Here is a 57,671-nt window from a genome sequence, read left to right as displayed (position 1 = left end):
CCGATCCTCCGAGTCCGCATATCCCGCCGCCGTAGCGCCGACAACGGACCAGACATACTCGCCGGGCGGGAGCGATTCGGCCGCCTCAAGAATGACGGACGTCGTCTCCGGCGGGAGTTGGTAAAAGACTTTGATCGGGTTGTCGTTGCCAATCTCCTCGACCCGGGTGATGAACACGCTCCAGTCGTTGAACGGTCCTGGTTGCCATGAGAATGTAATCGCTTCGCCGGTCGTGAACTGTGCGGTCGCCGCGGGCGCGACGAGATTCACGGGATCTGCCGCCGTGTATTGGACAGCGTCTGGGTTCACGTTCCATCCCATGACATCTAGCGCCTCGACATCCGCACGAGTGTACAAACGTTTGCCCAGTGACGAGTACATGGGAAAGCTACCACCCGGGTCCATAACACCGATCGCGGTCGGCGGAGTGAGGAGACTTAGGCTTCGCCAGTGAGCTGCCTGAAACCCGTCCCCGCCGGTTCGTCTCCCGCGCGACAGCTTGTACGCCTTCGTCGTGCTCCCGAGCAGGGTGATCGCCGTGGCGTCGACAGTCGGCCGCAGCTCGCGGGGCAGCGTCTCGAACTCTATCGCGTCGATCGGGACACTGGTGTCGGCAAACCGGAACAAATCCCACGAGTCCAGCGTGCTCGGCGTGGTGCTCGCCTCCGCGACCGAGTCGAAGCCCAGCAGGTGGAGCGACTCATGAATTGCCACCGCCTCGAAAAGCTCGTATTCAGGGAGAACGGGGCCGTCTCGTTTTGGCCAGAACTGCCACTTGAGTGTCGGCGAAGGCGGACGGAACCGGATGGTGCCGTCTGTCTGTTCGGTCGTGGGCTGGAAGGCGAGATGCTTATTGAGGGCATTTGGAATGGCCACTTGCGTGGCAAATAGCGTGGTGGCGGTATCGAAGCGAAACGGAATGCTGCTCGCGGGTAGCGATTCGTACAACAGCACCTCGCTCGCGGGTTCATTGTCGGCCGTCGCCTGGTTCGTGAGCTTGTCTTTGGCGATCGCAACAGTAGCCGTGTGGAACATGGACACAGTCGCGTTCGCAACTGCGGTCGGGCTCGAAGGATTCTCCCAGAGCACCACGAATCGAGCGTTGCCGGTGCTTCCCGAAAGGATCGACTCCAGCTTAAGTCGCGCCCGATCCAGCGACATTCGCATCGGCATGACGCGATCCCGTCCCAGGGCGGCCGTCGCGTTCTGTTCACCGACAACGTAGGTCAGGGTCCATTGCGCACTCGCCGGAGGTGGCACGACGGCGATCCACCAGAACATGAGGGCTGCGAGGAGCATGTGCAGGTGCCCTGCGCTAAGCGTCAGCGGCGAGCGGCGAGCGGCGAGCGGCGAGCGGCGAGCGGCATGGACGTCTCCTCAGGGTTCGGCGTGGAATCGGACTCTACCACTATCGGCGGTCGCTCGCACCGAGAATCTCATTCCGTCCCTACCGATTTCGGATGAAGATGCCGTGAGGACTCTGCGGCTCCGGCTTTGCGGGCCTAGTTTGTACGAGCGTCACCCGATCGTCATTCCAGATCCGGATGCCCGTTCCGTCTGAAGGGAAAATGGCCATGCACACGCCGTGTACCGCCGTCTGGACGATGCTGGTCGTGCTCGCCTCCCTGCTCGGCGCGTGCGCCGCGCGTGAGGGCGCCCGGGCGTCGGGCGGTGCATCGGGCGGCGCACCGCATGCCGCGGCGTTCGCCGAGCCGTTCGGCGATCTCCGACTAAACCAGGTGCAGGTGATCGGCAGCCACAACTCGTACAAGATCGCGCCGGAGCCGGCGCTGCTGGCCATCATCGAGACCACGAGCCGCAATCAGGCGCAGGCGATCGACTACACGCACCTGCGCGTCGCCGACCAGCTCGCTTTGGGGCTTCGGAACCTCGAGATCGACATCTGCTACGACCCCGACGGCGGGCGGTACGCGACGCCCCTGGGCAACAAGCTCCTCGCGGCGAGCGGCGCGACGCCCAAGCCCTTCAACGCCGACGGCTCGCTCGACACGCCCGGGTTCAAGGTGATCCACGACACCGACTTTGACTTCCGCTCGCACCACCACGATTTCCGCGGGTACCTGGCCGAGATGCGCGCGTGGTCGGCGAAGAACCCGCGTCACGAGCCGGTGATCGTCACGATGAACTGCAAGACCGGCAAGTCGCGGTTCCCGGGGGGCGTCGACTGCGCGGACTTCACCGAGCCCGCGTTCGAGCAGCTCGACGCGACGGTGCGCGAGCACCTGGGCGAGGCGCACCTGTGCACGCCCGACCTCGTGCGGGGCGGCGCGGAGACGTTGGAGGGCGCGATCCTCTCGCGCGGGTGGCCGACGATCCGTGAACTGCGCGGGCGATTCATCTTCGTGCTCGACGAGGGCGGCGTGAAGCGCGAGCGCTACGTGCGCGGGCATCCGTCGCTGCGCGGGCGCGTGTTCTTCACGACCTCGGACCCCGGCACGCCCGAGGCGGCGATCCTGATCATCAACGACCCGGTGAAGGACCAGGCGCGCATCCGCGACCTGGTGTCGAAGGGGTACGTCGTGCGGACGCGGGCCGACGCCGACACGCGCGAGGCGCGGGCGGGCACGCGCGAGCGGTTCGAGGCCGCCAAGGCCTGCGGGGCGCAGGTCATCACCACCGACTACCCCATCCCCGATCGCAAGATCAATCCGGACTACATGGTGCGGTTCGACGACGGCGGGTTCGTGCGAGAGAACCCGGTGACGGGCGCAGCGGGGGCAACCAGGGCCGCCGGCGACTCGCGCATCGCGCGCGACGAGCCTCGCTAGCGCGGCCCGCGCCACTGGCCCGCGAACACGCGTTCCGCCGGGCCGGTCATGAAGACGTGCCCGCTCGCGCCGTCCCACGACACGCGGAGATCGCCGCCCGGCAGCGAGACGGTGGCCTGGCGGGTGCAGCGCCCGGAGATCGAGCCGGCGACGACCGCCGCGCACGCGCCGGTGCCGCAGGCGAGCGTCGCGCCCGCGCCGCGCTCCCAAGTGCGCACGCGCAGATGCTCGGTCGAGAGCACCTGCACGAACTGCACGTTCGTGCGGAGCGGGAACATCGGGTGGTGCTCGATCACCGGGCCGACGCGCTCCAGCGCCACGCGCGTGACATCGCCGACGAAGAACACGGCGTGCGGGTTGGGCATGTCGACGCGGACGAAGCCCTCGCGCAGGTCGCACGCGTCGGCCCAGCCGGACGCAGCGACATCGGCCCTGCCGAGCAGGTGCAGCGGGATCGGCTCTGGGCCGCCCGCGGGCAGAGCGGGAGCACCCATGTCGACCGTCGCGCCGAGGAAGCGCCCGTCGCGCGTCTCGACGTCGATCGCGTACGTGCGGTCGCCGACGTCGATCGTCAGGCGAAGCGGATGGGCAACACCGGCGGGGCGTAACGCGGCGGCGTGGGCTTCGACGAGGTGACGGGCGGCACAGCGGATCCCGTTGCCGCACATCCCGCCGTCCCCGCCGTCGGCGTTCACGATGCGCATGCGGGCGTGCGATCCCGGGCGATCGGGCGGCAAGAGCACCAGCACGCCGTCGGCCCCGATGCCCGTGTGCCGGTCGCACGCCGCGGGGGCGAGAGCGGCCCAGTCGACCGCGCTGAGCGCGGCGTCGGCGAGAGCGTCGATGAGGACGAAGTCGTTCCCCAGGCCGTGCACTTTCTCGAAGGGGATCGGGGTCACCGGGGAAGGTATCACGGGGGGCTGGACGCGGGGGTGGTGCCCGTGCCGCTAGAGTTTGTGCGAGGTCCCGGTAGCTCAGGTGGATAGAGCAGCCGCCTTCTAAGCGGCAGGTCGTGCGTTCGAATCGCACCCGGGACGTGTTGAGTCGGGCGTCGGCGTTCGCGCGACGGTTGTTTCCGGTGCGGACTGGCGACATCCGACGCGGCGCGAGCGAGGTCCTTGACGTTCGCCCTATGTACGGTCCTGTCGCGCGCGGCACCGTGGATGGTGATAAACTCCCGCTTGCCCGCGACGGAGCCGCGGGCGATCAGGGGCCGCCCCGCGGGGGCGAGACCCGGGCGAGAGAGACGGCCTTGGGGAGCATGCATGGCGAAGGGCGCCGACGCGACGACACGGACGTGGAGCGAGGTTCGCCCGCAGCGACGGGCGTCGATTCCCGAAGGTCTCTGGCTGCGGTGCGCGGGGTGCGCCAAGATGGTGTACCGCCGGCACCTGGAGGCCAACCTGCACGTGTGCCCGGAATGCGGGCTGCACAATCGGATCTCGGCGGCCGAGCGGGTGCGGCAGTTGGCCGATCCCGGCTCGTTCCAGGAGCGGTTCGCGGGGCTGACGTCGTGCGATCCGCTGGGGTTCCGCGACCTCAAGACGTACAAGGACCGCCTGCTGGCGGAGCAGATCAAGACCGGGAACACGGACGCGGCGAAGGCGGGGACGTGCTTCATCAAGGGCCGCGAGGCGATGCTGTGCTGCCTCGACCTCACGTTCATGATGGGGTCGATGGGCTCGGTGGTGGGTGAGATCGTGACGCGGAGCATTGAGCATGCGACGCGGGAGAACCTGCCGCTGGTGATCGTCAGTTGTTCGGGTGGCGCTCGGATGCAGGAGTCCGGGCTGTCGCTCATGCAGATGGCCAAGACGAGCGCGGCTCTGGCGCGGCACGACGACGCGGGCGGGCTGTTCATCAGCGTGCTGACCGACCCGACGACGGGCGGCGTGACGGCGAGCTTCGCGATGCTGGGCGATGTGATTTTGGCCGAGCCGGGGGCGCTGATCGGGTTCGCCGGGCCGCGGGTGATCCAGCAGACGATCCGCCAGGAACTGCCCGAGGGTTTCCAGCGGAGCGAGTTCCTGCACAAGAGCGGGCTGGTGGACCGGGTGGTAGCGCGGGCGAACTTGCGGAGCGAGATCGCGCGGCTGATCGACTACGCCGGGAAGTAGGCGTTTGGCGCGACGCGTTCGGACGGCGGGGCGGCCTGGACGCCCCGGCGTTCGGCTCGCGCGCGGCAACCTGCTGCGAAACTTGCGGTTGCATTTTTCGGCTGCGTGGGCGAAACTCCCGGCCGTCGGGGGGAGAAACCCGGCCCTGGTCGGAGGAGTTGCGATGCAATTCGGATCGATGGCGCGCACGTCGTGCGTTGGGTTGTTGTGTGCGCTGGCGGGGCGGGCGGCGGGCCAGCAGACGTTCTCGAACTACATCGGCCCAAACAACGGGCTGTGGTCGAGCGTGGTGAACTGGGACAACGGCGTGCCGAACGTCGCCACCGAGGTGCCGCTGATCCCGGGCGGGGCGATTGTTACGCTCGACACCTTCGTGACGGTCGACAAGGTCGGGGGCTCGCCGGGCTCGCGCATCAACGTGAACAACGGGGCGCTGCTCGGCGTCGTCACGCAGTCGGACGGCACGGGCACGACGGGGATCTTCTCCGGACGGACGATCGCGCTCAACACCATCGGCGCCGGGACGTACGTGCGGCTGTCCGGCGCGCCGGGGACGTACGCGGTGCACGGCCCGTCGGACGCGGTCATCGAGATGAACGGGCCGGCGGCGGTCATCGATGCGAGCTCGAGCGGCGTGACGCTCGTTAATCAGGGCACCATCCGGGGATCGGGGTCGTTCGGCGCGAACCTGCTGAACATCGAGAACTCGGGGTTCGTGCGCGCGACGCGGGCAGGCGAAACCCTGACCATTGATCCGGCGTCCACGTTCCTGAACACGGGGAGCATGACGGCGGAAGGGGGAACGCTCTCGCTCAACGCCGGGACGTACACGCAGACCTCGCCCGGCGAGATCGGGGTGGTGGGCGGGTCGGGCGTGGTGATGGCGAACGGTGGTGCGACGATCATCGGGGGGCGGTTCTTCAGCGGGCCCAACGGCACCGAGCGGATGGAAGTGCGTGGCGCCGTGTTCCGCGACTTCACGATCGAGGGGCGCGTGATCGTCCCGAACGGCAACATCATGTACCTCGAGAACGCGCTGCACGCGAACTCGGGGTCGTGCCGCCTGGAATCCATCGGCGCCGGAACGTACATCCGCCTGCTCAACAACGTCGAGATCGGCACGAACATGGCGTTCACGTCGACGAACTCGGCGGCGAACATCGTCGACGGGCAGGTCGTCGGGCTCACGCTGACGAACTCCATCGCCCAGGGCATCGAGATGGCCGGGCAGCTCGGCCAGAACACGCTGAACTTCGTGAACAACACGACGATCAGCGCGGCGGGCTCGGCGGGGCTGGCGATAGATCCGGCCGCGACGCTGGTGAACAACGGCACGCTGCGGGCGCTGACGGGCTCGACCCTCACGCTCAACCCGGGGACGTACACGAACACGAATCACTTCATCGAGGCGCAGCCCAACAGCACGGTGGTGCTGAACGCGTGCACGGTCGTGGGCGGGACCCTCAACACCGCCGGGCCGACCGGCAGCGTGACCCTCCAGACGTGCACGCTCCAGGGCGTGAGCACGAGCGCGACGACATCGGTCAACATCAACAACGGCAACCTCGCGCACGCGAGCGGAGGGCTGACGAACCACGGCACGATCAGCCTCAACTCCATCGGCGCGGGCACGTACCTGCGCGTGCTTGAGAACATGACGCTCAGCGGGAGCGGCGTCCTGTCGCTCTCGAACAGCTCGCCGAACATCATCGACGCGCAGGTCTCCAACCTGGTCCTCACGAACGCCAGCACGATCCGCGGGTCCGGACGCCTGTGCGACAACTCGCTGGCGCTCGTCAACTCCACGGGCCTCATCGAGGCGCAGGGCAGCGCGGGGTTGACGATCGACCCGCCGTCCGGTGGCTTCACGAACACCTCCACCGTGCGCGCGCTCACGGGTTCGTTGCTCTCCCTGGTGAGTGGATCGTTCGACAACGCCGGCGGGCTGCTCGAGGTCCAAGCCGGCGCGTCGGGCACCGTGACGGCATGCACCGTGACGGGCGGCATCGTGCGGTCGCTGGGCTCGGGCGTGTGGGTGCTCGGCGGCTCCAGCTCGTTCGGGGGCGTGACGTTCCAGGGGACCATCAACACCGTCAACGGGAACCTCAACTTCTTCACCGGGCCCATCGTGAACGAGGGCACGTACGGGCTCTCGTCCATCGGCGCGGGGACGTACCTGCGGGTCGGCGCGCCCGAGGTGATCATGACCGGCGGCGGGGTCGTGCAGCTCAGCAACTCGAGCGTGAACATCATCGACGCGCAGGTGGTGAACAACCGGCTCGTGCTCAACAACCAGACCATCCGCGGCTCGGGACGCGTCGGCGACAACTCGCTCGTCATCGTCAACAACTCGCTCATCGAAGCGCAGGGATCCGCCGGCATGGTTCTCGATCCGCCCAGCGGCGGCATGGAGAACAACAGCACCGTGCGCGCGCTCTCCGGCTCCTCGCTCACGCTCACCAACGGCGCGTTCGACAACGCCGACGGGCTGTTCGTCGTCGAGGCCGGCGGGTCCGGGCTTCTGACCGCCGCCACCATGACCGGCGGCGTGGTCCGCGCGATCGGCTCGGGCGTGTGGTCGTGGACGGGGAGCTCCGCCATGAGCGGTCTCACGCTCGAGGGCTCGCACTCGATCACCAACGGCAACCTCGTGTTCGCCCGCGGGACCATCGACAACCGGGGCACGCTCTCGCTCTCCAGCATCGGCGCCGGGACGTACCTGCGGATCGACACCCCGGTCGTCACGCTCATCGGGGGCGGCACGCTCCAGCTCTCGAACTCGGCGGTCAACCTCGTCGATGCCCAGGTTCTGGGGAACACGCTCGTCGTGCAGAATCAGACGGTCCGCGGCGCCGGGCAGATCGGGGCGAACACGCTCGCGGTTGTCAATCGCGGATCGATCATCGCCGATGCGACGAACGCGATCGTCATCGACCCGCCCGGCGCGAGCGGCGGGTTCCTGAACGACACCGGCGGGACGCTCCGCGTGCAGGGCGCGGGGGGGATCCAGGTCGTCGCCGGGCCGTTCGAGAACCGGGGCACGGTCCTCGTCGATGCGCTCCGCAAGTTGGACCGCACGTCGGACGCGTATCTCCAGACCGCCGGCGTCACCCGGGTGTACGGCGAGCTCGAGGTCGATAGCGATGTCTGCACGATCAACGGCGGACGGGTCGAGGGCACCGGCGTGCTCGACAGCAACACGACGAACAACGGCGGGGTCGTCTCGCCCGGCGACGACGTGGCGCCGGGCACGCTCGCGATCCAGGGCACCTACACGCAGGGCGCTGGGGGCACGCTGGAGGTGCAGATCGGCGGGGCGCAGGCGGGCGCGTTCGACGTGCTGAGCGTGAGCGGGGCCGCCGCGCTCGGGGGCACGCTGCGGGTGCGGCTGGTGTTCGCGCACCAGCCCTCGCCCGGCAACACGTACGACATCATGACGATGGCGTCGCGGAACGGCACGTTCGCGATGGTCGACGCGCCGGGCTTCCAGGTCGACTACTTCAACACGTTCGTGCGGCTGACGTACATCGCCCCGCAGTGCGACCCGGACTTCAACCAGGACGGGAACGTGGACCAGGACGACATCGACTGCCTCGTGCAGGCCGTCGCGGGCGACACCGGCTGCTCGGGCGCCGACCCGGACTTCAACCGCGACGGGAACGTGGACCAGGATGACATCGAGGCCCTGACGGTGGTGGTCGCCGGCGGGCAGTGCCCGCTCTAGGTCGGACGACGACGCCCTGCGCCGGGCCTAGAACGCCCGGCGCAGGCGGGCGGACGGGATGTTGAGCTGCTCGCGGTACTTGGCGATCGTGCGCCGCGCGATCTCGATGCCGCGTTTCTTGAGTTCGGCGACGAGCTGCTCGTCGCTGAAGGGCTTGCGTCGGTCCTCGGCGCTGATGACGTCGCGCAGGGCCTCCTTGATGGCGTCCCAGGCGACCTCCGCGCCCGCGTCGGTCGTGACGCCGCCCGAGAAGAACTTGCGCAGCGGGAGCACGCCCCGCGGGGTCGCGATGTACTTGTCGGCGACGGCGCGGCTCACCGTCGCGACGTGGATGCCCAGTTGTTCGGCCAGCAGCGTCATGGGCAGCGGGCGCAGGGCGTGCATGCCGAAGTCGAAGAACTCGCGCTGCGCGTCGACCACCGCGCGCACCACGCGGAGCAGCGTGTGCCGGCGCTGGCCGACGGCGTCGAGCAGCCACTGGGCGTTCGACAGGTTGGTGCGGAGGAACTCGCGGTCGCGCTTGTCGGCGCCGCGGTCCTTCGCGAGGCGGGCGTACTCCTGGTTGATCCGCAGGTTCGGCACGCGCGCGTCGTTCAGGTAGGCGAGGTAGCGGTCCTGCACCTCGTCGTACTCGACGATGGCGTCGGGCGTGATGGGGGGCGGCGAGTCGTCGACCAGGCGGCGCGCGGGCGACAGGCTGAGGCGCCGGAGGAGCGCGATCGTGTCCTTGACGCTCTCGAGGGGCAGGCCGGTCTTCTCGGCGATGCGCGGGAGGCGGTTGTGCGAGATGTCGTCCAGGTGATGCTCGACGATGCGGCGCGCGTTCGAGAATGCACCCGCCGGCCAGCCGTGCTCGTCGGATTCCTCGAGGGCGTCCAGCTGCAGCAGCAGGCACTCCGCGGGGGTGCGCGCGCCCACCCCCGCCGGCTCGAGCAGCAACTGCACCGCGCCCAGCGCCCGCTCGCCCTGGGCGAGCGTGGCGCCGACGCTCTGCGCGACCACCTCGAGCGGCGTGCGCAGGTACCCGTCTTCCTCCAGGGTCGAGATGATCGCGTCCCCCAGCACGCGCAGCTCGGGCGAGACGTCCACGAGCGCCCACTGCCGGCGCAGGTGGTCGTGCAGCGAGAGCGAGCGCGCCGGCGCCCCGGCGATGGCCAGCGCCCGCGCGTCCGGCTCGTCGGACGACGACCGCGTGCGCGGGCCCATGTCGCTGGGCAGCGAGCCCACGTCGGGCGCGTCCGCGCGGGTCAGGTCCTGCACGTACTCGTTCTCGACGGCGTCCGGGTGCGACTGCTCGTACGCGTCGAGGCGCTCGAACTCCGCCGCGTTCGATTCGCCCGTGATCTGCAGGGGCCCGTCGTCGGATCCTTCGGGGCGCCCCTCGTCGGGCGGGGCGTCGGACGGCGCGTCGCTCCCGCCCTCGGCCACTTCGAGCGTCGGGTTGCTCTCCAGTTCCTGCTGGATGCGGGCCTCGAGCTCGGCCTGCGACATCTGCAGGATCTCCATCGACTGGATCATCCGCGGCGCCAGCTTCATCTGCTGGCCCATCCGCAGGCTCTGGGAGGTCTCGAAGCGCATGCGGCCCCTAGAGGACGTTCTGGCGTCCGGTGATGGCGTCGGCGAGCACGGCCTTGTTCGCGGTCTCGAGCGACTGTCCGCTGGGCAGCCCGCGGGCCAGGCGCGTCACCGCCACCCCGCGCGCCCGCAGCGCGTCGGCGAGGTACAGCGTGGTGCCGTCACCTTCCAGCGTCGGGTTGAGCCCCAGGATGACCTCCCGGACCGCGACGCCGCCGGGGTTGCGCTCCGGGTGATCGAGGCGCTCCAGCAGCGACGGGATGGAGAGCTCGTCCGGGCCGATGTCCTCGAGCGGGCTGAGGCGTCCCATGAGCACATGGTACAGCCCGCGGTACATCCCCGACTGCTCCAGCGCGATGAGGTCCTTGGGCTGCTCCACCACCAGCACGCGCGTGCGGTCGCGCCGTTCGTCCCCGCAGATCGCGCAGCGAGACGCGTCGGACAGATGCCAGCACACGTCGCAATGGCGGACGTCGGACTTCACCGCGTCGATGGCGCGCGCCAGCGCGTGCGCCGCCGCCTCGTCCGACTTCAGCACGTGGAACGCCAGGCGCTCCGCCGTGCGTCGGCCGATGCCCGGCAGGCGGGCGAAGTGGGCGACGAGGTCGTCCACCGCCTTGGGGTACGCCGCGTTCGACCCGGCGCGGGGCGCCGAGCCGGTCGATCGCCGAGAAGCGGGGTCGCCCATGCGCGATCCTATGGGCGTCGTGGGCTTCGCGGGCGCCGGGTACGATCGACCCGTGCCATGGGGACTGCTCACGCGCGCTGCCTCGACGCCGCCGCCCGTGCGAGCGGGGATTGTCGTTGCTGTGTGCGTGCTGCTGTTCTTCGTGGGGATGGGGCGGTCCGGGCTGTCGGGCAGCGAGGGCTTCCGGGCGATCCCCGCGTGGGAGATGCTGCGCTCGGGCGACTGGTCGGTGACCACGCTCTTCGGCACGCCCTATCTGCGCAAGCCGCCGGGCATCGTGTGGGCGATCGCGTCGTCGAGCGCGGTGCTGGGTGAGACGGAGGTCGCCGCGCGCCTGCCGTCCGCGATCGCCGCGACGCTCGCCTGCCTGCTGGTCTGGGGCGCCGGCACGCGTTGGTTCGGGCCGGTGCCGGGCGTGGCGGCGGGGCTGGCGATGGGCGTGGTGCCGGTCGTGTGGATGCCCGCGCGCAGCGCGGAGATCGAAGCGCTGCACAACCTGCTGGTCCTGAGCGCGGCGGTCCTGATCGTCGATCGGCTCGCGTTCCGCGACGCGGTCGCCTGGCGCGGGCGCGCGCTCGTCGCGGGCGGGCTCGCCCTGGCGAGCGCGGGGATGCTGCTCACCAAAGGGCCCGCCGGGTTCCCCGCGCTCGCGGGGCTGGTCGTGGGGGCGTGCATCGCCGGACGGGGCGTGCGCCCGCTGCGCGCCTGGGACGCGTGGGCGGGGCTCGCCTTGGGCGCGGGCGTGTTCGCCTGGTGGACCGTCGCGATGCGCGAGCGGATGGAGCGCCTGCCCGTGCCGCCGGTCCTGGAGGACGCCGATTTTCTCTGGCGTGCAGGCAAGGAACTGGACGTGGCACTCCTGGTGCCGGCGGCGCTGGCGGGGGCGCTCCCGTGGGCGATCGCGCTGCCCTTCGCGCTGCGCCGCGGCACGGGCTCGCCCGCGGATCGTGCCGCCCTGAGCGTGAGCGCGGGCGCGATCGCGGGCCTGGCGTGCTACGCGATCCTCGGCGTGGACAACCCCCGCTACGCCATGCCGAGCGTGGTGCTCGTCCCGCTCGTGTACGGGGCGGCGATCCGGCGGCACGCCGCCTCCCGCGGCGCCGAGCACGCCTGGGGGCGCAGGCTCCTCCTCGGACGCCCCCTCGTCCCGCTCGGCTTCATGACCTTGGTTGGCGTCTTCTACTGCCAGTGGTACGAGCATTGGCGCCAGGTGCGCCACAGCGGCCGATCCGCGGCCGTGGCGCTCGCCGACGTCCTTCCGGACGGCGCGAGCGTGGTGGCCGACGAGCTCCTCGACACCCGCCCGGAGATGCTCTGGTACGCGAGCCGGGAGAAAGAGCACCGCGGGGGACGGCTGGACATCGCGTGGGTGCCGGGCCTGCCCCCGAACGCGGTGCCGGCGCACGCGTACGTGCTGCTGCGATGCGACGCGCTGCCGCGGCTCAACCGTCCGCCGGAGATGGAAGTTGTTGCCGGCAGGAGAGATATCCAAGACCGCCCGGTAGAGCACCGGGGGGCGGTGCACAAGTTCGAGTACGAGCTTCGGGGCCCCGTTCGGTAAGCGTGCGGAACGAGATCCGCCAGCCGGGCCGTGCGCCGGATCAACGCGGAAAAATCGTGAAAAGGGGTAGGCGCGGGCGCGCGGATCAGTAGGCTACGAGCAGGTTTCCGCTCGCACCGACTCGCGGCGTTGCCGTTGCAGTCCTAGACAGCAGCCCACGGAGAGAGGGGCTGCTGTCTGTGCTTTTGGACCGGGCGACCGGGTCAAAGAAAACGCCCCGGGCTCGGGGCCCGGGGCGTTCGTGCGATCCGTCATGTGAAAGATTCGGGCGAGGCCGGCGCGGGTGCGTCGGGCTCGTCGAGCGATGCGATCTTACGGGCAGGGCGCGCCGGCGACGACCTGCTCGAGGGCCGCGATGTCGTCCTGATCGACGTTGCCGTCGCGGTTGAAGTCGGGGTCGACCGAGGAGCAGGTGGGATCACCCGCGACGACCTGCGCGAGGCAGGCGATGTCGTCCTGGTCGGAGTTGCCGTCCTGGTTGAAGTCGGGGTCGCAGGGCGCGCCGGTCGACTCGGCGAAGACGACGAGCGAGGGCCCGCGCCAGGTGTTGTTGGTGCGGCCGGCGTAGGTGGCGGCGGCGATGGCGTCGTTGGTGTTGACCAGGAGGGTCAGGGTGGTGTCGCCCTGGTTGGCCTCGGCGCCGACCGCGAGCATGGCGCTGTTGTTCATGGCGGTGCTGTTGAACATGAGGTACGACTCGATCTTGCCCGAGCCGATGCCGTCCGGGCCGGTGCCGATGTCCTGGGTGAAGGTGTAGTTCGTGACGAGGTCACGGTCGGTCCAGTCGGTCTCGAAGTTGGCGTACAGGCGGGCGGGGTTGACGGAGCTCTGCACCGTGATGTCGAGCGCGTCGAGGTCGGTGTAGTAGAGCTGCATCGAGTCGTTCAGGCTGGAGAACGTGAAGGCGGCGTTGGCCTGCTGGAGGTAGAAGTACACGCGGTTGACGGTCCAGCCGCCCGGGAAGGCGGCGTCGAGCTGCGCGAAGAGCGGGGCGAGGTCGAAGCGAACGGCGCCGTACGAGGCGAAGTTGCCCAGGCCCGAGCCCTCGATGTTCCAGAAGTTGTTGCCGTTGCCTCCGCCGCGGATGCCGGTGGGCTGCACGGTGGCGTTCTCGATGGTCTCGAGGGCGAAGCCGCCCTCGCACTGATCGATCGTGCCGTTGAAGTCGGCGTCGGTGGCGATGCCGGTCTTGATTTCATAGCAGTCGAGGACGTTGTTGGCGTTGCAGTCCTGGCCGGCGCCGGGGGTCTCGCAGGAGTCGAGCAGCCCGTTGCTGTTGCAGGAATCGAGGTAGGGGGTGCTGGCGATCTGGCAGGAGTCGAGCGTGCCGCTGCTGTCGCAGTCGAGCGCGGGATTGGCGGCGATCTGGCAGGCGTCGAGCGTGCCATTGACGTCGCAGTCGAGGGCGGGGTTCCCGGCGATCTGGCAGGAGTCGATCAGACCGTCCGAGTTGCAGTCGAGGGTGCCGCCCACGCCGCCGGAGCCGCCCGCGGCGTCGATCTCGACGTTGTCGCAGACCTGGTTGCCGTTGCAGTCGATGCAGGTCGGGCAGGCGATGCCCGGAGACTGCGAGTTGTAGATCGGGACCGAGCCGACGCCCGCGGTCGTGAAGTCGGCGGCGTCGCTGCCGGTCTCCTGGCAGCGCTCCGCGGAGAGGCGGACGATGGAGGTCGTGGCGCCGGTGCCGGAAGGGAGCAGGGCGTACGAGCCGTCGTTGCAGGAGGGCACGCTGCCGGGGTTGCCCCAGGTGACGAAGTTGATGATCTCGGGGCGGGTGCAGTCGTTCACGTTCAGCGAGGTGGCGATCGAGACCAGGGCGACCTTGCCGGCCGTGCCGCTCATGTTGAAGCTGCCGGCGGAGGAGGGATTGAGATCGGGCGTGGTGGGCAGGGGCGAGCCGGCGGTGCCCGTGGCGCCACCGATGAGGAAGAAGCCGTTGGCGGGGATCACGGTGCCCGCGGGGATGACGAGCAGCGTGGCCGAGCTGCTGGCCCAGTTGCCGCCGGCCGAGGCGTACTGGAGCGACCAGCCGCCGGCGGGGACGGTGACCGGAACCGACGCGGTGTTGCGCAGTTCGACGAAGTCCTGGTTGAACGGGGCGCCTGTGTTGCCGCCGCCGCCGTAGACCTGGCTGATCAGCACCTGCGCGCTGGCGGAGCCGGCGCAACAGACGAGTGCGAGCAGACCCATGACCGTCTTCTTCATGACATGATCCTCTCTGCGTGGGGTTCGATCGAACCCCCGCGCCGACCGGGGACACTCCCCGAGGCGCGGGGTGCGCAAGCGGCGGTACGCGCACGAACATCCCGACAGAAGCGTGGCCTGCCGTGGCCGATGTCCTGGTGAAACCGACGGGCGCGTAGCCTCCTCCGCCTTAACAATACGAGTCGGGGCTGCCGAGTCAACGATTCGGTCGGCGAACCGGGTCCATCTTGACGCGAAACTTGCGCTGTGGTCGGATCCTGGACTGTATGGGTCATCCGCCCGCCCGAGCCGATAATGGGGGCGTGACGGAAACCCCTGTACGCGAACGACGTGTCGACCCCGGCTGGCTGTTCCTCGTGGCCGGCCTGGGGCTCCTCGGCGCCACGGTGCTCATTCCCGCGGCGGAGGATCTCGGGCGCGCCCGGGTGCAGCGCGACCGCGCCCTGGCGGCGGAGCAGCACCGGCTCGACCGGCTGGCGCGGTACGAGAAGTTCCTGGCCGAACTCGAGAATGGCGAGCCCTCGCTGGTCGTCGCCCTGGCCGAGCGCCAACTCAACCAGATCCCCGAGGGGCGCGAGCCCATCCCCGGGATGTCGGGCACGCGTGCGGACCAGGACCTGTCGATGTTCCGCGGGCTGGAGCCCCCGCCCTTGCAGTTACCGGAGTACCGGCCGAGCGAGTCGTACCTGTCGCGGTGGACGGCGAGCCCGCGCGGGCGGATGCTGCTCGTGCTGGCGGGGGGCGTGTGCGTGCTGGTGGGGCTCATGCCGCCGAGCCGCGGGCGTGTGGACGTGGCGGGGCGGCCCGCGACGTGAGCGCCCGCATCGGGGCATGTCCTGTGGTGGGATGCGCGGCCGGTGCGGCGTAGGCTCAGATCGTGACGCGCGCCATGGATGTGCAGGCGGGTGCGGGGGAGAACTTCCGGCTGACGCCGCGGATGCGGCTGCGCCACGCGCGCCAATACCAACGCGTGTACGACGGCAAGGCCCGGGCGTCGCGCGGGCCCATCACGGCGGCCGCGGCGCCGAACGGGCTGACGTTCTGGCGGCTGGGCATCGCGGTGGGGCGGGGCGTGGGCAACGCCGTGGAGCGCCACCGCGTGAAGCGGATGCTGCGCGAGGCGTTTCGGCTCGGGCAGCACGACCTGCCGCGGCGTGCGGACGGCGGCGGGTACGACGTGGTGCTGGGCGCGCGGGCGCACAAGGCGATGGAGTTGCGGGCGTACATCGACGCGGTGCTCGAGTTGGCGCGCGGGCTAGATCGGCAGTGGGCGCGACGCGAGGCGAAGGCGAACGCGCCGGGCGCGGGAGACGGCACGTGACGGCGCGCGGGTGGATGATCGCGCCGTTCGTCGCGGGCATCCGGCTGTACCAGTGGACGCTCGGATGGCTGTTCGGCGGGCAATGCCGCTTCTATCCCTCGTGCTCGAACTACGCGCTCGAGGCGTACCGCGTGCACGGCGTGGCGCGGGGCACGTGGCTGACGGCGCGCCGGATCGGTCGGTGTCATCCGCTGGGCGGGCATGGGTATGACCCGGTGCCGGTGCCGGAGCGTGACGGCGGAGCCTCGCGGCGAGTCGGGGCGGACATTCGGCGCGATCCGTAACGCCGCGACAACCGGGGCCCCCGCGGGCACGTACGGCTAATCTAGGTTCCGCAGGTGTGTGCGGCGGACGCGGGGCCGGGGCGGCACAGGAGACGCGGATGGGACGGTTGCCGGCGGACAAACGACGCGAGCAGTTGCTCGACTGCGCGGCGGACCTGTTCGCGAACCGTGGGTACGCGCGCGCGACGACGGCGCAGCTGGCGAAGGCCGCGGGCGTGACCGAGCCGATCATCTACCGCCATTTCAAGAGCAAGCGCGACCTGTACGTGGCGCTGATCGAACGGACGGCGAAGCAGACGCTGAAGCACTGGCAGCAGCGGCTGAGCGATGCGACCGACCCGGCGGAGCGGCTGCGCCGGGTGCTGGCCGAGAACCCGATGGTGAGCGAGGAAGGGCGCGCGCCGTACCGGGTGCTGCTGCAGGCGATCACCGAGGTGGACGACCCCGAGATCCGCAAGGCGGTGACGAATCACTTTCAAAACCTGCACGGATTTCTCGCGAAGGAACTGAAGCGGGCGCAGGAGGATCGCAAGAGCCTCAAGGCGTTCTCGCCCGAGCTCATCGCGTGGACGCTCATCCACGTGGGGCTGGGCTACGGCGTGCTCGAGGCCCTGGGTGTCGAAGGCCAGGGCACCGACCCCCGCGGCGGGCACGTGCAGGGCCTGATCGAGCGGCTCGTGGTGGGGAAGCAGGCGGAGTGATGCGGTGCCCGCACCGCTTCGCGGTGCGACTGGGGGTCGGCGCGTGACCCGGGGGTGCCGCTTCGCGGCGACCCCCGGCTACTAAACACCGCCGCGTGGCGGCGAAGAGTGGGACCAACCCAGCCGCGTTGCGGCGAAGAGCGAGTTACCGCGCCGACGTCGCCGGGCGCGATGCGGGGGACGCCCACTCGAAGAGCGTGCGGGCCGATCGTGCGAGGACGGCGTCGGCATCGGGCGAGCCGGGGAACCAGGCGCCGTCGTACTCGTGCACGAGCCAGCCGGTGTACCCGGCGCGGGCCAGGTCGGCGACGTGGCGACGGCAGTCGAGGTCGCCCTCGCCTAGGGCGCAGGGCACGCCGTCCTTGAAGTCGCGCACCTTGACGGTGAGGAGGCGGTCGCCCAGGACGTTGACGGCGTCGGCGGGAACATCGCCCGCGCGGACGCCGACGGCGAGGTTGTACGCGACGCCGAGGAGCGGGCTGTCGACGAGGTCGATGATCTCGGCGAGGTCGGCGGCGCGGTTGAACGAGCCGCCGTTCTCGAGCACGAGGCGCACGCCGCTCTTGTCGCAGTGGTCGATGGCCTTGGCGAGTCGTCGGGTGATGCGCCCGAGGGCGTTGGTGCGAGACTCGTTGCCGATGACCTCGAAGGCGAAGACGCGGACGAGGGGGCACTCGAGTTGGACGGCGAGGTCGACCGCGCCGGTGGTCTCGCGGACGGAGCGTTCGGTGTCGAAGAGCTGCCCGAGCAGCGGGGGCGTGATGGGCTCGTCGTAGCGGATGGAGGTGGCGAGGGAGACGAAGCGCACGCCGCTCTTGGCGAAGAGCGACCGGACCTTGGCGGGCGAGGTGAGGGCGGGGTCGCCGGCGATGGCGGAGGAGCCGTGCCCGAAGGTGCGGAACTCAACGCCAAGGAACCCCCAGGCGTCGGCGCGCTCGGCGATGCGCGGGAGCGTCCAGGCGGGGAGGGCGACGGTGCTGAAGGCTGGCTTCATGGGGTATCCGGGCGGGAGGGGCGAGCGGGGCAAACGCGGCAGAAGGATACGGGCGCGGTACGGATGCTACCGGGGCGGGGCGCGGGGTCAACGCCCGGGGGCGGCGGGCGGTCCGGGAACCGTACCGATGGGAGCGTGTCGAACCTGCTTGTCGCGGCCGAATGGCGTGCGCTGCCTGCGCACGCGTCAGGCGCGGCGCGGCGGGGCGCACGAGCCGAAAACACAGCGTGCGGCGTGGAGGATCGGGCGGGGCCCGGTCGAAGAGAACAGCGGCAGGAGGCCGCGTGGCGAGGGGTCGGGACATGCTGAACGTCGCGAACTGGTCGAAGGGGCGCTGTGTGCGGCTTGTGTCGCGCGGGCTTCTTGCGGCGGGGGTGCTGGCGAGCGGCGGGTGCGTGACTTCGGGAGCGCGCGAGCGGTACCAGATGGCGCGGGTGGACGTGGTTCGCGGGGAGCCCGGCGACGGGACGCAGCGTCTGGCGATGTGGCCCGCGTTGTCGCAGGATCGCGCGTTCGCCTGGGTGGGGACAAACGCGGAGTAGCCCGGGCGCGGTGCGCGGGGCGGGCGGGGTTCGTACGCTGGTGGTATGAGCGAACCACGCGTGCCGCATGAGCGTTCGACGGGCGGGGCGGACAGCGGGCTGCTGACGGACCTGCACGGGAAGCTGGACTACGGGACGTACCTGAACCTCGAGCAGGTGCTGAGCGCGCAGCGCCCGCTGTCGACGCCCGAGCACCACGACGAGCTGCTGTTCATCATCCAGCACCAGACCACGGAGCTGTGGTTCAAGCTGATGATCCACGAGCTGCGGAGCGCGCTGGGGCTGATCCGCGCCGACCGGCTGGACTCGACGTTCAAGATCCTGGCGCGGGTGAAGCACATCCAGAGCCAGTTGCTGAACCAGTGGAGCGTGCTGGCGACGCTGACGCCCAGCGAGTACGTGCAGTTCCGCCACGTGCTGGGCCCGGCGAGCGGCGTGCAGAGCTATCAGAACCGGATCATCGAGTTCATCTTCGGGCGCAAGGACGCCCGGATGATGGCGGTGTTCCAGCACGCGCCGGCGGTGTACGCGCAGGTGAAGGCGGCGCTGGAGGCGCCGAGCCTGTACGACGAGTTCCTGCGGTACCTGTCGCGCCGGGGGATGGACGTGCCGCGCGAGGTGGTGGAGCGGGATGTCACGACGCCCCACGCGGCGCACGCGGGCGTGGTGGAGGTGTTCCGCCGGATCTACGAGCGGCCCGAGCAGGCGTGGGACGCGTACGAGATGGCCGAGAAGCTGGTGGACATCGACGAGGCGCACGCGATGTGGCGGTACCGGCACCTGAAGGTCGTGGAGCGCGTGATCGGGAGCAAGCGAGGGACCGGCGGGACGGCGGGGGTCGGGTACCTGCGCCAGATGATCGATGATCGGCTGTTCCCGGAGTTGTGGGACGTGCGGACGGAGCTGAAGGAAGCCGGGCGGTAGCCGGAACAGGGGCGCGGCGCGGACGGTCGGCGAGTTCAGATGATGCCGGCGCCCAGCAGCAGGGCGATCACGCCGAGCATGACGCCGACGGTGACGCGCAGCGCGCGGATGGTCACCTTGTGCAGCAGGCGGGCGCCCAGCAGCGAGCCGGCAAAGGCGGCGACGCACGCCGCGACGACGAGCGGCCAGCGATCTGCGTGCACGATGGCCCGCGCGTGCCCGCCGGCGGGGTCCGAGGCGTAGACCGCGAGGCGGGCGACGTCGACGAGGCAGGCGCTGGCGACGCCGGTGCCGATGAAGGCCTGCTTGGAAAGCCCGCAGCGGATGAGGAAGGCCGAGCGCAGCGCGCCCTGGTGCCCGGAGAGCCCGCCGAAGAACCCCGAGACGGCGCCGCCGAGCGGGAGGAGTCGGGGCGGGAAGGCGAGGCGGTCGAAGGACGGGGCGAGCTCGACGACGGCGAAGGCGAGCATGACGGAGGCGACGGCGAGCTTGACCGCGGAGATGTCGAACGTGCGTGCGTCGATGCGCCACGACGCGAGCGGGGGGGTATCAGCGAGGGTGGTGAGGAGGAGCGCGCCGCCGAACGCCGCGAGGATGGCGGGGAGGGCGAATCGCAGCAGCACGCGCCGGTCGGCGTGCCTGCCGACGATGGCGAGCTTGAAGAGGTTGTTGGCGAGGTGGACGGCGGCGGTGGCGGCGACGGCGGCCTCGACGGGAAAAAAGAACGCGAACGCGGGGAGCAGGAGCGTGCCGAGCCCGAACCCGCTGAAGAACGTGAGCGAGGAGGCGACGAGCGCGACCGAGCAGACGAGGAGGTAGGCCACGCTCAGCCCGATCGCAAGGCGCCGAGGAACTCGGCGAAGCGGTTCATGCCCTGTTCGATCTGCTGTTCGGAGCAGGCGAAGGAGATTCGGAGGTGGTTCTTGCCGCAGCCGCCGAAGTCCTCGCCCGGGACGAACGCGAGGAGCGATTCTTCGAGCAGCGCCTCGGCCATGTCCATCGCGCAGCGGATGGGGCGGCCCGCCTTGGAGGCCTTGCCGAAGTGGGCGGAGACATCGGGGAAGGCGTAGAACGCGCCGGTGGCGGGCGTGGTGCGGATGCCCGGGAGCGCCGAGAGGCGCCGGTTGATGAGGGCGGCGCGTGCGGCGAAGGCGTCGCGCATGCGGGCGGCGTCGGCCTCGCAGCGGCGGAGGGCCACGGGGATGGCGGGGTACGTGAAACTGGTGTTGTTGGTGGAGATCTGGCCCTGCAGGGTCGCCATGGCCTGGATGAGGCGCTTGCCGAAGTCGCCCGACGTGCCGGTGTAGCCGATGCGCCAGCCGGTCATGGCGTACGCCTTGGAGAGCCCGTTGAGCGTGACGGTGCGCTCGGCGATGTCGGGGACGCTGCCGATGGAGAAGTGCGGGACGCCGGCGTACGCGATTTTCTCGTAGATCTCGTCGCTGAGCACGACGAGGTTGGGGGCGATGGTGCGGGCGGCGTCGGCGACGACACGCGCGATGGCGCGGAGGTGGTCGGGCGGGTACATCGTGCCGCACGGGTTGCTGGGCGAGTTGAGGATGAGGACGCGGGCGTTGGGCGTGATGGCGGCCTTGATCTGCTCGGGCGAGGCGAGGAAGTCGGTCGCGGGCGTGGTGGGGATCTCGACGACGCGCCCGCCGGCGAGTTCGGCGATGGGCGCGTAGCTCACCCACGCGGGCACGGGCAGCAGGACGTCCTGCGGGGCGTCGCCCGGGCGGGGCTCGTCGAGCAGGCAGTGCAGCGCAACGAAGAGCTGGTGCTTGCCCCCGGCGCCGATCGCGACGTGGTCAGCCGTGCAGTGGGGGATCGCGTTCTCACGCGTGAACTTTTCGGCGATCGCGGCGCGGCTTTCGGGGTCGCCCAGCGTCGGCATGTACTTGGTCTGCCCGGCGCGCAGGGCGGCGATGGCGGCGTCCTTGATCACGTCGGGCGTGTCGAAGTCGGGCTCGCCGGCGGCGAACGACAGCACGTCGAGCCCCTGGCGCTGCATGGTCTTTGCACGGTTCATGAACGCGACCGTGACCGAGGGCTTCAGCGACTTGACGCGGCGAGAGATGTCGAGCGATGTGGGCATGGCACGCGCAGGATACGGCGGCGGAACGAGGGACTACGCTCGCGCACGCGATGAAGGCATCGGGCGCCAATCTCGGGCGGGAAGGTCTCGGGCGGGCCAGTCTCGGGCGGTGGGCTCGGTCGGCGGGCGTGCCCCTGCTGTGCGGGCTGGGGTACGGCGCGGCGATGGTGGGGGCGTCGGCGCCGCTGTCGTGGTGGGGCCTGTCGCTTGTCGCGATCCTGCCGCTGGCGTGGTGCGCGTGCAGGCCCGGGGCCCGGCCGGTGCGCGACGGGCTGCTGGCGGCGGTGGGGGCGACGCCCTACTGGTTCATCACGCAGGCGTGGGTGCGCGAGATCTCGGAGTTCGGGTATTACCCGATGGCCGCCCTGCTGTCGCTGCTGGTTGGGCTGTTCGTCGTGCTGCTGTCGTGGGAGAAGCGGGTGCTGCCGCGGGTGCCGTGCGTCGTGGCGGGGCCCTTGCTGTGGACGGGGCTGGAGTACGTGCGGGGCGAGATCATCGTCGGCGGGTACGCGTGGGGGTTTGTGGTGCACCCGTTGGTCGATGCGCCGCTGGTGCCGGAGATCGCGTCGGTGGGGGGCGTGTACCTGGTGTCGCTGCTGGTGGCGGCGATGGCGGGGTTCGTGGTGGACCTTATTCATGTGCGAGCGGATGCGCGGAAGCGGTTCGTTCGTGAAGTCGCATTTGTCGGCGGGCCGCTCGGCGTGTGCACTGCGGGTCTTGCCGCGATCTTCGCTTACGCACCACAGGCAGATCGATCGGTGCGGGTGGCGGCGGTGCAGACCAACGTTCGCCAGTCGATCAAGATGGACTGGACGATCGGCGAGGAAGCGCGGGACATGGCGCGGTTCGCGGCGTTGACGCGCGAGGCCGCGGCGCACGGGGCGGAGTTGATCGCGTGGCCCGAGACGATGATGCCGGGGATCACGCTCGAGCCCGAGGCGCTGCGCGAGATGCGCCGGGCGGGGCTGGCGTTCCGCGACGAGGAGACGGGGACGGACGTGGAGGCGTGGGGGTTCGCGTATGCGGCGTTGGAACTGAGCCGCGAGGTGGGCGTGCCGCTGCTCATCGGCGAAGAGGCCCGGGTTGGGTTCCGGGTGGGCGAGGGCGCGACGGGGCGCGTCGAGATGACGCAGGCGAAGCGGTTCAACAGCGTGTACCTGCTGGAGGGTGGCGAGATCAGCGCGACGCGGTACGACAAGATCCACCTGACGCCGTTCGGCGAGGTGATGCCGGTGGTGCACCGCTGGCCGGGACTGCAGCAGGCGGTGCTGGATTTCGGCGCGCGGGGAATGCGGTTTGATCTCGACGCGGGGCGAGAGCGGACGGTGTTCACGGTGCCGGTGCGCGACGGGAACGTGCGGGTGGTGACGCCGATCTGCTTCGAGGTCTCGGACGCGCGGCTGTGCTTGCAGATGGTGAGCTTAGAGGGATCGTCTCGCGACGCGGACCTCATCGTGAACGTGACGAACGACGGCTGGTTCGGAGCGAGCAAGGCGGCGCGGGCGCAGCACTTGGACCTCGCCCGCTGGCGGTGCGCCGAACTGCGCACCCCGATGCTGCGCGCGGCGAACACGGGAGTCTCAGCGCTCATCGACGCCCGCGGGCAGATCGTGCGCCCGGCGGTCGATACGCGGGCGTCGCCCTTTGATTCCGAAGGCATCGTGGTGGGCACGCTGGAGGTCGGGCCCGGCGACAGCCTGTACGCCATCGTGGGCAACCTGACGGGGCTTGCGACGTTCGGCGGCGCGGCGGCGCTCATGGTCGTGGTGGTGGTGCGGGCCCGACGCGCGAAGCGAACCGCGAAGGCGGTCGCGCGGTAGTGGGGAGTGCGGCGGCACGGGGGCGACGGCCGATATCCGATGCAACGCAGAAGGGGACGGCTATGCGGGACGGACTTGTAGCTTCGTGGCTCGCCGGCGCGTGCGTGTTGGGCGCCGGGGTATCGGGGTGCGAGAGCGCGGGGCGGGCGCCGGGCCCCGGCGGTGGCAGGCCGGCCGCGAGCGCCGCGGTGACCGGCCCTGAAGGGCAGCCGGCGAAGCCGAATCCGATCGGGCAGTCTGCGCTGCGCGAGCGCGCCATCGAAGCGGTCGAGACGCTCGCCAAGAGCACCGACGCGCAGACGCGCGCGAACGCGGTCGAGGCGGCGTCGTACGTGCCGGCACGCCTGTCGGACGTGATCGCTCGGGGGCTGCGAGACGCATCGCCCGGGGTGCGGTCCGTGGCGGCCATGGCCGTCGGTCGCACGGCGATGAAGGATCTCGCGCCGCAGGTCACGCCATTGATGGCCGACCCGAGCCCGACGGTGCGGGCGTCGGCGATCTTCGCCCTGGCGAAGTGCGGCGTGGACGTCGACCGCTCGCCGCTCGCGCGGTTCCTGCTCGAGGACCCGTCGGCGTGGGTTCGGCGGCACACGGCGTTCGTGCTGGGCGAACTGGGGGATCCGAGCGCGATCCCGCTGCTGCGGGCGGGTGCGGCGGGGTCGTCGCTGACGCCCGACCAGGAAAAGGCGCTGCACCTGCAGATCGCCGAGGCGATGGTGAAGCTGGGGGATGCCGATGCGCTGCAGGTGTTGCGGGCGGCGCTGTACCCGTCGCGCCCGGAGGAACTGGAGGGGACCGCGCTGGCGGTGCAGATCATCGGGCAGGTGCGGGATCGCGAGTCGATCGACCCGCTGATCCAACTGGTGGAGTTCAAGGACCGCGCCGGGCAGCAGTACCCCGCGGAGGTGCGTCTGGGCATCGCGGCGGCGCTGGCGGGCATGGGCCTGCCGCGGGGTGGGTACGTGGCGGATGAGTACGTGGCGAGCGAGAACCCGGTGCTGCGTGCGCAGGCGGCGTTCGTCTACGGGGAGATCGCCGACCGGGCGAGTTGGGGCAGGCTCGACGAACTGATGAACGACGCGGATCCGCGGGTGCGGGTGGCGGCGGCGGCGAGCGTGCTGCGGTCGGCGAGGCGGTGAGGCCAGGACCGACCAAAGGCTGAACGAGTTTTCCCGGGAGGGCGGTTTGACATTGCCCCCCGAGTTTGTGTATCACTAGGGTTCCGGAAGGAAGCGTGGAGGTCGTCGTCCTCGCGGACGATCGGCGTCTGCGCATGCCGAGGGATTTCGGCGCCGGTTCCACAGGAGTCGCCCGTGCACGTTCTTACCAAAGCGTTTGTCGTTCTTGCCGCGGTGCTCAGCATCGCGTTGTCGGCCCTGGTCATCGCGTACGCGGTGAACACGGACCAGATCGCGACGGACTACCGGCAGGCGAAGCTGCTGGCGGATTCGGCGCAGGCGCGTGCGACGGACGCGAACACGCAGGCCGAGGCCGTGCGTACGCGGCTTAGCGCCGAGAACCGCACGCTCTCGACCGCGCTCGAGGAGAAGGACAACACGATCCGCCGCATGGAGGCCGAGATCGCGACGCTCCGCACCGACAAGATGCGGGCCGAGGCGGCGCGTCAGGCCACCGAGAACCAGATCAAGGAACTGGGCGAGACGACCAAGACGCAGGCGGCGATCATCGACAGTTACCGGGGTGAGAACAGCACCCTGCGGACCAACGAGCTCTCGTATCGCCAGCGGGCGCTCGAGATGGAAGCCCGCCTGGCCGACCTCGAGAGCCAGCGCGAGGTGCTCGACCAGCGGTACCGCGCGATCATGGAGCAGTTCACGGAACTCAAGCGCACGGCCGAGGGCGGCGCGCGCGTCGGCGCCGCCAGCGCCGGCTCCATCGATCAGCCCTACTCGTACTCGGGCCCCCGCATCAGCGGGCGGGTCGAGGAAGTGCAGAACGAGAGCGGGAACCAGTTCGCGCGGGTGAACGTCGGCACGAACGATCGCGTCGCGAAGAACATGAAGTTCGCCGTGATCCGGGGCGACGCCTTCCTGTGCAACCTCGTCATCACGCAGCCCGACATGCGGTGGTCGGTCGGCCGCGTGGAGACGCTGGGCAAGGACGTGAGCGTGCAGCCGGGCGACCTGATCGTCAGCCGCGTCGACTGAGCCCCACCGGGAAAGGACTCGCCATGAGCCAGTTCGGGATGCAGATGGCCGGTGGACGCGTGCGGCGAGGGAACTCGCCCGATGTCTACACCGCGCTGATGGTCGTCGCGTGCGTGTTCCTCGTCGCGGCCCTGGTCGTGATGTTCCAGGCCGGGGGCAAGGTCGGCAAGGGGGGCAGCCCCTTCGGGCTGCAGCAGAAGGGCCAGATCGATCTGAAGTGATCGGCGGCGTGCCCGCGCTCGGCCGTGCGGCGGGTTCGCACGCCGCGGGTGCCTCGCTCGGCGCATCAGCGCCGCGTGGTTCCCGGGCCCGGCGGCCGATGGACGGCCCCGCGAAGCCGGCGTCGGGCCGGGCGAGAAGGGAGGAACGACGGGCGGGTGGCCGCGGCTGCGAAGGCCACGCCGCTTGACCCGGGCGGGATAAAGTCTACGGTAGTGACCCGCGACGCCTCGACAGCGTCGCGTGATCGGGACAGCTTGGGGCGGTAGCTCAATTGGTTAGAGTACCGGACTGTCGATCCGGTGGTTGCGGGTTCGAGTCCCGTCCGCCTCGCTTGATAACCCCTGCTTCGGCGGGGGTTGTTTGCTTTTGGAGAGCGTACCGGGGCAGATCGAGTTCGGCGGAGCGTCCGCTCTTCGGTGATACCGCGGCTCTGGTGTCCTTTTGCCGAGCTGTCGGCGGTTGCCGTCGCCTCCGCACCGCGACAGGAAGGAAGTCCGCGATCGACTTGACGGCGATCGGAGGTGGTGGCGTGACGCGCATCATGGGGACGGCTTTCGGCCGGCTCGATGGTGCGCGTTGGGGCACGGCGGCGCTCGGGACCGAGTCGCTCGAGCAGCATCGGGAGCGTCTGGAGGGCGCGGGGCTCACGACGAACCAGGGCCTGCTCACTTGGCCTTGCGTGCGGCGTCCTGGGCGCGCATGTAGCTCTCCATCGCCGCCTTGTAGTGCGGGACGACCTGGGTGTAGATCGCGCCCCACGCGCCGGCGTCGGGGCGGTTCCAGGTGCGCTGGAACTCGCAGAGCACGGCGTTGGTGCTGACGGGCGTGATGCCGGCGGCGGACAGACGGGCGATCGTCGTCTGCGACGCCAGCACGCTCGGGTCGCCCGAGGCATCGGTGACGAAGTAGACCTTGTACCCGTCGGCGTGCGCCTGCAGCGCCGGGAAGGCGACGCAGACGCTCGTCCAGACGCCGGCGATGACGAGCGTCTTGCGGCCGGTGGCTTCGACGGCCTTGACGAAGTCGGCGTTGTCCCAGGCGCTGATCTCGCCCTTGCGCGGGACGTATGTGGCGTAGTCCTTGAACGAATCGAGTTCTTGCATGATGGGGCCGTTGGGGCCGTCGGGCTCCGAGGCCGTGTAGATGACGGGCGCCTTGCCGAGGCGGGCGATGTTGGCGAGGGCCACGGTGTTGCTGCGGAGTTCGGCGAGCGGCACGTCCTTGACGGTCTGGAAGAGGCCGGTCTGATGGTCGAGCAGCAGGACGACCGTGTCGTTGGGGTCCAAAAGCACGGCGCGAGCGGCGGGCGAGGGCTGGCGCGTGATGCCGGCGATCGGGGCGCTCGTCCGGGTCGAGGGCTGGGACTCGCGGGCGGATTCGCCCGAGACGCCGGCGGCGATGGCGAGGCCGAGCGCGGTGACGCACGTGGCAAGAACAGTCACTCGGGACGCGATGGGATGCATGGTGGTTCTCCTTGCGCAGGGGGTTTGGGTGAAGCGGGGTGACGCGGGGGCGGATACGGACGGATGTGCCGCCGGGTGGGGTCGGGCGGGGAGGCGGGGCTAGCGGCGCGAGACGTGCCTGCCCAGGAAGTCATTCATGAGCGAGGCGATCTCCTCGCCGCTGGTCTCGAGCGCGAAGTGCCCGGCATCCAGGATGTGGTACTCGAGGGTCTTGAGGTCGCGCTTGTAGGGCTCGGCGCCGGCGGGGGGAAAGATCTTGTCGTTCTTGCCCCAGACGATGAGCATGGGCGGCTGGTGCGTGCGGAAGTACTGCTGCCACTTCGGGTAGAGCGGCGGGTTGCTGCCGTAGCTGAGGAACATGTCGAGCTGGATCTCGGCGTTGCCCGCGCGGTCGAGGAGGAACTGGTCGTGCGCGGGGCCGTCGGGGCTGACAAGCTCGGGCTCGGGCGCGCCTTCCGTGTACTGCCAGCGGGTCGCGTCGTAGGTGAGGAGCCCGCGCAGCGCGTTGCGCTTCTCGGTGCTGGTCGGGTCGGCCCAGTACGCCTTGACCGGCTTCCAGAAGTCGTTGTCGAGGCCCTCGTCGTAGGCGTTGCCGTTCTGCACGACGATGGCGGAGATCCGCTCGGGGTGGGCGGCCGCCAGGCGGTAGCCGACGGGCGCGCCATAGTCCTGCACGTAGATGGCGTACTTCTTGAGCCCGAGCTTCACGGTGAACTGATCCATGACGCTCGCGAGGTTGTCGAAGGTGTACGAGAACGTGTCGTGCGAGGGCATCGAGCTGTGCCCGTAGCCGGGGTAGTCGGGCGCGATCACGTGGAAGCGGTCCGCCAGCCTGGGGATCAGGTCGCGGAACATCTGCGAGCTCGTGGGAAAGCCGTGGAGCAGCAGGATCGTCGGCGCGTCGGCGCGGCCCGCTTCGCGGTAGAAGACGTCGACGTCGCCGATCCGCACGGTCTTGTGGAGCACGCGGGCGGCGTGGCCCGGCGCGGTCGGGGCGGCGTGTTCCGCGGGGGCAGGCAGCGTCGCGGCCGGGGCCGCAGCGCCCGAGAGCCCGGCGGCGGCGGCGAGGCCGATGGCGGCGATGCCCGCGGACAGGACGATGATCGTGCGAGCGGGGAAGGGCATGGGCGGTCTCCTTGGTGCGGTGTGCCGCGATGGACGCAGCGGGGGTGGTCGGACCATCCGTCGCTGGCCCCGGTGCATCCGCACACGAGTGCGGCGAGGGGCGAGCGTGCATCGGCCATACTCCTAAGCGTGGAGGACGGACACGCGATTGAGACAGCGAAGGTGGCTGGCGGTCAGCGCACCTACGGAGCGCGGGCCGGCGCGGGGGGAGCGAGCATCGCCGCGCAGCGTTCCAGCGCCCGCTCGAACGACGCGCGGCGCGGGTGGCCCTCGGGCAGCAGCGAGATGGCGCGTCGGAACGACTCGGCCGCTTCGGCCGGCTGGCCGATCTGGAGGAGCGCACTCCCGAGCACGCCGTGCCCCAGGGGGTCGGACGGGTTTAGGGAGGTCGCCTGCCGGGCGTGCGCGGCGCACTCGTCGTAGCGCTCTTCCTGCAGCAGCCAGATGGCGATGTTGAACTGCGCCACGTGGTTGTGCGCGTCGAGCGACAGGGCCCGCTGCATGCACTCGATGGCCTCGGGCACGCGGTTCTGCGTCGACAGCGCGTTCCCGAGGTTGACGTGCGCCGCGGCGGCCTGAGGCCGCAGCGCGACGGCCGCCCGGTAGAACGAGATCACGTCCGGGTCTGTCGGCGCGAGCGACTCGGCGAGGGCGAAGCACGCCCAGAAATCGGACGGGTGGGCCGCCTGGATGCGCCGGAGGAACGGCAAGCCTTCCTCCGACCGCTGCTCCATGAGCAGCCCGGCGACGATGAGCATGAGCGGCACGGGCTGGTCTTCGAGGCGGGCCTCCCGCGCGAGCGCCTCGAGTTGGTTCTGATCCTGCCACGTCATGACGGAGCGGGCGCGGTCGCGCCAGGCGGGATCCGGGTCGGCGGTCCGCGTCGCGATGAGCAGCCACTGGACCTCGCCCTTGTCGGCAGCGCAGATCGCCCAGTCGTCCATCGCGTCGATCAGCGCGACCCTGGCGTTCGAGGAGGCGACGCGTGCGGCGAAGGCTCCGGGATCGTCGCCCTCGACCAGCAGCCCCGCCTTGCGGAACTCGTCGCGGTAGGTGTTCCACCACTTGCGCCGGTCGAACGCGATCTCGCGCGACGAGGCCCGCTCGAGCCGCATCGCCGCGAGACGGTCGACGAAGTCGAGTTCTCGCGCGATCTCCGCGGCGCGGCGCGCCGACTCGTCCGAGCCGTAGCCCAAGCCGATGCGGGTCTTGGCGCGCTCGAGCATGTTCCGCGCGCCGCTCCAGTCGCCGGCGCGCTGCAGACGAACGATCTCGGTGAAGTCCGTCGCGACCGCCCGCTCGAAGGCGGCCCGCTGCGAGGCCGTCCAGAGCACCGCGCTGAAGATCATGGTGAGGCAGAGGATCGCGCCGAGCCAGGCGGCCGTGCGGGTCGGATGGCGGCGCACCCACTTGCGGAGCCTCTCGGCGGGCCCGATAGGCCGCGCGGCGATGGGCTCGCCCCGGAGAAACCGGCGCAGGTCGTCGGCCAGCGCCCCGGCGCTGGCGTAGCGGCGCGCGGGGTCCTTGCTGAGGCACGCCAGGCAGACGGTTTCCAGGTCGCGCGGCACGCGGGCGTTGAGCCTGGATGGCGGCGCGGGTTCCTGCTCGATCACCTGGCGCTGGGTCTCGAGCGGCGAGTCGGCGCGGAACGGCGGGCGCCCGGTGAGCAGGTCGTAGAGTATCGCGCCCAGGGCGTAGACATCGACGGCGGGTTCGTTGCGTCCCGGCGCGCCGAGGGCCTGTTCGGGCGCCATGTAGCTCGGCGTGCCGAAGCCGGCCTGGCCGAGCGTCGCCGACGGGTCACAGGCCATGAGGCGGGCGAGGCCGAAGTCGGCGATCTTCGGGCTGCCGTCCAGCGTGAACAGGATGTTGCCGGGTTTGAGGTCGCGGTGCACGACGCCACGCTCGTGCGCGACCTGGACGGCCGTCGCCAGCAGCGCGGTGAGTTCCGCCGCCTGGCGCGGCGGCTGCGGGGCCCCGCCCATCCGCTGGGCGAGCGAACCGCCCTCGAGGAACTCCATCGTGAAGTACGGGCGTGCGTCGATGGCGGCAACGTCGAAGACCTGCACGATGTTGGGGTGCTGGATCGCCGCGACGGCCGACGCTTCTCGCAGCAGCGCTTCGGTCTCGTGGGGCGCGTCGTGCATGCCGGGCAGGAGCATCTTGACGGCCACCACCCGGTGGAGCGCGGTGTGCAGCGCCCGGTAGACCACCCCCATGCCGCCGCGACCGACGAACTCGATCTGCTCGTACCCGGGCAGGCGCGGGGCGTCGGTGAGCGGCGAGGCGCGCTGTGCGCGCCCGCCGGAAGGGAACAGGGCGTCGAGGTCCTTGCTGATCGACTGCATCCGCTGCCAGCGGCCAGAGACGATCGGCAGGAGATCCGGGTGTTCGGCGCAGACCTGCTCGGCGGGCAGGCCAGAGTCCAGCATCGCCGCCAAGAGCGAGCGAACGCGTTCGTCGTCGTTCATACGGTGCGCCGTTCAACGGGCGAGCCCGGGCGCAGGTCGTCCAGCTCGTCGGCGAGCAGGAGGAGCGCCTGGTTGAGCCGGCGCTGCACCGTCTTGGTGGAGACGCCGGTCAACGCCGCGACCTCCGGGTGTGTCATGCCCTGGATCCGGATGAGTTCGAACACCTCACGCTCCTCGTCCGGCAGCGCGTCGATCGCGGCGAGCATCCGCAGCGCCTTGAAGGAGAGCACCGATCCGGAGGTCTCGGGCGCCGGGACGAGGTCCTCGCGGATCGGCAGCGCACGCGTCTGCTCATCCAAGCGTCGGGCCAGGTCATTCAGCTCCCATCGCAGGTGCTGGTTGACGATCGCGAAGAACTGGCGGACATTCCCCGGGCGGACGGTTTTCATCGCCTTGAGCAGGCGTTCCACCACCGCGCCGAGCAGTTCGTCGGGGCGCAGGTTGGTCGGTGGTCGGGTCAGCCGTTCGTAACTCTGAAAGAGCATGGCGCTGCACAGCACGTGCAGGCGCTCCACGGACCTCGCCATGAGGGCGCGGACGACGGCGTCGGGCGGGGGATCGTTCCCGGTGGTCGCTGCGAGTTGATCCAGGTACGCCTGGATGGCCGCCGTGGTGTGGGTCGCGTCCATCGTGGCGGATCGTACCGCGCAGGTGAATCTGGGTGCGCGGGGTGTCCATGCCCCACGCTTAGTAAGGCGGCCCCGATCTCGCTTACGACCACAAGGAGACCGCCATGTCCCAGTTCATCGATGCAAGCCCGCTCAGTCGCCGCAATGTGCTCGCCGTTGGTGCGGGCGTCGCCGCCACCGCGTTCGCCGCCTCCGCGCGGGCGGGCGCGGGGCGTGTCGAAGCAACCGAACCCTTGAAACAAGGAACCTCGCCCATGCAGCACGTCACGACTCAGGACGGCGTCCAGATCTATTTCAAGGACTGGGGGCCCAAGGGGGCGCAGCCGATCATGTTCCATCACGGCTGGCCCCTCAGCGCCGACGACTGGGACGCCCAGATGCTGTACTTCCTGCAGAAGGGCTACCGGGTGGTCGCTCATGACCGTCGCGGGCACGGCCGCTCGAGCCAGGTCAGCGACGGGCACGACATGGACCACTACGCCGCCGACGCCGCGGCGGTCGTCGAGCACCTCGACCTGCGCAACGCCGTGCACGTCGGGCACTCCACCGGCGGCGGGCAGGCGACCCGCTACGTCGCCCGTCACGGCGCCGGGCGCGTTGCCAAGCTCGTCCTCATCGGGGCGGTCCCGCCGATCATGGTGAAGACCCCCGCCTACCCCGGCGGCCTGCCTCTCGAGGTCTTCGACGGGCTGCGTCAGCAGCTCGCCGCGAACCGATCCCAGTTCTATCTCGACATCGCGAGCGGGCCGTTCTACGGATTCAACCGCCCGGGCGCCGCGCCGTCCGAGGCGATCATCCAGAACTGGTGGCGCCAGGGCATGATGGGCGGCGCGAAGGCCCACTACGACGGCATCAAGGCGTTCAGCGAGACCGATTTCACCAGCGACCTGAAGTCCATCGATGTGCCGACCCTTGTCATGCACGGCGACGACGACCAGATCGTGCCCATCGCGGCGTCCGCGATGCTGTCGTCGAAGCTCCTCAAGCGCGGCACACTCAAGGTCTACGAGAAGCTCCCGCACGGGATGTGCACGACGCACGCGGACGTCGTCAACCCGGACCTGCTCGCGTTCATCACGGGCTGATCCGGGCAGCGCGTGGCTCAGACGGATCGTGGTTGTCGCTCGATGCCGGGCCGCCGCGCGTGTTCGACGCCGCGACGCTCGCCGGAGGTGTGTGATGAACGTTGTGATTGTCGGGGGCAGCGGGCTCATCGGAACCAAGCTGACCCGGCGACTGCGCGAGCGGGGCTGCGCGGTCACGCCCGTGTCGCCCTCGACAGGCGTCGACACCGTGACGGGCACGGGCGTTGCCGAGGCGGTGCGCGGGGCGGAGTGCATCGTGGACGTCACAAACTCGCCGTCCTTCGCCGACGACGCGGTCATGGCGTTCTTCCGCGCATCGACCGGCAATCTGATCAGGGCGGCGGCCGCCGCGGGCGTTCGGCATTACGTCGCGCTCTCGATCGTCGGCGCGGACGACCTGCCCGACAGCGGATACATGCGTGCGAAGGTGGTGCAGGAGAACCTTGTCCGCGCGGGCGGCGTGCCGTTCACGATCGTCCGATCGACGCAGTTCTTCGAGTTCCTCGCGGCGGTGGCGGACGCGGCGACTCGCAACGGGGAGATCCGCGTGCCGGCCATCCAGATGCAGCCGATCGCGGCGGACGACGTCGCCGCCCAGCTGGCGGAGGTCGTTGTCGGACGTCCGCAGAACGGCGTGGTCGAGATCGCCGGGCCCGAAGCCCTGCCGATGGCCGTGCTGATCGAGCGACGCCTCGCCGCGAAGGCGGACCCGCGGCGCGTCGTGGTCGATGAACAGGCCGGGTACTTCGGCGCTCACGCGCAGGTCCGCACGCTCGTCCCCCGCGGCGTCGCGCGGGTCGGGACCGTGGACCTCGCCCGATGGCTGCGCACGGCGGAGTAGCCGCCGCCGATCGGTGCACGAATCGCGTGCGGAGCGTCCTTGCCGCGCACCGGGTGCAGGCTACTTCCAGAGCCGCCGACGGAGCAGATCGGCGTCGATCGTGATCTGCGTGCGGACCTGCGGGGTCATGCGGTCCACGTTCTTGAGCATCATCGCCATGCGCTGGTTCTTCGCCAGCCGCTCGCGCGTCCGGATCAGGAAGTCCCAGTAGAAAAGGGTGAACGGACACGCCGACGGACCGCTCCGTGCCTCGGGGTCGTAAGGGCACGAGGCGCAGTAGTTGCTCATGCGATCGATGTACCGACCTCCCGCGGCGTACGGCTTGGTGCCGACGAGCCCCGTCACGCCCGGGCCGGCGTCCGCACGCCGATCGGCGTGCATCACCATGCCCAGCGCGTTGGGCAGGGTGACCCAGTCGACCCCGTCGACGAACATTCCCAGGTACCAGTCGCTGACGGCCCGCGGGTGCACCCCGCTGATGAGCGCGAAGTTGCCGGTGACCATGAGGCGCTGGATGTGGTGCCCGTAGCCGGTGTCGAGCACCTGGCCGATGCAGGCCTTCATGCACGCCATGTCGGTGTCGCCGGTCCAGTAGAACGCGGGGAGGCGCTGGTGCTGGTCGAGCGCGTTGCGTTGGGCGTACGCGGGGCCCTCGAGCCAGTAGACGCCCCGGATGAACTCGCGCCAGCCGATGATCTGGCGTACGAACGCCTCGACGGACTGCAACGGCGCGAGTCCGGCGTGATAGGCCGCGACGGCGCGGTCGCAGCACTCGCGCGGGTGCAGCAGCTTGAGGTTGAGCGAGCACGACAGGGTCGAGTGGTAAAGGGTGGGCTCGCTCGCCCACATCGCGTCCTCGAACGGGCCGAACAGGGCGAGGCGGTGCGTGATGAAGTCGTCGAGGGCTTCGAGCGCCTGCGCGCGCGTGACGGGCCAGGCGAAGGACTCGACCGAGCCGGGCAGGTCGGGGAGCACCCGCGCGATGCACTTGAAGACGGCGCGCGTCGTCTCGTCGGGCGTGAAGCGGCGCGGCGGAGGCGGGCGCGGGGAGGGGCCCCGCGGGCCGAACGGCAGACGGTTCTCGGAATCGAAGTTCCACACGCCACCCGCGGGCGTGGCGCCCGCGCCGGATCCCTCCATCAGGTAACCCGTCTTGCGCCGTTGCACGCGGTAGAAGAACTCCATGGTGAGCGAGGCGCGACCGGCCGCCCACGAGGCGAACTCCTCGGGCGTCGTCAGGAAGTGCTCGTCGGGCAGCACGCGCAGCGGGATCGCGGCGCCGTCGCACACGCGTTGGAGCATCGACAGCACACGCCACTCGCCGGGGTGCGTGCACGCGATCTCGGACGGCCGGAGGACGTCGATGGCCCGGGCGATCTCCCCTTCTAATGTGCCGGTGTTCTCCGGGTCGTCCAGCGCGACGTACCGCACACGGATCCCCCGGTGCCCAGCCTCCGCCGCGAAATGGCGCATCGCCGACAGGAACAGCGCGGTCCGCGCCGCATGGCTGGGGACATGGCGCGACTCGCCCGCCACCTCCATCATCAGCAGCGTGTCGCGGGGTTCGAGCGACCGCAGCAGCGGGGCATCCAGATCGAGCTGGTCGCCGAAGACAATGACGAGCCGGCCCGTGGTCGTCGGGCGCCCCGGTCGGCGTGCGGATGTGGCCGAGTCGCGGGCCATGGGCGTGCATGGTACGAAGGAGTGAGACTACGCATTCATTCACCGCAGGGCCGCGTCGTGTCGATCTTCTTCGGTGCCGGCCCGCGATTGTGCCGGTCGTGAGGACCTCCCGTGCCCGCTGACTCCCTGCGAACGACAACGACCCCGCGCTGGATGCGTGGGTGGCTGATCGGTGCGGGCGCGTACAACATCGTCTGGGGAAGCGCCATGGCGCTCGCCCCCGTGTGGACGCTCGGGCTGCTGGGCGCCGCGCCCCAAAGCCGCGAGTTGTGGCCCCAGTTGTGGGCGTGCATCGGCATGATCGTCGGCGTCTACGGGCTCGGCTACCTGCTCGCGGCGAGAGACCCCGCGCGCCACTGGCCCATCGTGCTCGTCGGGCTGATCGGCAAGATCCTCGGCCCCATCGGCTTCGTCGACGCGGCGGCGCGAGGCCTGCTCCCCTGGTCCATGGGCGTCACCATCCTCACCAACGACCTGCTGTGGTGGATTCCCTTCGCCATGATTCTCTGGCACGCGGCGCGAGTGGCCCAGCCGGCGCCGCCCGAGGGAGCCGTTCCCCTGGACGCCGCGCTGGACGCGCTGCGTGATGAACAGGGCCGCACGCTGCGTGCCCACACCAACGATCGTCCGACGCTCGTGGTGCTCCTGCGTCACTCGGGGTGCACGTTCTGCAAGCAGACGCTCGCGGACCTGGCGCGCTGGCACGCCGACATCGAGAAGGCCGGCATCGGCCTCGCGGTCGTCGGCATGGCCCCATCCTCGGACGACCTGCGCGCGGTCGGGCTGCGTCACGGGTTGACCTCGGCGGCCTGGTTCGCCGACCCGGACCGGTTGCTGTACCGCGCCCTGGAACTCGGGCGCGGGTCGTTCCTGCAACTCTTCGGCCCGCGCGTCTGGCTGGCCGGCGTGCTGGCCGCCCTCCGCGGGCACGGCGTGGGCCGCCTCGAGGGCGACGGCTTCCAGATGCCCGGGGCGTTCGTGATCCATCGCGGGCAGGTCGTGCGGTCGTACCGGCACGCGACGGCGGGCGACCGCCCCGACCTCAAGGAGTTCGCGTGCCCGGTGGGCTGACGACACTGGTCCCGGCCGTGCACGCCGGCGCGACGTGGTTCATGGTGGGGCTGATCTGGTTCGTCCAGATCGTGCACTACCCGCTGCTCGGGCACATCCCCGCCGACGCGGTTCCCGAGTACGCCAGGGCCCACCAGCGGCGCACGACGTTGGTGGTCGGCCCGCTGATGTTGATCGAGGCCGGTTCGGCGCTATTGCTGCTCTGGGCGGCGGGCGGCGCGGACGATCGCGAGCTGCTCTCGTGGATCGGGCTGGTCCACCTCGCGGTGATCTGGGCCTCGACCTTCGCGGTGCAGGTGCCGCTGCACGCGCGGCTCGCGTCCGGCTTTGACCCGCGCGCGTGGCGCCGGCTCGTGTTCACCAACTGGGTACGCACGATCGCGTGGACGTCCCGGGGCGTCATCGCCCTCGGGCTGATGGAGTAAGCACGGCTATGGCACAACGAACATGCCTCGTCATCGGCGCGGCGGGCGGCATCGGGCGCGAACTCGTGGGCATGCTGCACCGCGACGGCTGGTCGATCGTGCTCGCCGGCAGAACTCCTTCGGCGCTCGAGGAGACCGCCGCGACGTGCGACGGGCAGGTCGCGTGCGTGGACGCGCGAGACTTCGACGCGGTGGACGCCGTCTTCCAGGCGCACCCGGGGATCTCCGGCGCCGTGAACCTGGCGGGGTCGATCCTGCTCAAGCCCGCGCACTTGACGTCGGCGCAGGAGTTCGACGAGACCGTGGGCCTCAACCTGCGCACGGCGTTCGCGCTCGCGCGAGCCGCGGGCAGGCACATGAAGGGCGCGGGCGGGAGCGTGGTCCTGCTGTCGTCGTGCGCCGCGGGCATCGGGCTGGCGAACCACGAGGCCATCGCCGCGTCGAAGGCGGGCGTCGAGGGTCTGGTGCGAGCGGCGGCGGCGACGTACGCCGGGGCGGGCGTCCGCTTCAACGCCGTAGCGCCCGGGCTCGTCGCGACGCCCATGGCCCGGCGGATCACCGACAACGAGGGGGCCCTGAAGGCGTCGGTCGCGATGCACCCGCTGGGGCGCATCGGCCGCCCGGCCGACGTTGCGCGCGTCATCGCGTTCCTGCTGCACCCGCAGAGCGACTGGATCACCGGGCAGGTCGTCGGGGTAGACGCCGGGCTGTCCCGCCTCAAGACGAGATAGCCCGGAGAGCGCCCGCTACTGCGGCGGGCGCAGTTCGTCGAGGTTGACGCGGTACGTCAGTTCGAGCGCGTTGGTCTCGGCGTCGAAGCACCGGAACAGCAGGTGGGGCTTGTCGGCGTAATCGCCCGACGTCGCCTCCCACTGGATGTCGATGTGCGCGTACGAGTGCAGCGAGTTCGCCACCGGCGAGACCCGCGCGGAGTTGAACACCCACGGCTCTTCCTGGTTGATGCCGGCGAACATCAGTTCGATCGCGTCGTAGCCGAGCGCCCCGCGGATGCGGCTCACTTCGCCGTAGTGCTGGTCGCCCGCGATGAAGACCACGCCGTTCGCCTTCGTCTCGCGGATGAGCCGGAACAGGCGATCGCGCGCGCCCGGGAACTTGGCCCAGGTCTCGAACTTCGTGTCCCGGTCGAGCAGCACCTGGTAGCCCGAGACGACGAGGCGCAGGTCCGCGGGCTTCTTGAGTTCCTCCGCCAGCCACGCCCACTGGGGCTCGCCCAGCGTGTCGGCCGTGTCGCCCGGATCATCGCGGTTGAAGCGTCCGTCGAGCATGATGACCTGCAGGCGTGAGCCGGGCGCCCCGAAGATGTCGGCGTGAAAGACCCCCGGCCGGTCCGCGGGGATGCGGTCCTCGTGCCGCCAGAACTTGCGGAAGATCGCGTGGCTTTGTCGCTTCAGCGCGTAGTTCTTCCCGTCGTCGTTCATGCCGTAGTCGTGGTCGTCCCACGTCGCCATGAAGATCGACCGCTCGCGCAGGGCCGCGAAGCCCGGCTTGCTCTCGAGCACCGCGTAGCAGCGTTCGATGTGCGTGGGATCGTCCTTGGTGTCGGCGTACACGTTGTCGCCGACCCACAGCACCACGTCCGGCTTCGCCTCGACGTACCGCTCCAGCGCCGGCGCGGGGCGGGGCTGCTGGTGGCAGCCGATGATCGCCACGCGACGGACGGTCGCGGCCGATTCCGCGGCCTGCGGAGTGCCCGTCGGCGACATCATCCCGACCGCGAGCGCACACGCGGCCACAAGGCTCCAGTTCACGACCATCTCGAAACCCCCCGGTGTCCGGCGCGATCGTGGGAGTCGTCCGGCGCGGGCGGATGGTACTCGCACGCGTGCGGACCCGTCGAGTGAGGCGGGCGAGTGTCAATGTCCTGTGAACCCGCTTGCCTTGTCTCCCCTGTTCTGGTATTCTCCTCGGGCAACTTCGGGGACATAGACGATGCGCGTGCACACTATCACGGCGGCGGCACTCGGCTGGACGGTCGCTTCGGCCGCCCTGGCCGGCCCGATCGTGTTCTACGGCGGCGATTTCGACCGGCGCAACGCCGTCGGCAACTACACGGTGTCGAACAACTCCGGAACCGTGACCGCCGATCAGCGCGTCTTCGACGACTTCGCCATGCCCACGTCCACGAGCGTCGAGGCGCTCTTCGGCAACTTCCTGTCGAACCGCACGCCCACCGGCTACGCCTTCGAGATCCGCTCGGGCGTCAGCAGCGGGAACGGCGGCACGATCGTGGCGTCGGGCACCGCCACCACCGGCTTCACCTGGGTCGCCACAGGGCGTTCCGCGTTCGGCCTGACCGAGTACACGCTCCGCGCCGACGTGGCGAACTTCTTCCTCGCCGCCGGCACGTACCACCTGAACATCCGCCCGCTCATCACGACGAATCAGTCGTTCGAGGTCTATCTGTCGTCGACGAGCGGGACCAACGGCGTGGGATCGCCCCTCAACAACGTCAACGCATTTGTGAAGGGCGGACCCACCAACCTCAACTTCACCCCCATCCAGAACACCGGTCTCGGGTTCCTCGACTTCTCGCAGGGCGTTGAAGTCGTGCCGCTGCCCGGCGCCGCCGCCATGGCGGGCGCGTGCCTGGGTCTGCTCGCGGTCCGCCGTCGCCGCCGAGCCTCCTGAAGCACGCTGTCTAGACGTACAGCGCAGGCCGAACTGCTCCTTGCGGGGTATCCGTGCGCCCGCGGTGCACCCAGCCCGTGCACGCCGAATCGCGGCCGGTGTTCTGCGAACCCGCCTCCCGTGCCGGTGTGCGGGACTGACCGCTAATCCCCGCGAGGAAGGCGTCGTGAGCGGTCGCTTACCGCCCGCGCGCCGCTGCGTTCACGCGCGCCGTGCACGCTTGCGGTGGCCGCGCCCGCCGCATGGGCCTGCCAGAAAGAGGTCACGCATGATCCCGACCCGTGTGCACGGCGTTCTCGACTACATCGTGGGGCTTGCGCTCATCGCGGCCCCGTGGTTGTTCGGCTTCGCGTACAACGGCCCGGGCACCTGGGTGCCCGTGGTGCTGGGCATCAGCATCATCGTCTACAGCCTGATGACGGCGTACGAGCTGGGCCTCGCGCCGATCATCAAGATGGTGCCGCACCTGTGGCTCGACGGCATCGGCGGCGCGTTCCTCGCGGCGTCGCCCTGGCTGCTCGGCTACGCCGACATCGTGTGGATCCCTCACGTCCTCGTCGGCGTCGTCGAAGTCACCGTTGCGGTCGCGACGCGCACGCAGCCCCGCTACGTCCGGGCCGTCGCACGCCCCTGATGGCCCGCGCGCGGTCGCGCCCGCCCGGTGCACCCGGCCCGCCCGCCTACGCCGGCGGGCCGCCCGCGTGGGGCGAGAGCAGGTCGGTCGAGTCGTGGAGCGGCTTGGCCTGGCGCGCCTGCTCGCCCAGCACCGCCGCCTCGCTCGTGAGCCCGCCCTCGGCCCGCGTCGACGCGGTATCCGCGCTCGTGGCGCGCGAGCGCCCGGCGGCAGGCCCGGACGGCGCGAGGTCGTCCGCGTCTGTCGTGCGGCGATCGTCGTGCAGCACGACCGGCACGCCGTGCGGGAACACCACCTCGCGCGCCTCGTCGGGCATCGAGATGCCCTGCTCCTGAAACGCCCGCTTGACGAGACGGATGACCGACGAGCGCACCTTCAGCCAACTGTGCTCGTGCCCGTTGAGCCAGAAGTACACGCGGATGTTGACGGTCGCGGCGCCCAGGTTGTCGGCGAGCACCCAGGGCTCCGGATCATCGAGCACCGCGGGATGGTCGTTCAGCACGCGCAGCGCGACCTCCTGCGCGCGGTCGATGGGATCGTCGTAGCCGATGCCCACGACGAAGCTCTCGCGCCGGTTGCGGTTCGCCGTGAAGTTGCTGAGCGTGCTCTTGTAGACCACGGAGTTGGGAAGCTGCACGAAGTTGCCGTCCAGCGTCATCACCATCGTGGTGCGGACGTTGAGCTGCTGGACGTAGCCCGTGACGCCGGCCACCTCGATGAGATCGCCGGTCTCGAACGGGCGGTGCACGCTGAGCAGGATGCTGGCGAAGTAGTTCTCGACGATGTCGCGGAACGCGATGCCGAGCGCCAGGCCCACCAGGCCCGTGCCGCCCACGACCGTCAACGCCAACTGCGTGAGCCCCGACACCCGAAGCACGACGTACACGCCCGCGAGCAGGATCAGCACGCCCACGGCGCGGGCGATGAGGTCTCGCAGCAGCGGGGCGCGGATGCGCGGATGCAGCAGGCGCCGGACCCCGCGCGTTCCGGCCCACGCGCCCGCCGCCGCGACGCCGACGATGAGCAGCGCGAAGCCCAGCGTGGGGAGCGCACGCAGCACGTCGCGGCGGAGCTGACGCAGGCCCTCCATCGCGTCCGGGCTCGCCACGTCCATGCGGTTCACAACCCCCAGCACGCCCGGACGCGAGCGTGCGACCTCGCTCGCCCACGCGCGGGCTTCTTCGGTCTGGGCTTCCCCGTCGAGGAACACGATGGCGTTCTCAACGCGCACCGATGCATCGCTGAACCAGCGTGAGGCCCGCAGCGCCGTCAGGATGCGCTGCGATTCCGCCTCCGCGGGCGGCGCGGCGGCGTCATCCCCGCGCGTGCCGCGCTGCGCGGGGGGCGCGTCCTGCGCGGGCGTCGGCTGAGCCTGCGCGAGCAGGAGGATTCCCGCCCCGCCGAGCAGCAGGCCCAGCGCGTCGGGCAGGCGACGTCGATCCGGAGTTGGCCCTGGGCTCTCGGCGATGCGCCCTCCGCCTCTCGTGCGCCCCCGGCGCGCGCCGTCCGCCGGGCGCTACCGCACGCCTCCACCGTTGCCCGCGGCGGCCCCGGATCGGAGCTGCTGCTGCAGCCCGGACGACGCCTCGTGCAGCGACTGCAGTGCGCGTTCTTCTTCGCCGAGCGTCGCCTTGAAGAGCTCGGCCGCTTCGGTCGAGCCCGCCATGTGCGCGAGCATGAGCATCGACTCGTACATCGACAGTTCGTAGTGCTCCACCGCGCTGCACGTTCCGATGATGGCCAGCGAGACCAGCGTGTCGTCGCCCGCGTACCCGAGGTTCAGTTCGCCGTCGGACAGCAGGCCTTCCATCGCCATCGACCGGCGCCCCTGGCACGGAACCCCCAGCAGCGTGGCCGCCTGCTCGAGGCGGATCGCCTGGGCCCGCGTCTCGTCGAGGTGCTGAGCCAGGGCGCGCCGGAGCGACTCATCCGGCGCCCGGGCCGCGACGCGCGGCATGGCGAGCACGAGCAGGCCCTCGGCGTTGTACATGATCTGGATCGCCTCGCCGAGCAGGCGGAGCGGTGAATCAAGGTGCATCGTGGTCCTCCGGTTCGCCTCAGGCCGTGCCGTTCACCGCGCCCGCGGTGGTCGCGGACGGCTTCAGGACAACCTTGAGGCAGTTGTCCTCCTTCTTGTTGAACATGCGGTAGGCGTCGGGCGCGTCGGTGAGGGGCAGGGTGTGCGTGATGATGTCCTCGGGCTGCAGACGCCCCTCGAGGATCAGGTGCAGCAACTGGTGCTGATACGCCTGGACGCGGACCTGCCCCATGCGGAACGTCACGCCCTTGTTGAACGCGACGCCCATGGGGATCGTGTCGACCATCCCCGAGTACACGCCCAGGAGCGAGATGGTGCCCGCCTTGCGCACGCAGCGCATCGCCTCACGGAGCACCGCGGGCCGGTCCGTCTCGATGCCCACCGACTGCTTCACGCGGTCGATCGCGCCCATGAGCCCGTGCCCGTGCGCTTCCATGCCCACCGCGTCGAGGCACGCGTCCGGGCCGCGACCGGCCGTCTGGTCGAGCAGGTGCTCGTAGACGTCGCCCCCGTCGTCGGGGTTGAAGATCTCCGCGCCGGCGCGGGCCGCGATCGCGAGTCGCTCGGGCACGGGGTCGATCACGATCACGCGGTGCGCCCCCAGCGCAAGGAGCGAGCGTGCCGCCATCTGGCCCACGGGGCCGGCGCCCCAGACCGCGACGACATCGCCCGGCTGCACGCCGCAGTTCAGCGCGCCCATCCACCCGGTCGGCAGAATGTCGGACAGGAACAGCACCTTCTCGTCGGGCACGCCCTCGGGGATCTTGATCGGCCCGACGTCGCCGAACGGCACGCGGATGTACTCCGCCTGCCCGCCGGCGTAGGCGCCGGTGATCGCCGAGTACCCCAGCATCCCGCAGCACGGGTACCCCAGCACGCCCGCCGATTCCACCGCGTTCGGGTTTGAGTTGTCGCACGCAGAGAACTCTTTACGCTTGCAGAAGAAGCACGACCCGCACGCGATCGTGCACGGGATGACCACCCGGTCGCCCTCGCGCAGGTTCGTGACCGCCGAGCCGCGCGCGACGACCTCGCCCATGCACTCGTGCCCAAGGATGTCTCCCTTCGACATGCCCGGGAAGTAGTTGTGGTACAGGTGCAGGTCCGACCCGCAGATCGCCGTCGATGTCACACGCACCACGATGTCCCGCGGATTCGTGATCCGCGGCTCGGGCACGTCCTCCACGCGAAGGTCCTCGGCCCCATGCCAGCACACGGCCTTCATGCACGCTCCTTCGGCGAGAACTTCTGCTCGTCCTTCGATCCCTCAACGTCGCGCCCGCGATCCGCGCCGGCGGGCTGGCCTTTCGTGGTCGCCACCTCTCCCGCCTCGAGCAGCTCGCGGAAACGGAACAGCGTCGCCTGAAGGAACGCCTCGGGGTTCTTCCCCAGCTCCCGTTCGAACGACTGCCCGATCGAGGTCTGCCCCGGCACGTAGTCCACGATCACCTTCACCGAAGTGCCGCGCTTGAACGGCAGTTCGCGCAACGACACCGACCCCGCGTGCGGCACGGGCGGGTCGCCCACCGTGCGCCAGGCGAACAGCCGGTCCATCTCCTCGCGGATGATCTCGGCCTCCCACGAGAACGACTCATCGCCCGCCCGCGCGGTGCCCTCGATGCGGTTCCCGTTCCGCGGGCCGAGCGTGCCGACCTCGGACACGAACTGCGGGAGGCCCACGATCCCCGACAGCAGGCGGTACACCTCCGACGCCGGCTTCTGCACCGTGACGGACGCCGTGATCTGCTTCCCGTTCTCGAAGAAGTTGGACGCCGTGTCGTCGTTGCTGGCCAACGGGGCTCCCTTCCGGCCGCCGCACAGTGCGGCCGACGGGAAGGATGCGGCGGGAACATGACGCCACGATAAAAGTGCCAAGCGGCGACGCACGCCGCACCGCGCCGCGGTAAGCCCCGATCGTACAGTTCCGGGCGATGAAAGACCGCCGGCCGCTCCTGGAGTTGCTCGCCCGCCTTCGGGCGGTGCGCCGGTCGTGCCTGGAAACCGAGCGGTCGCACGCCGACATGCTCGACCAACTGGCCCGGGCCGAGGCGGACGCGCCGCAGGCGGGCGCGCCGGGCCCGATGGCGGGCGCGGCGGCGAGCGCGCGCAACCTGCTGCATTACCTCGCGCTGCGCAGCGACGACCTGCGCGACCTGCACGAGCCGCTCGCCGCGCACGGGCTGTCGTCGCTCGGGCGTGCCGAGGCCCATGTGCTCGCGAACCTGGACGGGGTGATCGCGGCGTTGGAGTGCCTGACGCGCACGCCAGAGGAGGCGGAGGGAGGGGTCGCGCCGGTTTCGCTGCGCGACGGGCGCGAGATCCTCGAGCGACGCGCGCAGAGCCTCTTGGGCGCGAGCCGCGCCCCGGGCGACTCCGGTGCGGGCGTTCGCATCATGGTGACGCTGCCGGGCGAGGCGGCGGAAGACGCCGGGCTGGTGCGACGGATGCTCGACGCCGGCATGACGTGCGCGCGGATCAACACGGCGCACGATGGCCCGCGCGCGTGGGAGCGCATGTGCCGCCTGGTGCGCGCGGAGTCCGCGCGGGCGGGCGTCGCATGCCGGATCCTGATGGACCTGGCCGGGCCGAAGATCCGCACCGGGCCGATCGAGCCCGGCCCGCGCGTGCTGCGCATCAAGCCCGGGCGCGACGCGCTCGGGCAAGTCGTGTCGCCCGGGGAGGTCATCCTCCGCGCCGCGCACGACGCCCCGGGCGAGGAACCCCGCGCGTTGCCCGTGGACGGCGACTGGCTCCACGCACTCCGCACGGGCGACGTGATCGAGCTGCGCGACGCGCGCGGCCGCCGCCGCACGCTCGCGGTGGAGGTCTCTCCGACGCGCGCGGGCGAGGCGCGGGGCGTCGTCCGCGCGCGAACGACCCGCACGATCTACGTGCGCACGGGAACAGTGCTGCGCCTGCGCACCCCCGACGGGCGCGAGCCGCGCGCGACCGTCGGCCCGCTTCCTCCCACCCAGCAGGCGATTGTCGTGCGGCCCGGCGATCCGCTGGTCGTCTCGTTCGACGCGCCGGCCGGGCGTCCCGCGTCCGACGGTGGGGCGGCGGTCATCACGTGCACGCTGCCGCAGGCCTTTGCCCGCTGCCGCCCCGGTGGGCAGGTGTGGTTCGACGACGGGCGCGTCGGCGCCGTGATCGTGCACGTGGGCGTGGGGTGCCTCGAACTCCGCGTGACGACCGCCGCCCGCGACGGCAGCAAGATCCGCGCCGACAAGGGCATCAACCTTCCCGATACCGACATCCCGGTGCGCGGGCTCACGCCCGAGGACGTCGAGGTGCTCCCGCTCGCCGCCGCCCACGCCGACATGATCGGCCTGTCGTTCGTGCGAGAGCCCGCGGACGTGGACGACGTGCGGGCACGCCTGCGCGACCTCGGAGCGCCGGGCGTGGGCGTCGTGCTCAAGATCGAGACCTCGCACGCCTTCGAGCGGCTCCCGGCGCTGCTCCTCGCCGCCCTGCACGCACCGGCCGCCGGCGTCATGATCGCCCGTGGCGATCTCGCGGTCGAGGTCGGCTACGACCGCCTCGCCGAGGTGCAGGAAGAGATCCTCTGGCTGTGCGAGGCGGCCCACGTCCCTGTCATCTGGGCCACCCAGGTGCTGGAATCCATGGCCAAGGAAGGACGCCCGTCACGCGCGGAAGTGACCGACGCCGCCATGGGCGAGCGTGCCGAGTGCGTCATGCTCAACAAGGGCCCGTTCATCGTCGAAGCTATCGAGCTGCTCGGCACCGTCATGCGCCGCATGCTCGACCACCAGGCGAAGAAGCGCTCGGTCATGCGTGCGCTCGCGGTCGCCCGCCGGTTCTCCGGGCGGGCGTAGCAGGCCGCGCCGCCGCGCTCACGAGCACGCGTAGTGGCGCGTCGCCGCCAAACGCTTCGTCAGTTCACCCCGGAAGTCCGGGTGCGCGATCGAGATCAGCGCCTCGCCGCGGCGACGCAGGCTCAGCCCGTACAGGTTGACCGCCCCGTGCTCGGTCACGATCCAGTGCACGTGCCCGCGCGTCGTGACGACGCCCGCGCCGAGGGTCAGTTCCGATGCGATCCGCGAGATCGTCCCGCCCGCGGCGGTCGAGGGCAGCGCGATGATGGGCTTGCCCCCTTCCGAGAGCGCCGCCCCCCGGATGAAATCAAGCTGCCCGCCGATCCCCGAGTAGATCTTGTGCCCGATCGAGTCCGCGCACACCTGCCCCGTGAGGTCGATCTGCAGCGCGCTGTTGATGGCCGTCACCCGCGGGTTGCGCCGGATCAGCGCCGTGTCGTTCGTGCGGTCGCACCCGTGAAACTCCACGAGCGAGTTCTGGTGCACGAAGTCGAAGAGGCGCGTCGACCCGCTGCAGAAGCTCGTGACCGTCCGCCCGGGGTGCACGTCCTTGCGCCGGTTCGTCACCACCCCGCCCTCGATGAGCGGGATCAGCCCGTCGGAGAACATCTCCGTGTGCACGCCCAGTTCGTGCTTGTTGCCCAGGCGCGCAAGCACCGCGTCGGGGATCGCCCCGATCCCCATCTGCAGCGTCGCGCCGTCCTCGACCAGGTCCGCGATGATCTCCCCGATCCGCGCTTCTACCGGGCCGATCGGCGCCGGCGCGTGCGCCGGCAGGGGTCGGTCGGTCTCCACCCACGCGTGCAAGCGCTTGCCCGGGACCACCGTGTTCCCGTTCGTTCGGGGCATCTGCGCGTTCACCTCGGCGATCACCAGCCCCGCGCTGTCGGCCGCGGCCCGCGCCGCGTCGCACGATGTCCCCAGCGTGTGCATCCCGTGCCGATCCGCGGGCGAGAGTTGCAGCAGCGCCGCGTCCAGCCGGATGCGCCCGCTCGTGAACAACCCCGGGATGTCCGAGAGAAACACCGGGATGAAGTCCGCGCGGCCTTCCTGCACCGCCGGGCGCGCCGCCGCACCCGTAAAGAACGAGCATGAGCGGATTCGATCCCCGACTTCGGGGGAGAGGAACGACGCCGTGCCCTCGGTGTGCAGGTGAAAGAGCGTGATGTCGCGCACATCGGGACGCGCGGCGAGCGCGTCGAGCAGCGAGACCGGTGTCGCCGCGCTCCCGTGCACGAACACGTTCATGCCGCTGCGAATATGCGCGACCGCCTCCGCCGCCGTATCGACACGTCCCATGGCGCCTCCCCGGCCCGCTTCACACACTCTGAACGATCGACGCTGGTCCGCGGGCCTCGGACACTACTCACGCGCCGGAGCGCCTTCAATTCCAAGCGATCCGGCGAAGCGTCGGACTACGCTCGCGTCGGACAGGCGACCACTTCCCGGAGGCATGCCGCGATGCTGCCGAAGACGCTCGATACCGCCCAGCAGTTCCCGCGCGTCAGCGAGGCGTCGTGGCGGGCGCTCGTGGAGATCGACCTGCAGGGCGCCCCGTTCGAACGCCGCCTCGTCACGCACACGTACGAGGGCATCGACATCAAGCCGCTGTACACGCGCGACGACGCCGTCCCGGGCGGCGATCCTTCCGGGCACAGCGGGCTGATGCCCATGACGCGCGGCGCTCGCCTGCTCGGCGTGTCGCGACACGGGTGGGACATCCGCCAGGAAGTCGCCGACGCCGACCCGCTCGCGGCGAACCGCGCATGCCTGGACGAACTCGAGGGCGGCGCGACCTCGCTCGTGCTGCGCCTCGACGCGTGCGCGCGCGCCCAGCTCGATCCCGCGGACCCGGTCGGGCGAAACCTCGCCGCCCGCGACGGCATCGCCGCGTACACCGTCGACGACCTCGACCGCGTGCTGCAGGGCGTGCACCTCGAGATGATCACCGTCTCGCTCGAGGCCGGCGCCGCGTTCACGCCCGCGTCCGCGATGCTCGCGGCCCTGTGGGAGCGGCGGGGCGTGTCGTTCGAGGTCGCCCGAGGGTGTCTCCAGGCCGACCCGCTCGCGGTGCTGGCGCGCGACGGGCACCTGCCCTATTCGCTGGACGAAGGGATGTCGCGCCTCGGCGAACTGGCCCGCTGGAGCGTGCAGCGCCTCCCGCTGGTCCGCGCCGTCCGTGTCGGCACCGCGCCGTACCACCACGCCGGGGCGACCGCCACGCAGGACCTCGCGTTCTCGATGGGCACCGCGCTGGAATACCTGCGGGCGATGACCCGCGCCGGCCTCACCGTCGATCAGGCCGCCGGGCAGGTGCTGTTCTCCTTCGCCACCGGGTGCGGGCTGTTCCTCGCGATCGCCAAGCTCCGAGCGGCCCGGCGGCTCTGGGCCCGCGTCGTCGAAGCCTGCGGCGGGTCTGACCCGGCCCGCGCCATGACCATGTACGTCCGCCCCAGCAAGCGCGTCCTCACCACCCGCGACCCCTGGGTGAACATCCTGCGCACGACCACGTGCGCGGTCGCGGCCGGGCTCGCCGGCGCCGACGCGATCGGCGTCACGCCCTTCGACGCCGCGATCGGCGATCCCTCGCCCCTCGCCCGGCGCGTGGCGCGCAACACGCACCACGTTCTGCTCGACGAGTGCCACCTGCACCGCGTGTGCGATGTTCCCGGCGGCTCGTGGTACATCGAGCATCTGACCGACCAGGTCGCCGCCAAGGCCTGGGCGCTGCTCCAGGAGATCGAGTCGCGGGGCGGGATGGCGCGGGCGCTCGCCGACGGCTGGGTCGCCCGCCAGATCGACGGCGCGATGCTGCCCCGCATCCACAACCTCGCCACACGCAAGGACGTGGTGGTGGGGGTCAGCGAGTTCCCGCTGGCGAACGAGACACGCCCGGCCGTCACGCCGTCCGATCGTGATGCCATCGTGGGCGCCGCCCGGGCGCGGCTCGCGGGGCGCGCGCCCGCCCCGCGCACGCCCGCGTCGGGCGATCGGTCCGACCGCTGCGCCGACGCTCTCCAGGCCGCCCGCGCCAACGCGTCCGTCCGCGAGATCGCCGACCTGCTCCGCCCCGCGGACGACAAGCCGGCGGCGATCCACACGCCCGTGCACGTGCACCCGTTCGCCGAGGCCTTCGAGCGCCTGCGCGACGCGTGCGACCGCTACGCGCAGCAGTGCGGCGGGCGTCCGCGCGTGTTCCTGGTCGCGGTGGGTACTGCGCCGCGTCATTTGGCGCGACTGACGTACGCGCGACACCTGTTCCAGGCGGGCGGGTTCGACGTGCGCGAGAGCGTGCCCGACGTTTCGCCCGACGCCGCGGGCGTCGAGTTCGTCGAGAGCGGCGCGCACATCGCGGTGCTGTGCGGGCCCGACGACGCCTACCAGAACGCCATCCCGCGATTCGCGCCCGTGCTGCGCGGGGCGGGCGCCCGGCGGATCGTGCTCGCGGGCAACCCGGGCGGGCACGAGGCGGCGTACCGCGACGCGGGCATCGACCGGTTCATCTTCGTGAAGTGCGACGTGGTCGAGGTGCTCACGTCGCTGCTGGCCGAGGAAGGGGTGTACGCGTGAGCACGATCCCGAACTTCGCCGCCGTGCCGCTGGCGTCGCCTTCACGCCCCGGCAACGCCGACCAGTGGACGCACGCCGTCCGCGACGCGTTCGGCGCGGGCCCGGGCGACCTCGCCTGGCCGACGCCCGAGCGGATCGCCCTCCGCCCGGAGTACCAGGCGGCGGACCTGGCGGGCGTGGACTTCGTGGACACGTTCCCCGGGCTGGCGCCGTTCGTCCGGGGGCCGTACGCCGCCATGTACGCCCTGAAGCCCTGGACGGTGCGTCAGTACGCCGGGTTCAGCACGGCGGAGGCGAGCAACGCGTTCTACCGCGCGAACCTCGCCGCCGGGCAGAAGGGCCTGTCCGTCGCGTTCGATCTCGCGACGCACCGCGGGTACGACAGCGACCACCCGCGCGTCGCGGGCGACGTCGGCATGGCGGGCGTCGCGATCGACAGCGTCGAGGACATGAAGCGCCTGTTCGAGGGCATCCCCCTCGACGACATCAGCGTCTCCATGACAATGAACGGCGCGGTGCTGCCCGTGCTGGCGATGTACGTCGTGGCGGCGGAGGAGCAGGGCGTGTCGCCGGCCCGCCTCGCGGGCACCATCCAGAACGACATCCTCAAGGAGTTCATGGTCCGCAACACGTACATCTACCCGCCCGGGCCCAGCATGCGGATCATCGGCGACATCTTCGAGTTCTGCGCCCGCGCCATGCCCCGCTTCAACACCATCTCCATCAGCGGGTACCACATGCAGGAGGCGGGCGCCACCGCCGACATCGAGCTCGCCTACACCCTGGCCGACGGGCTCGAGTACCTGCGGACGGGCGTGTCGCGCGGGCTCGACGTCGACGACTTCGCCCCGCGCTTCAGCTTCTTCTGGGGCATCGGCACCCACCTCTTCATGGAGATCGCCAAGCTGCGCGCCGCGCGCCTCCTGTGGGCGACCATCGTCCGCACCTTCAACCCCAAGAACGACAAGAGCATGTGCCTGCGCGCCCACAGCCAGACGAGCGGGTGGAGCCTGACGGCCCAGGACGTGTACAACAACGTCGTCCGCACGTGCGTAGAGGCCATGGCCGCCACGCAGGGGCACACCCAGAGCCTGCACACCAACGCGCTCGACGAGGCGCTCGCGCTCCCGTCCGAGTTCTCGGCGCGGATCGCGCGCAACACGCAGCTCTTCCTGCAGCACGAGACCGACACCTGCCGCGTGATCGACCCGTGGGGCGGGTCGTACGCCGTCGAGCGACTGACGCACGAGCTCGCCCATCGCGCGTGGGAGCACATCCTGGAGATCGAGAACCTGGGGGGCATGGCCCGCGCGATCGAGCGGGGCATCCCGAAGCTGCGCATCGAAGAGGCCGCGGCCCGCGCCCAGGCCGCCATCGATTCCGGGCGGCGCGCGGTGGTGGGGGTCAACAAGTTCCGCCCGCGCGCCGACGAGCCGGTCGACGTGCTCCGCATCGACAACTCCTCGGTGCGCGACTCGCAGATCGCCCGCCTGCGCGACCTGCGCCGCCGGCGCGACCCCGACGCCGTCGCCCGCGCGCTCGACGCGCTCACCGACGCCGCCGCCGGGCGCACGCCCGCCAACCTGCTCGAGCTCTCCATCCAGGCCGCCCGCGCCCGCGCCACGCTGGGCGAGATCTCCGCGGCCCTGGAGAAGGTCTACGGGCGCCACGAAGCGCCCGTCGCCGCGGCCCGGGGCGTCTACGTCGCCGAGGCCGGGCGCGACGACGTCTCCGTGATGCGCGCCCGCCAGCACGCGGCGGCGTTCGAGCAGCAGGAGGGCCGCCGCCCCCGCATCCTCGTCGCCAAGATCGGGCAGGACGGGCACGACCGCGGGCAGAAGGTCGTCGCGAGCGCCTTCGCCGATCTCGGCTTCGACGTCGACATCGGCCCGCTCTTCCAGACGCCCGACGAGGTCGCGCGACAGGCCGTCGAGAACGACGTGCACATCGTCGGCGTCTCGTCCCTGGCGGCGGGGCACCTCACGCTCGTCCCAGCGCTCATCGATGCCCTCGCCCGCGCGGGACGCGCGGACGTCATGGTCGTCGTGGGGGGCGTCATCCCCCCGAGCGATCACGAGCACCTCCGCGCCGCCGGCGTCAGCGCCATCTTCGGGCCCGGCACGCCCATCGCCCCGGCCGCCATCCGCGTGCTCAACGAACTGCTCCGACGCCTGGGGCACCACGCCCCGGAGGCGGCCCTGCCGTGAGCACTCTGCCCCGCGCGCCCGCCGAACTGCTCGCCGCCGCCGTCCTGGCGGGCGATCGCGGCGCGCTCGCCCGCGCGATCTCGCTGGTCGAGTCGGGCCATCCGCGCCACGCCCGCGACGCCGACGCGCTGCTCGACGCGCTGCTGCCGCACACCGGTCGCGCGGTGCGGGTGGGCGTCACGGGCGTGCCCGGGGCGGGCAAGTCGACGTTCATCGAACGACTCGGGCTGATGCTCTGCGACGAAGGCCGCCGCGTCGCGGTGCTGGCGATCGATCCTTCCAGCGTCGTCACCGGGGGTTCGATCCTGGGCGACCGCACGCGCATGGCGCGCCTCTCGGCGCACGAGCGTGCGTTCATCCGCCCGTCGCCGAGCGCGGGCGCGCTGGGGGGCGTGGCCCGGCGCACGCGCGAGGCCTCGCTGCTGTGCGAGGCCGCGGGGTTCGATGTCGTGCTCATCGAAACGGTCGGCGTGGGGCAGTCCGAGTCGCTCGTGGCCGACATGACGGACTGCGTGCTGACGCTGTCGGTGCCGGGCTCGGGCGACGAGCTGCAGGGCATCAAGCGCGGGCTGCTGGAGGCGGTGGACGTGATCGCCGTCAACAAGGCCGACGGCGACCTCGCGCGCGAGGCCGCCCGCGCCGCGGGCGATCTCGCCGCCGCCATGAGCGTGCTGCACCCGGACGGCGTGCGTCGCGCCGCCGTGCTCACGTGCAGCGCCCGCACCGGCGAGGGCGTCGCCGATGTGTGGCGGGCGATCCTCGACTGCGTCGACGCCCGGCGCGCGGGGGGCGAACTCGACAGACGCCGGCGCGAGCAGCGCCTCCGCTGGCTGCGCGCCGTCATCGACGACCGCGTCCGAGCGCTCGTGCACGATTCTCCCGCCGCCGCCGCCGCGCTCCGGCTCGTCGAGCCCCGCGTGCGCGACGGATCCGAGTCTCCCGGCGCCGGGGCGGCCCGGGTGATCGAGGCGTTCCTGTCCGACGCGTCCCGCCCCGCCCCGACACCCGACGCGCGGCGGCCGGCCCTCTCCCCTGCCCCCGCGTCCACGCACCACGAGGTCCGCGCATGACGCCCGCCGCCGCCGTCAACCACATCGGCATCGCCGTCCGGTCGCTCGACGCCCAGCGCGCGTTCTACGAGGGCGTGCTCGGCGCCCGGTTCGAGGGCGTCGAGGAGGTCGGCGAGCAGCACGTCCGCGTCGCCTTCTACGCCGTGGGCGACGGCCCGCACGCCGTGCGCCTCGAGCTGCTCGAGCCCACCTCGCCCGAATCGCCGATCGCGGCGTTCCTCGAGAAGCGGGGCGAGGGGCTGCACCACGTCGCGTACACCGTCGCCGACCTGCCCGCGCGACTCGCCGAGCTCAAGGCCGCGGGCGTACGACTGATCGACGACCACCCCCGCGTCGGCGCCCGCGGCGCGCGGGTGGCGTTCGTGCACCCCAAGGCGTCGCTGGGCGTGCTGACGGAGTTGTGCGAGCACGCAGAACCAGGAGCCCATGCATGACCGAATCGACACTCCCTCATCCCGCCGCGCCCGCGACGCCCCGCACGATGGCCGAGCGCATCGACGCGCTCCACGCCGCGCACGCGCACGTCGCGCTGGGGGGCGGCGCCGACCGCATCGCCAAGCACCACGCCGCGGGCAACCTCACCGCGCGCGAGCGCATCCACGAGCTGCTCGACGCCGGCACCTTCGTCGAGCGCTATGCGCTGGCGCGCCACCGCTGCACGCACTTCGGCATGGCGTCCAAGGACCTCCCGTCCGACGGCGTCATCACCGGCGCGGGCAGCGTCGACGGACGCGTCGTCCACGTCGCCAGCCAGGACTTCACCGTCGGGGGCGGCGCGCTCGGCGAGGTGCACGGCGACAAGATCGTCGAGGCGATGGACGCCAGCCTCAAGACCAGTTCTCCCTTCGTCTTCATCAACGACTCCGGCGGCGCCCGCATCCAGGAGGGCATCGACTCGCTCGCCGCCTACGGACGCGTGTTCTACTACAACACCCTGCTCTCGGGCGTCGTCCCGCAGATCTCGCTGACCTGCGGCCCGTGCGCGGGCGGCGCCGCGTACAGCCCCGCGATGACCGACTTCGTGATCCAGACCCGGCGCGCCCAGATGTTCATCACGGGCCCGCAGGTCATCAAGCAGGTGACGCACGAGCAGATCAGCGCCGAGGAACTCGGCGGCGCCGAGGCGCACATGCACTACTCGGGCAACATCCACTTCATCGCCGACGACGACCGGCACGCCGCCGCGATCTGCCGCCGGCTGCTCTCGTTCCTCCCCGCCAGCAATCGCGAGGCCCCGCCCCGCGTGCCCTTCGCCGACCCGCCCGGGCGCGACGAGACGCTCAACACCATCCTGCCCGAGGACGCCCGGCGCACGTACGACATGCACGCGATCATCCGGCGATTGGTCGACGCCGACGACTTCCTCGAGGTGCAGTCGGGCTTCGCCGGCAGCATCATCGTCGGGCTCGGGCGCGTCACGGGGCGCGTGGTCGGCATCGTCGCGAGCAACCCCTCGGTCAAGGCCGGTGCGCTCGACATCGATTCGTCCGACAAGGCGTCCCGCTTCGTGCGGTTCTGCAACGCCTTCAACATCCCCATCGTCACGCTCGTGGACACCCCGGGCTACTTCCCGGGCGTGCAGCAGGAGTACGGCGGGATCATCCGGCACGGCGCGAAGCTGCTGTTCTCGTACTCCGCGGCCACCGTCCCCAAGATCACCGTCGTCGTCCGCCGGGCCTTCGGCGGCGCGTACGTCGCCATGGCCAGCAAGGAGCTCGGGGCCGACGCCGTCGCCGCCTGGCCGACCGCCGAGATCGCGGTCATGGGCGCCGAGGGCGCCGCCGAGGTCATCTTCCGCGCCGAGATCGCCGCCGCCGCCGACAAGAACGCCAAGCGCGCCGAACTCGTCGACCTGTACCGCTCGACCTTCTCCAACCCGCTCGTCGCGGCCGGACGCTGCATGGTCGACGATGTCATCGAGCCGGCCGACACCCGGCGCTTCATCGCGCACGCGCTCGCCGTGTACGAGCGCAAGCACGAACTGCGTCCCGACAAGAAGCACGGCCTCATCCCGCTCTGATCGTCCACTGTCCCCCGCGTTGCCCGGTCCTTCCCCGTCATGCCCGAGACCCCGCCAACCCCGCCTCTCGCGCCCGTCGACGGCCCGGCCTCGCACGGTGCGCACGCCGCCGTCATCGCGGGCGCGATCGTCGCGCTGATGGGTGGGCGGCCCGCGGATGTTCCGCGTGCCGTCGCGATGGCGCGCCACGCGCCGCGTCGTTCCGAGTACGAGTTCACCAACCACGACCCGCTGGGCGCCGACCGCGCGCCGCAGGCCGTCGTGCAACCCGCCGAGGTCCGATTCATGAAACTCCGCGTCACGGTCGATGGCAAGTCGTACGACGTCGAGGTCGAGGTGCGGGACGCCGGCGTGTTCGCCTCCGCCGCCAGTCGCGTCGAGGGCGCTCGCGTCGACGCCTCGCACCTGCGCGCCAACCACGCGCCTGCCCACGCGCCGGTCCACACCTCGCCCCGCCCGGCGCCCGCCGAACCCGCCCCGCCCGCCGAGCCCGCACGCCCGCCGTGGCACGGGCTCACCGTCGCGGGCGCGGGCGAGTGCGTCTCGCCGGTGCCGGGGGTGGTCACCGCGGTGCTCGTCAAGCCCGGCGACGCCGTCAAGGCGCGCGACCCCCTCGTCGAGCTCGAAGTCTCGCACCTCATGGCGACGTCGGACCGCCCGACCGTCGGCACCGTCCGCGCGCTCGAGGGCGGCGTGATCGCCGAGGTCAGCGTCCGCCCCGGCGATCCCGTGAAGTTCGGCCAGTTGCTCGTGCGCGTCCGGACGCCCGCGCACTGACAATCGCGCCCACCCCGGCGGGCGACCGTCAGTGGAAGTCGCGCGACAGCGACGGCAGTTCTTCCAGGTGCTCGTCCAGCGACTCGGCGTGGCGCACGTGCACGTGCACGACCTCGCCCTGACGCTCCACCGTCCCGCGCACGAGCAGCATCGTGCTGTGACGCGCTACCCGCCTGTACCGCTCGAACGTGTCGCGCCAGAAGATGAGGTTCGCCACGCCCGTCTCGTCCTCGAGCGTCATGAACGTCACGCCCGACGCCGTGCTCGGACGCTGGCGGCAGATCACCACGCCCCCGACCAGCACCACCCGCTTCGCCGGGCACAGGCGCTCGCTCCGCAGATCACCCGCTCCGATCGCCCCGCACGCGTCGAGGTGCCCGCGCACGAACGACACCGGGTGCGCCTTGAGCGACAGCCCCGTCGCCGTGTAGTCGTGCAGCACGCGCACGCTGGCGCCGATCGCCGGCAGGTGCTCCAGCCCCGCGTCGTCCGTCGCGTCCAGGTGCGCGAACAGCGGGAGCGACTCGTCCCGCAGCGGCTTCACCTGCCACAGCGCCCGCCGCCCGTCCAGCCCCATCGACGTAAACGCGTCCGCCCGCGCCAGGCTCCGCAGCGACCCGACCCGCACGCCCGACGCCCGCCACAGCGACTCGACCGATCCGAACGGGCCCCGCGCCCGCGCGGCCTGCGCGATCTTCTCCGCCTCCCGGCGCGCCAGGCCCCGCACCAGACGCATCCCCAGCCGCACCGCCCGCCCCTCGTCCTCCAGCGTGCAGTCCCACGCGCTGCGGTTCACGTCCACCTCGCGCACCTCGACCCCGTGCTCGCGCAGGTCGCGGACGATCTGCGCCGGCTGGTAGAACCCCATCGGCTGGCTGTTCAGCAGCGCCGCCCCGAACGCCCCGGGATGGTGGCACTTGAGCCACGACGACACGTACACCAGAATCGCGAAGCTCGCCGCGTGTGACTCCGGGAACCCATACTCGCTGAACCCCTTGATCTGCTCGAAGCACCGCTCCGCGAACTCGCGCGTGTACCCGTTCGACAGCATCCCGTCGATCAACTGCACCCCGTACCGGTAGATCGCCCCGCCCCGACGCTTCCACGCCGCCATCGCCCGGCGCAGCCCGTCGGCCTGGTCGGGCGTGAACTTCGCCGCCACGATCGCCAGTTGCATCGCCTGCTCCTGGAACAGCGGCACGCCCAGCGTCCGTCCCAGCACCTCCTCGATCTCCGGCCCCGGGTAGTGCGCCGTCTCCAGCCCTTCCCGCCGGCGCAGGTACGGGTGCACCATCCCGCCCTGGATCGGCCCCGGTCGAACGATCGCCACCTCGATCACCAGGTCGTAGAAGGTTCGGGGCTTCAGGCGCGGCAGCATCGACATCTGCGCCCGGCTCTCGATCTGGAAGACGCCGATCGTGTCCGCCTTGCGGATCATCGCGTAGGTCGCGGGATCCTCGGCCGGGCTGGTGGCGAGGTCGAGGGTGACGCCCTTGTGCTCGGCCAGGAGGTCGAAGCTGCGCTTCATGCAGGTGAGCATTCCGAGGGCGAGGACGTCGACCTTCATGAATTTGAGGATGTCGATATCGTCCTTGTCCCATTCGATGACCTGGCGGTCGACCATGCGCGCAGGCTCGATCGGCACCAGCTCGTCGAGGCGGTCATGGGTCAGGACGAATCCGCCCGGATGCTGCGACAGGTGCCGCGGCGTGCCTTCTAGTTGCCGCGCCAGCTCGAGGGTGAGTGTGAGCCGCCGGTCGGCGAGGTTGAGATTGAGCTCGCGGGCGCGGGTCTCATCTATGCCCTCGCCGTGACCCCAGACCTGCGAGGAGAGCAGCTTGGTGACGTCTTCGGGCAGGCCGAGCGCCTTGCCGATGTCCCTGACGGCACCCTTGGTGTGATAACGCACCACGGTCGAGCACAGCGCGCTGTGATCGCGGCCATAGGTCTCGTAGACCCACTGCATGACGATCTCGCGCCGCTCATGCTCGAAGTCGACATCGATGTCGGGCGGCTCCTTGCGCTCCTGGCTGACGAAGCGCTCGAACAGCAGATTGTTGCGGTCGGGATCGATGCTGGTGATGCCGAGCACGAAGCAGACCGCCGAGTTGGCGGCGGAGCCCCTGCCTTGACAGAGAATGTCCTTCGATCGTGCGAAGGCCACGATGGCGTTCACCGTCAGGAAATAGGGCGCGTAGCGCAGAGTCTCGATCAGGCCGAGCTCGTGCTTGAGGAGGCCCACCACCTTGTCCGGCACGCCTTCGGGATAGCGGCGCGCCGCCCCTTCCCAGGTGAGCTTCTCGAGCGCCTGCTGGGCGGTGAGGCCCGGCATCGTCTTTTCTTCGGG

General features: G+C 70.8%; 48 protein-coding genes and 2 tRNA genes (1 of these 50 running past the window's edge). 30 read left to right on the top strand and 20 right to left on the bottom strand.

Annotation, left to right across the window (positions count from 1 at the left end):
* Positions 1-1,299, bottom strand: the 5' portion of a protein-coding gene (locus tag SFY69_04945) for an NF038122 family metalloprotease (protein ID MDX2131380.1). The gene continues 204 nt to the left of window position 1, outside the view; only the first 1,299 of its 1,503 coding nucleotides appear in the window; the start codon lies at positions 1,297-1,299; the stop codon falls past the left edge of the window.
* Positions 1,300-1,574: 275 nt separating this feature from the next.
* Between SFY69_04945 and SFY69_04940 the strand changes: the two genes are divergently transcribed.
* A complete protein-coding gene (locus SFY69_04940; protein ID MDX2131379.1) occupies positions 1,575-2,789 on the top strand; it encodes a phosphatidylinositol-specific phospholipase C1-like protein in 1,215 nt (404 codons plus the stop codon).
* On the opposite strand, the gene dapF is transcribed toward SFY69_04940, so the two are convergent.
* A complete protein-coding gene (gene dapF / locus SFY69_04935) occupies positions 2,786-3,688 on the bottom strand; it encodes a diaminopimelate epimerase (GenBank protein ID MDX2131378.1) in 903 nt (300 codons plus the stop codon). The genes SFY69_04940 and dapF overlap by 4 nt on opposite strands.
* Positions 3,689-3,752: 64 nt before the next feature.
* On the opposite strand from dapF, the gene SFY69_04930 reads away from it, so the two are divergent.
* The 3 genes from SFY69_04930 to SFY69_04920 all read left to right on the top strand — a co-directional run bounded on the left by SFY69_04930 (position 3,753) and on the right by SFY69_04920 (position 8,630).
* Positions 3,753-3,826, top strand: a tRNA-Arg gene (locus SFY69_04930).
* Between the two features lie 228 nt (positions 3,827-4,054).
* Positions 4,055-4,906, top strand: a complete 852-nt coding sequence (accD, locus tag SFY69_04925) for an acetyl-CoA carboxylase, carboxyltransferase subunit beta (GenBank protein ID MDX2131377.1) — start codon at positions 4,055-4,057, stop codon at positions 4,904-4,906.
* Between the two features lie 163 nt (positions 4,907-5,069).
* On the top strand, positions 5,070-8,630 hold the full coding sequence (locus tag SFY69_04920; protein ID MDX2131376.1) for a hypothetical protein: 3,561 nt from the start codon (positions 5,070-5,072) through the stop codon (positions 8,628-8,630).
* 27 nt (positions 8,631-8,657) lie between these two features.
* Here the strand turns inward: SFY69_04920 and rpoN are convergent, their stop codons facing one another.
* Together rpoN and recR are read right to left on the bottom strand one after the other, a co-directional pair.
* Entirely contained in the window at positions 8,658-10,208 is a 1,551-nt protein-coding gene (gene rpoN / locus SFY69_04915; GenBank protein ID MDX2131375.1) for an RNA polymerase factor sigma-54, read from the bottom strand.
* Positions 10,209-10,215: 7 nt separating this feature from the next.
* Complete coding sequence (gene recR, locus SFY69_04910) at positions 10,216-10,893, bottom strand: recombination mediator RecR (GenBank protein MDX2131374.1); 678 nt, start codon at positions 10,891-10,893, stop codon at positions 10,216-10,218.
* A 52-nt stretch (positions 10,894-10,945) separates the two neighbouring features.
* Here recR and SFY69_04905 point away from each other — a divergent pair, with 52 nt between their 5' ends.
* The gene (locus SFY69_04905) at positions 10,946-12,454 is read left to right on the top strand and encodes a glycosyltransferase family 39 protein (GenBank protein ID MDX2131373.1); all 1,509 of its coding nucleotides are present in this window, start codon (positions 10,946-10,948) and stop codon (positions 12,452-12,454) included.
* 312 nt (positions 12,455-12,766) lie between these two features.
* On the opposite strand, the gene SFY69_04900 is transcribed toward SFY69_04905, so the two are convergent.
* Positions 12,767-14,659 carry a lamin tail domain-containing protein gene (locus tag SFY69_04900; protein MDX2131372.1) on the bottom strand — a complete coding sequence of 631 codons (1,893 nt, stop codon included), beginning with the start codon at positions 14,657-14,659 and terminating at the stop codon, positions 12,767-12,769.
* A gap of 302 nt (positions 14,660-14,961) precedes the next feature.
* On the opposite strand from SFY69_04900, the gene SFY69_04895 reads away from it, so the two are divergent.
* The 4 genes from SFY69_04895 (at position 14,962) to SFY69_04880 (ending at position 16,965) form a co-directional block, all read left to right on the top strand.
* Positions 14,962-15,474, top strand: coding sequence for a hypothetical protein (locus SFY69_04895; protein ID MDX2131371.1), 513 nt, complete (start codon positions 14,962-14,964; stop codon positions 15,472-15,474).
* Positions 15,475-15,536: 62 nt separating this feature from the next.
* Positions 15,537-15,980, top strand: a complete 444-nt coding sequence (rnpA, locus tag SFY69_04890) for a ribonuclease P protein component (GenBank protein MDX2131370.1) — start codon at positions 15,537-15,539, stop codon at positions 15,978-15,980.
* Positions 15,977-16,264 (top strand): membrane protein insertion efficiency factor YidD, encoded by a 288-nt coding sequence (gene yidD / locus SFY69_04885; protein MDX2131369.1) that lies wholly within the window; start codon positions 15,977-15,979, stop codon positions 16,262-16,264. Before rnpA ends, yidD begins: the two co-directional genes overlap by 4 nt.
* Positions 16,265-16,362: 98 nt before the next feature.
* On the top strand, positions 16,363-16,965 hold the full coding sequence (locus tag SFY69_04880) for a TetR/AcrR family transcriptional regulator (GenBank protein MDX2131368.1): 603 nt from the start codon (positions 16,363-16,365) through the stop codon (positions 16,963-16,965).
* Between the two features lie 145 nt (positions 16,966-17,110).
* On the opposite strand, the gene SFY69_04875 is transcribed toward SFY69_04880, so the two are convergent.
* Positions 17,111-17,959, bottom strand: a complete 849-nt coding sequence (locus tag SFY69_04875; GenBank protein MDX2131367.1) for a sugar phosphate isomerase/epimerase family protein — start codon at positions 17,957-17,959, stop codon at positions 17,111-17,113.
* A gap of 284 nt (positions 17,960-18,243) precedes the next feature.
* Between SFY69_04875 and SFY69_04870 the strand changes: the two genes are divergently transcribed.
* Both SFY69_04870 and SFY69_04865 read left to right on the top strand, forming a co-directional pair.
* Positions 18,244-18,501 carry a hypothetical protein gene (locus tag SFY69_04870; GenBank protein MDX2131366.1) on the top strand — a complete coding sequence of 86 codons (258 nt, stop codon included), beginning with the start codon at positions 18,244-18,246 and terminating at the stop codon, positions 18,499-18,501.
* A 45-nt stretch (positions 18,502-18,546) separates the two neighbouring features.
* A complete protein-coding gene (locus SFY69_04865) occupies positions 18,547-19,425 on the top strand; it encodes a tryptophan 2,3-dioxygenase family protein (protein ID MDX2131365.1) in 879 nt (292 codons plus the stop codon).
* A 35-nt stretch (positions 19,426-19,460) separates the two neighbouring features.
* Here SFY69_04865 and SFY69_04860 read toward each other — a convergent pair whose 3' ends face one another.
* Positions 19,461-20,249 (bottom strand): sulfite exporter TauE/SafE family protein, encoded by a 789-nt coding sequence (locus tag SFY69_04860; GenBank protein ID MDX2131364.1) that lies wholly within the window; start codon positions 20,247-20,249, stop codon positions 19,461-19,463.
* 2 nt (positions 20,250-20,251) lie between these two features.
* The gene (locus SFY69_04855) at positions 20,252-21,520 is read right to left on the bottom strand and encodes a pyridoxal phosphate-dependent aminotransferase (GenBank protein ID MDX2131363.1); all 1,269 of its coding nucleotides are present in this window, start codon (positions 21,518-21,520) and stop codon (positions 20,252-20,254) included.
* Between the two features lie 50 nt (positions 21,521-21,570).
* Here SFY69_04855 and lnt point away from each other — a divergent pair, with 50 nt between their 5' ends.
* The 5 genes from lnt to SFY69_04830 all read left to right on the top strand — a co-directional run bounded on the left by lnt (position 21,571) and on the right by SFY69_04830 (position 26,060).
* On the top strand, positions 21,571-23,340 hold the full coding sequence (gene lnt / locus SFY69_04850; GenBank protein ID MDX2131362.1) for an apolipoprotein N-acyltransferase: 1,770 nt from the start codon (positions 21,571-21,573) through the stop codon (positions 23,338-23,340).
* Positions 23,341-23,528: 188 nt separating this feature from the next.
* Positions 23,529-24,479 carry a HEAT repeat domain-containing protein gene (locus tag SFY69_04845; protein ID MDX2131361.1) on the top strand — a complete coding sequence of 317 codons (951 nt, stop codon included), beginning with the start codon at positions 23,529-23,531 and terminating at the stop codon, positions 24,477-24,479.
* A gap of 174 nt (positions 24,480-24,653) precedes the next feature.
* Positions 24,654-25,508 carry a hypothetical protein gene (locus tag SFY69_04840; GenBank protein MDX2131360.1) on the top strand — a complete coding sequence of 285 codons (855 nt, stop codon included), beginning with the start codon at positions 24,654-24,656 and terminating at the stop codon, positions 25,506-25,508.
* A gap of 23 nt (positions 25,509-25,531) precedes the next feature.
* Positions 25,532-25,729: a hypothetical protein gene (locus SFY69_04835; protein MDX2131359.1), complete on the top strand. Its 198-nt coding sequence runs from the start codon at positions 25,532-25,534 to the stop codon at positions 25,727-25,729.
* A 257-nt stretch (positions 25,730-25,986) separates the two neighbouring features.
* Positions 25,987-26,060, top strand: a tRNA-Asp gene (locus SFY69_04830).
* Positions 26,061-26,395: 335 nt separating this feature from the next.
* Here SFY69_04830 and SFY69_04825 read toward each other — a convergent pair.
* The 4 genes from SFY69_04825 to SFY69_04810 form a co-directional block, all read right to left on the bottom strand.
* Entirely contained in the window at positions 26,396-27,193 is a 798-nt protein-coding gene (locus SFY69_04825; protein ID MDX2131358.1) for an isochorismatase family protein, read from the bottom strand.
* A gap of 99 nt (positions 27,194-27,292) precedes the next feature.
* Positions 27,293-28,318, bottom strand: a complete 1,026-nt coding sequence (locus tag SFY69_04820; protein ID MDX2131357.1) for an alpha/beta hydrolase — start codon at positions 28,316-28,318, stop codon at positions 27,293-27,295.
* Between the two features lie 182 nt (positions 28,319-28,500).
* The gene (locus tag SFY69_04815) at positions 28,501-30,789 is read right to left on the bottom strand and encodes a protein kinase (protein ID MDX2131356.1); all 2,289 of its coding nucleotides are present in this window, start codon (positions 30,787-30,789) and stop codon (positions 28,501-28,503) included.
* Positions 30,786-31,418 (bottom strand): sigma-70 family RNA polymerase sigma factor, encoded by a 633-nt coding sequence (locus tag SFY69_04810; GenBank protein ID MDX2131355.1) that lies wholly within the window; start codon positions 31,416-31,418, stop codon positions 30,786-30,788. Before SFY69_04810 ends, SFY69_04815 begins: the two co-directional genes overlap by 4 nt.
* Positions 31,419-31,672: 254 nt before the next feature.
* On the opposite strand from SFY69_04810, the gene SFY69_04805 reads away from it, so the two are divergent.
* Both SFY69_04805 and SFY69_04800 read left to right on the top strand, forming a co-directional pair.
* Positions 31,673-32,503 (top strand): alpha/beta hydrolase, encoded by an 831-nt coding sequence (locus tag SFY69_04805; GenBank protein MDX2131354.1) that lies wholly within the window; start codon positions 31,673-31,675, stop codon positions 32,501-32,503.
* Between the two features lie 94 nt (positions 32,504-32,597).
* On the top strand, positions 32,598-33,344 hold the full coding sequence (locus SFY69_04800; protein MDX2131353.1) for an NAD(P)H-binding protein: 747 nt from the start codon (positions 32,598-32,600) through the stop codon (positions 33,342-33,344).
* Positions 33,345-33,404: 60 nt separating this feature from the next.
* Here SFY69_04800 and SFY69_04795 read toward each other — a convergent pair whose 3' ends face one another.
* On the bottom strand, positions 33,405-35,027 hold the full coding sequence (locus tag SFY69_04795) for a cryptochrome/photolyase family protein (GenBank protein ID MDX2131352.1): 1,623 nt from the start codon (positions 35,025-35,027) through the stop codon (positions 33,405-33,407).
* 111 nt (positions 35,028-35,138) lie between these two features.
* Here SFY69_04795 and SFY69_04790 point away from each other — a divergent pair, with 111 nt between their 5' ends.
* Genes SFY69_04790 through SFY69_04780 form a run of 3 tightly spaced genes read left to right on the top strand, consistent with a single transcriptional unit; the run spans position 35,139 to position 37,254 of the window.
* Positions 35,139-36,098, top strand: a complete 960-nt coding sequence (locus tag SFY69_04790) for a peroxiredoxin-like family protein (GenBank protein MDX2131351.1) — start codon at positions 35,139-35,141, stop codon at positions 36,096-36,098.
* On the top strand, positions 36,083-36,523 hold the full coding sequence (locus SFY69_04785) for a hypothetical protein (protein MDX2131350.1): 441 nt from the start codon (positions 36,083-36,085) through the stop codon (positions 36,521-36,523). Before SFY69_04790 ends, SFY69_04785 begins: the two co-directional genes overlap by 16 nt.
* Before the next feature lie 8 nt (positions 36,524-36,531).
* Positions 36,532-37,254 (top strand): SDR family oxidoreductase, encoded by a 723-nt coding sequence (locus SFY69_04780; protein MDX2131349.1) that lies wholly within the window; start codon positions 36,532-36,534, stop codon positions 37,252-37,254.
* Positions 37,255-37,269: 15 nt separating this feature from the next.
* Here the strand turns inward: SFY69_04780 and SFY69_04775 are convergent, their stop codons facing one another.
* Entirely contained in the window at positions 37,270-38,292 is a 1,023-nt protein-coding gene (locus SFY69_04775; GenBank protein ID MDX2131348.1) for an alkaline phosphatase D family protein, read from the bottom strand.
* A gap of 181 nt (positions 38,293-38,473) precedes the next feature.
* On the opposite strand from SFY69_04775, the gene SFY69_04770 reads away from it, so the two are divergent.
* Positions 38,474-39,172 (top strand): hypothetical protein, encoded by a 699-nt coding sequence (locus tag SFY69_04770; GenBank protein ID MDX2131347.1) that lies wholly within the window; start codon positions 38,474-38,476, stop codon positions 39,170-39,172.
* Between the two features lie 268 nt (positions 39,173-39,440).
* Entirely contained in the window at positions 39,441-39,806 is a 366-nt protein-coding gene (locus tag SFY69_04765) for an SPW repeat protein (protein ID MDX2131346.1), read from the top strand.
* A gap of 46 nt (positions 39,807-39,852) precedes the next feature.
* Here the strand turns inward: SFY69_04765 and SFY69_04760 are convergent, their stop codons facing one another.
* The 4 genes from SFY69_04760 to SFY69_04745 form a co-directional block, all read right to left on the bottom strand.
* Positions 39,853-41,079, bottom strand: a complete 1,227-nt coding sequence (locus SFY69_04760; GenBank protein MDX2131345.1) for a mechanosensitive ion channel family protein — start codon at positions 41,077-41,079, stop codon at positions 39,853-39,855.
* 243 nt (positions 41,080-41,322) lie between these two features.
* Positions 41,323-41,844, bottom strand: coding sequence for a DUF892 family protein (locus tag SFY69_04755; GenBank protein ID MDX2131344.1), 522 nt, complete (start codon positions 41,842-41,844; stop codon positions 41,323-41,325).
* 19 nt (positions 41,845-41,863) lie between these two features.
* Complete coding sequence (locus tag SFY69_04750) at positions 41,864-43,069, bottom strand: zinc-dependent alcohol dehydrogenase (GenBank protein ID MDX2131343.1); 1,206 nt, start codon at positions 43,067-43,069, stop codon at positions 41,864-41,866.
* Positions 43,066-43,638, bottom strand: a complete 573-nt coding sequence (locus tag SFY69_04745) for a hypothetical protein (GenBank protein ID MDX2131342.1) — start codon at positions 43,636-43,638, stop codon at positions 43,066-43,068. The genes SFY69_04750 and SFY69_04745 overlap by 4 nt, the downstream gene beginning before the upstream one ends.
* A 137-nt stretch (positions 43,639-43,775) precedes the next feature.
* On the opposite strand from SFY69_04745, the gene SFY69_04740 reads away from it, so the two are divergent.
* Positions 43,776-45,680, top strand: coding sequence for a pyruvate kinase (locus tag SFY69_04740; GenBank protein MDX2131341.1), 1,905 nt, complete (start codon positions 43,776-43,778; stop codon positions 45,678-45,680).
* 18 nt (positions 45,681-45,698) lie between these two features.
* On the opposite strand, the gene SFY69_04735 is transcribed toward SFY69_04740, so the two are convergent.
* Entirely contained in the window at positions 45,699-46,979 is a 1,281-nt protein-coding gene (locus tag SFY69_04735; GenBank protein MDX2131340.1) for an acetyl-CoA hydrolase/transferase C-terminal domain-containing protein, read from the bottom strand.
* Between the two features lie 162 nt (positions 46,980-47,141).
* Here SFY69_04735 and SFY69_04730 point away from each other — a divergent pair, with 162 nt between their 5' ends.
* Genes SFY69_04730 through SFY69_04705 form a run of 6 tightly spaced genes read left to right on the top strand, consistent with a single transcriptional unit; the run spans position 47,142 to position 55,324 of the window.
* Complete coding sequence (locus SFY69_04730; GenBank protein MDX2131339.1) at positions 47,142-49,250, top strand: methylmalonyl-CoA mutase family protein; 2,109 nt, start codon at positions 47,142-47,144, stop codon at positions 49,248-49,250.
* Positions 49,247-51,457: a methylmalonyl-CoA mutase gene (scpA, locus tag SFY69_04725; GenBank protein MDX2131338.1), complete on the top strand. Its 2,211-nt coding sequence runs from the start codon at positions 49,247-49,249 to the stop codon at positions 51,455-51,457. The genes SFY69_04730 and scpA overlap by 4 nt, the downstream gene beginning before the upstream one ends.
* Positions 51,454-52,527, top strand: coding sequence for a methylmalonyl Co-A mutase-associated GTPase MeaB (gene meaB, locus SFY69_04720; GenBank protein MDX2131337.1), 1,074 nt, complete (start codon positions 51,454-51,456; stop codon positions 52,525-52,527). The genes scpA and meaB overlap by 4 nt, the downstream gene beginning before the upstream one ends.
* Positions 52,524-52,961 (top strand): methylmalonyl-CoA epimerase, encoded by a 438-nt coding sequence (mce, locus tag SFY69_04715; GenBank protein MDX2131336.1) that lies wholly within the window; start codon positions 52,524-52,526, stop codon positions 52,959-52,961. The genes meaB and mce overlap by 4 nt, the downstream gene beginning before the upstream one ends.
* A 47-nt stretch (positions 52,962-53,008) precedes the next feature.
* On the top strand, positions 53,009-54,547 hold the full coding sequence (locus tag SFY69_04710; GenBank protein MDX2131335.1) for an acyl-CoA carboxylase subunit beta: 1,539 nt from the start codon (positions 53,009-53,011) through the stop codon (positions 54,545-54,547).
* 39 nt (positions 54,548-54,586) lie between these two features.
* Complete coding sequence (locus tag SFY69_04705) at positions 54,587-55,324, top strand: biotin/lipoyl-binding protein (GenBank protein MDX2131334.1); 738 nt, start codon at positions 54,587-54,589, stop codon at positions 55,322-55,324.
* A 28-nt stretch (positions 55,325-55,352) separates the two neighbouring features.
* Here SFY69_04705 and SFY69_04700 read toward each other — a convergent pair.
* Positions 55,353-57,671: error-prone DNA polymerase (locus SFY69_04700; protein ID MDX2131333.1), on the bottom strand; the 2,319-nt coding region annotated here is incomplete at its 5' end.

The sequence above is a fragment of the Planctomycetota bacterium genome (genome assembly GCA_033763975.1).
Lineage (GTDB): Bacteria > Planctomycetota > Phycisphaerae > Phycisphaerales > UBA1924 > RI-211.
The sequence above is the reverse complement of the archived record's forward strand: the minus strand, read 5'-3'. Positions and strand labels throughout refer to the sequence as shown.

Excerpts from the sequence above, each read along its gene's own strand:
- SFY69_04940 (MDX2131379.1), top strand. The coding sequence starts at position 1,575 with ATGCACACGCCGTGTACCGCCGTCTGGACGATGCTGGTCGTGCTCGCC.
- accD (MDX2131377.1), top strand. The coding sequence starts at position 4,055 with ATGGCGAAGGGCGCCGACGCGACGACACGGACGTGGAGCGAGGTTCGC.
- SFY69_04920 (MDX2131376.1), top strand. The coding sequence starts at position 5,070 with ATGCAATTCGGATCGATGGCGCGCACGTCGTGCGTTGGGTTGTTGTGT.
- rpoN (MDX2131375.1), bottom strand. The coding sequence starts at position 10,208 with ATGCGCTTCGAGACCTCCCAGAGCCTGCGGATGGGCCAGCAGATGAAG.
- recR (MDX2131374.1), bottom strand. The coding sequence starts at position 10,893 with ATGGGCGACCCCGCTTCTCGGCGATCGACCGGCTCGGCGCCCCGCGCC.
- SFY69_04900 (MDX2131372.1), bottom strand. The coding sequence starts at position 14,659 with ATGAAGAAGACGGTCATGGGTCTGCTCGCACTCGTCTGTTGCGCCGGC.
- SFY69_04880 (MDX2131368.1), top strand. The coding sequence starts at position 16,363 with ATGGGACGGTTGCCGGCGGACAAACGACGCGAGCAGTTGCTCGACTGC.
- SFY69_04875 (MDX2131367.1), bottom strand. The coding sequence starts at position 17,959 with ATGAAGCCAGCCTTCAGCACCGTCGCCCTCCCCGCCTGGACGCTCCCG.
- SFY69_04865 (MDX2131365.1), top strand. The coding sequence starts at position 18,547 with ATGAGCGAACCACGCGTGCCGCATGAGCGTTCGACGGGCGGGGCGGAC.
- SFY69_04855 (MDX2131363.1), bottom strand. The coding sequence starts at position 21,520 with ATGCCCACATCGCTCGACATCTCTCGCCGCGTCAAGTCGCTGAAGCCC.
- lnt (MDX2131362.1), top strand. The coding sequence starts at position 21,571 with ATGAAGGCATCGGGCGCCAATCTCGGGCGGGAAGGTCTCGGGCGGGCC.
- SFY69_04835 (MDX2131359.1), top strand. The coding sequence starts at position 25,532 with ATGAGCCAGTTCGGGATGCAGATGGCCGGTGGACGCGTGCGGCGAGGG.
- SFY69_04825 (MDX2131358.1), bottom strand. The coding sequence starts at position 27,193 with ATGCATCCCATCGCGTCCCGAGTGACTGTTCTTGCCACGTGCGTCACC.
- SFY69_04820 (MDX2131357.1), bottom strand. The coding sequence starts at position 28,318 with ATGCCCTTCCCCGCTCGCACGATCATCGTCCTGTCCGCGGGCATCGCC.
- SFY69_04815 (MDX2131356.1), bottom strand. The coding sequence starts at position 30,789 with ATGAACGACGACGAACGCGTTCGCTCGCTCTTGGCGGCGATGCTGGAC.
- SFY69_04810 (MDX2131355.1), bottom strand. The coding sequence starts at position 31,418 with ATGGACGCGACCCACACCACGGCGGCCATCCAGGCGTACCTGGATCAA.
- SFY69_04805 (MDX2131354.1), top strand. The coding sequence starts at position 31,673 with ATGCAGCACGTCACGACTCAGGACGGCGTCCAGATCTATTTCAAGGAC.
- SFY69_04800 (MDX2131353.1), top strand. The coding sequence starts at position 32,598 with ATGAACGTTGTGATTGTCGGGGGCAGCGGGCTCATCGGAACCAAGCTG.
- SFY69_04795 (MDX2131352.1), bottom strand. The coding sequence starts at position 35,027 with ATGGCCCGCGACTCGGCCACATCCGCACGCCGACCGGGGCGCCCGACG.
- SFY69_04780 (MDX2131349.1), top strand. The coding sequence starts at position 36,532 with ATGGCACAACGAACATGCCTCGTCATCGGCGCGGCGGGCGGCATCGGG.
- SFY69_04770 (MDX2131347.1), top strand. The coding sequence starts at position 38,474 with ATGCGCGTGCACACTATCACGGCGGCGGCACTCGGCTGGACGGTCGCT.
- SFY69_04765 (MDX2131346.1), top strand. The coding sequence starts at position 39,441 with ATGATCCCGACCCGTGTGCACGGCGTTCTCGACTACATCGTGGGGCTT.
- SFY69_04755 (MDX2131344.1), bottom strand. The coding sequence starts at position 41,844 with ATGCACCTTGATTCACCGCTCCGCCTGCTCGGCGAGGCGATCCAGATC.
- SFY69_04750 (MDX2131343.1), bottom strand. The coding sequence starts at position 43,069 with ATGAAGGCCGTGTGCTGGCATGGGGCCGAGGACCTTCGCGTGGAGGAC.
- SFY69_04740 (MDX2131341.1), top strand. The coding sequence starts at position 43,776 with ATGAAAGACCGCCGGCCGCTCCTGGAGTTGCTCGCCCGCCTTCGGGCG.
- SFY69_04735 (MDX2131340.1), bottom strand. The coding sequence starts at position 46,979 with ATGGGACGTGTCGATACGGCGGCGGAGGCGGTCGCGCATATTCGCAGC.
- SFY69_04730 (MDX2131339.1), top strand. The coding sequence starts at position 47,142 with ATGCTGCCGAAGACGCTCGATACCGCCCAGCAGTTCCCGCGCGTCAGC.
- mce (MDX2131336.1), top strand. The coding sequence starts at position 52,524 with ATGACGCCCGCCGCCGCCGTCAACCACATCGGCATCGCCGTCCGGTCG.
- SFY69_04710 (MDX2131335.1), top strand. The coding sequence starts at position 53,009 with ATGGCCGAGCGCATCGACGCGCTCCACGCCGCGCACGCGCACGTCGCG.
- SFY69_04705 (MDX2131334.1), top strand. The coding sequence starts at position 54,587 with ATGCCCGAGACCCCGCCAACCCCGCCTCTCGCGCCCGTCGACGGCCCG.